Origin of the sequence: Rhizobium ruizarguesonis (assembly GCF_017357285.1) — a bacterium.
In the GTDB taxonomy this organism is placed as follows: Bacteria; Pseudomonadota; Alphaproteobacteria; order Rhizobiales; family Rhizobiaceae; genus Rhizobium; species Rhizobium ruizarguesonis.
In genome coordinates this window covers 2,208,352-2,261,951 of record NZ_CP071678.1, presented here as the reverse complement: position 1 = coordinate 2,261,951, position 53,600 = coordinate 2,208,352, and the positions used below count along the sequence as shown (strand labels likewise).

Sequence of the window (53,600 nt, the reverse complement as noted above, 5' to 3'; positions counted from 1 at the left end):
CATTGCCTCGAATTGCTGCCCAATCGGACAAGGGGCAAGGCCCTGAGCATTTTATCAATCCAGATAATCTGATCGAAAGCTGCGCCTGACAAAACAACAGCTTAAGATTTCAGCGGAGAAACGAGATGTCACGGTTTTTGATAGGATCGATGGTATTGGCCTTCATTGCGGATATGGTGCTGAACATCGTGTTGTGGCTCGGAGGATTGGACACAGTGGTTTCGGTGTCCTCCGGAGCAATGGAGGTATTCGCGAGGATAATGGGCGAAGTCCTGGTCTTTTGGTTCTTTGCGTTCGCGGCTGGCTTTGTCTTCTTCTGGGCGGGTCGAAAGTCTCCGGTTCCCGTGTTGAGCATCGTCGCATCATTCCTTTCGGTGTCGATCATGGTAACGGCAGCCCTCATTGGAGCCTATCATCCATCCGACAAGCATCCGAAGACCAATTCGGACCTGCTCGGCCGCGCTTTGACGTAGATCGGCTTGACCGCTCTGCGACTGCATCGATCTCCCCGTTCAGTTGCCGACTGTTTTTGCGGAACCATCCGCGGATGATCATGCAGCAGTTCCGGTTGGAACGCTTCTTGCAAGGTTACTAATATGTTGATGATGCAAGGACCAAATGTCATGAATCGGTACACATCGCATCAGTTTCCCGCACTGAGGATGCTCATGAGCGGCCAAGATAAATACAGCGTCGTCAGGACCCTCGGCGACGCAGCCACCATGCTCATTTCCGAATGGCCTGGGGATGATGGCGAGGAGTATGTCGTGGCGGTGAGGACATGCCTCGACGCCATCCGCGGCACCACGCCCCCAAACGCCGCGCGGGAAGCGCTGATGAGAGCGGCTGATGAAGCCGGCATCCGCTACCTCTCGGTCGTTCACTGAGATCACCGCTGTTTCCGACGAGAAGCAATAAGCGCGTTGGATCGCTTGTCGGCCGCGATTTCCTGCTTCTCAAAAAAAGCGCTGAGCGGGGACGAGATGAGGGCTGACCTCTTCGGCATTCCAGCTCTCGTCGAAGGTTTTCCCGAAGTACGCAGGCGTGGATATTCAGAGCCGCGGCTCTTCTCACCGGAGGCCAAGGAAGACGGGTATGGACGCTTGGCAGGACGAAGATCCTATCCTCGTCGACAGTCGGGACTGCACGTATTTTGAGTCGCGCTTTGCTCCCTTTACCATCTCGATCAGTACCAATCGGTAAGTCGACGCTGCCCAAAATCGCTAAATTCAGAAAAAATGTCGATTCCGCCCTTGGCGGGAGGAATCCCGTCACGCCCAACAGGTTTTTCTAATGTTTTCAAGGGACGCATATCGCTGTAGTTGTAGAAAGAATAATTCACGGCATGCGAGACCTTTATACTGCCTCAATTCGGGCGAATCGAAATTCACTAAATATTTCAAAACGTAACTTCAGACCGATTTGGATAATGTGGCAGCAATATGGCTATGTTTCTCAAGCACTTACTGTCGCTCTACTGTTGCACCCTCCAGGATCGCGTCCTATAACCCCTCGCCGTAACGCCTGATTAACTAAAAATAGTAACCGACAAAGACAACGCTAAGGTTGAGGAACAGATCATGACGACATACTACGTAGCGACGACCAGCAGCGGCGGCGGTAACGGCAGTGCCTCGTCTCCTTTTCACACGATCAGCGAGGCAATGGCGGCAAACCTTAAGCCCGGCGACGAGGTCGTGGTGAAGCCAGGGACGTACAACGAGAGCATCAACTTCGACAAGGACGGCTCGGCGGCAGGCGACATCACGCTGCGCTCGGAAGTGCCTGGCGCAGCACTGATCCGGCCGCCCGCAGGCTCGTATACCGGGATCAGTGTCAACGCCAACTACGTGACAATCGACGGCTTCGACATCAAGGGCGGCAACGGTGACGGCATCGAAGCGAACAACGTCCATCACGTCTCAATTCTCAACAACAAGGTCCACGACAGCGGGGAGTCGGGCATTCAGTTCAACTATTCTGACTTCGTCAAGATCGTAGGGAACGAGACCTACAATAACGCGTCGTCAGGCTGGTTCTCGGGCATCTCGATCTACGAGAACCGGAACATCACCGGCGATACCTCGACGACCGGCTACCGGAATATCGTACAAAACAACATCTCGCACGACAACGTCACGAAGACGGGTGCGCACACCGATGGCAACGGCATCATCATTGACGATTTTCAGAGCACACAGACGGATGGTCATCCGAACTATACGTTTAAGACCCTTGTCGACAACAACCTGGTCTACGAGAACGGCGGCAAAGGCATCCAGGTTGCCTGGAGCGACTCCATCACGGTGCAGAACAACACAGCATACCACAACAATCAGGACCCGCTGAACGACGGCACCTGGCGCGGCGAACTCAGCAACGCGCAGTCGAGCAACAACACCTGGGTCAACAACGTCGCCGTCGCCGACCCATCGGTGAACAAGAACAACACCGCGGTCGATAACACGTCGTACGGCGGCTATACCAACGCCAACGTCGTCTGGGCCAACAACAACACCTACAACGGCACGGCCGGCCAGGCCTCGGTCAGGACCGACGGCGGCAACGCTATGCCGAGCACGGCGAACGGCAACAAGCTCGGCATCGACCCGCATTTCGTGGGGGCAGCGAGCGACAACTTCCACCTCGCCTCGGGCTCGGCAGCGATCGACGGTGGAACCACCAAGTACGGCGTCGGCTCGACCGATCTGGACGGCCACGCTCGCGTCGTTGGAACTGTCGATATGGGTGCCTACGAATCGGGCTCCAGCGCGGCACCGGGAACGCCGACGACGCCAACCACGCCAACCACGCCGACGCAACCGACAACGCCAACGGCGCCGACAAAGGAATTCATCGGCACCAACGGTAACGACATCCTACCGCACACCGGCCAGTCCAACGGCGGCAACGAAACCTTCAAGGGTCTCGGCGGTAGTGACGTGTTGAAGGGCGGGGCCGGCGCGGACGTGCTCGACGGCGGTACTGGCAATGACACGGCCAGCTATGCGGGCTCCGACGCGGTCAACGTCAACTTGGCGACTAAGGCCGCATCGGGCGACCAGGCGACCGGTGACAAGATCGCCGGCATCGAAAACTTGACCGGCTCAAGCTACAACGACGTACTGACCGGCGGCAACGGCGGCGGCAACGTTCTCACTGGCGGGGCTGGCGCGGACAAGCTGGACGGCGGCGCCGGCAATGATGTCCTCATTGGTGGTGTCGGAAAGGACATTATGACCGGTGGCATCGGTGAGGATACGTTTATCTTGAAGGCACCGACGGAAACCGGGTCCGGCTTGAACCGCGACGTCATCACCGACTTCCAGCACGGCGTCGATAAGATCGACATCTCGGCGATCGATGCGAATGGCTCTGCGGCGGGCAATGGTACCTTCCATTTCCAGGCACAGGAGAATGCCTTGTTCGATCACAAGGCTGGCGCGCTCGCTTGGCACTATGACGACCACGCCGGATCCGCGAGCGATGTTACCGTTATCCAGGCCGACATGAACGGCGACGGCATTCATGACTTCGAGGTTCAGCTGAAGGGCCTCGTCCACCTGGGGGCAGGCGATTTTCTCCTGTAACGATAGCGTTGTGGCGGTCGTCCGATCGCCACAACACGCTGGCCGCAAAAGTCGGCTACTTCGGCGCGCGGATGAGGGAGCCCCATCCGCGCGCTGCGATTTTTCGACAGGCGTCAGCCGGCCTTTCGGGCCGGCTTTGCGTAAACCGATAGCTCGTCAGAACGCCTCACCTCCCGCCATCAGGCGTATCGACGATCGTAGCGCGAATAGAATCAACTCCGACGAATTTCAGGCTGACAGGTCGCCAAGGACCTTTAGAATATGCTCTCGGATTGCGATGGCCGTTTTTCCCGGTGATGCGGAAGTGACGTCGAGCACCAATGTGTTTGGGTGGAGTGGATCGAAAACCCCCGCCCTCCGACTGCGATCCCTCGAGGCTGCCACATCCGTGGATTTCAACCTTTGGCGTCGCTCGGGGTTCGAAACCCGGCGAGCCAGATCCTCTTCATCACACAGCAAACGCACCGGCACCAAAACGGCGTCGCAGGCTTCGGCAGCCCTCCAAGCCGGCAGGGTGAAAATGAAATTGGCGGACGGCGCGTAAGCGGTGATTGCATCAAGGACGGTTTGTCGAAATCGACCTGTAAACTCCCATATTCCCTTTGGAAGCGGGGCCGTTCCATCCTCATCCAGCAGACGCAGAATCGGATTGTTGACCCAGTGGTTGTCGACAATTTTTGCCGAAACCATGGCGCTCAACTCTTTCGCGATGGTCAACTTACCAACGCCCGGGAAGCCTATGAGCACGGTGCGGACACCCATCTTTCGCGACACCTACATAGTTTTCGTTGATAATCATGTCGCCCGAAGACATGGCCGTAAATGCGTGTTCCAATCGGATAGACGGTCCACGGCCCAGCAACTTCGTTTTACGGAAGCCGCTCTACCTGTTCGGCGAACGGCATGCTGCATGGATGGACACTTGAAAAATGGCGACCCCTGCAGGATTGCCAAGAATCACAATTTATGCAGTGATTTCAGTGAATATGCTCGGATTTGAGGGGTAGTTTGACGCCATTGGTTCCGCTGCGGAAATTTATCGACTGCCCCTCAGTTTCCTCACGTCCGGCGTATCGGTTAGACTGCGATTGCGGGCGGTTACCATCAAGGTAACCGCCGCGGATTGTCGCCGGCACGAGACATATGCGTGGAGCATTGAGGAGCCGATGACAACGCCCGATACCGCCACCCTCCTCGAGGACGCCGCCGACCGGATCGCAGATTTCTCGCGATCGGATCTTCAGATCATGCTCCGCCGCGCGGCGCTGCTGTTGCGCAGCTCTGGATCGATCGCGATCGGGCAATATCGAGAGCCGCTAATCAAACACTTTAGAAGGGGGCTGTTTTTTGATGCCGGCCGCGGCGATTAGCCAGAACAGTCCACCGGCGGCAATTCCGAATACAGCTATTTCTGTGAGCAATTCGGTAGTTTCCAGCAACCCCCACCACGTCATCATTCCGTTTTGATAGGTGATGTGATCATTCGTGTAGGCCTTATCCGGGCCGAAAAATACAGTTAGGCATAACCACGGGAAGGTAGCAACGGAGGCCCCGGCCATCGCACAATTTGCAAGGGACGCCCTTACTCGTCCCCTGAAATAGAGTATCAATGGAATTCCCAAGGCAACAGTTGGCGGATAAGCACCGAAGAATGCGACGACTTCAGTTGTTTGGACAACGCGCTCCATCATATCCGGCAAGCCCTGATAGGCTGGGCTGTAAACCGCATATGCGAAGGATGCCGCCAAAGGCACTACAATTACTGCAACGGCAATTCTCCACCAGGGTGGAGATGCGAATGTTGTTACCGCCATGTGCACCTTGCTTAAACAGCCTACGCGGCAGAATTGCACGCGAAGGTGCGTATGACAACCGTCCGGCTCCCGCCTCTTCCTCGGAATAATGACGCGTACGCTTTTGACGACGGGGCAGAAGGTTAGCATCGTCTGTGGGTGCCTTCGCCACTCCGATATGCTAATCGGCTCAGAAGGACCTCAGGCGCCGGAGAAACCCTGACCATGCCCGATATGCCCACCCTCCTTGAAGACGCCGCCGATCGCATCGCCGACATTTCCCGGGCAGATCTGCAGATCATGCTGCGTCGCGCCGCCTTGCTCGTGCGCAACTCCGGTTCCATCGCTCTCGACGACGATACTGAAGAGGCCCTACGGAACGTCTCGAGCGAGCTGATGCTGACGCGAGAAGACGCCATCAGATATATCGTGCGGGAGTGAATGGAGAAGAAACACCTATCTGCCGGTGCACGAGCTCGACGAAGATGGAGAGGTCGACGGGAATGGTAGACGGGCGTTATGCTTGACAGACTCCGCCCACTCCCACTAAGACGCGCCCCGCCCCTTCGATTGGGTTTTTCAGGCATAGTTCGGGGCAAAGGCTGGACGTAAATGATTTTTAAAAGTTTAGCCGGGGTTGATCTTTTCTTTCGCCTTCAAAATCAGAACTTTATCAAACGATATGAGAGCCATATTAGCGGTCCGCCCCTCGATATGGCTGTTTTGTCTATGTCGATCTTGTTTCTTTGGCTGACCAGAGGAGGCGTACTGGATTACATCGCCCCGCACCTAAGATACTTGTTGGTTATTCTACCGAAATACCACTATGAACTGCCATGGCTGGCGGAGAACCATCCAGAACAGGTCGCCCTTTATACATGCCTTTCGTTTTCTCTGATCACATTTACGGTCGTGAAGACACTATTGTTTTCGATTTATATCATTTCCTCCCGTTTGAGCCGAGAAATTATAGTTGCCGATCTAAAAAGAGTTGTGAAAGCGGACTTGGCATCCGTGCTCACCTTCGTTTCTTTAATTTTTCTCACTCCTTTGCCGATCTACGGTGCAGGCGCTTCGACAACAGTTGTCGGAAATGCGTATTCCCTCACCTTTTTCAATATACTTTTTCTAAAGATGCTGAGCGGTGGGATCTCGTCGACGGTTTTGCTGGCCAAGAGAATCAAAAGGCCGAACAGAAGGGATCAAGTGGAAGTTACTAGCAAAGACTGAGGGTGGCTGTTTGACGATCGACGAGGCTGGCCGGTGTTGAACCTTAGCGTATGTCGTCCAACTCATAAACCGGCAGTTGATCAGCGGCTTCGCGCAGCCCCTTACAAGAAGCATGCCGCAGCTTGCCGTCGTCCGTCCCCCGCCGGCAGGCACAAGATCCTCGATCAGAGGCCGGCGCACCCTCTTGCCGTCGACGTGAAACAAACGACAAAATCCTCGCCGTTGTTCACCAACCTGAGGAGTTGTGTCGTGAAGAAAATAGCGACTATCGGACTGGATATAGCGAAGAACGTTTTCCAAGTGCATGCTGCCGACGCTGATGGCTCAACGGTTTTCAATCGGAAAATAAAACGGGCAGACCTTCTCGAATTCTTCGCGAAATTGCCACCGTGCCTGGTCGGCCTCGAGGCCTGCAGTACCGCTCATCATTGGGCTCGCCGCATTGCCGAGTTCGGCCATGAGGTCCGTTGGTCCATCCAGCCTATGTGAAGCCCTTTGTGAAGCGGGGAAAGAGCGATTTCAATGACGCGGAAGCGATCAACGAAGCTTTGACGCGAAAGACGATGCGATTTGTCCCCGTCAAATCTGCTGAACAACAGGCATCGGGCATGATCTTCCGGGCGCGCACCCTGGCCATACGCCAGAGGACGCAAGCGATTAATGCACTTCGGTCCCATTTGGCTGAACTGGGGGTCGCGACCGCCCAAGGTACAACTGGTTTGAAGGCACTTATCGCCATCGCAAACGATGAGCACGACGGTCGCATTCCGGCTTCCGCTCGCTTCGCCTTGCAGCAAATTCCTAAACAGATTGAGTTTCTGGGCGAATACATCGCACGACTTGATCGCGAAATCCTAGCTCGAACGAAGAACGACGCCGATATCAAGAGACTCATGACCATCCCTGGCGTCGGGCCTATAATTGCAGTCGCCATCACAGCGCTTGCTCCTGACCTTAGTGGATTTAAATCGGCCCGCCATTTTGCGGCATGGATTGGCCTAACTCCGAAAAGTCATTCGAGCGGAGAGAGCCAGGCGCTGGGCAATATTTCCAGGATGGGAAATAGCCACCTCCGAACTCTGCTTGTAACCGGAGCAATGTCGGTTATTCGGAGCGCCAAAACAGCTGAACGAGTCTCTCCGTGGCTAGCAAAGCTTCGGAAGCGGCGCCCTTTTAAAGTGGCGGCAGTAGCATTGGCCAACAAGACCGCGCGAATAGTTTGGGCTCTGCTGATAAGGGGCGGCAATTACATCAAGCCTGGAGGCACCGTCGACGTTGGGACGATGGCGTGAGTTAATGCATCAATCGTCCTCAGATTACAGGTTGGTGAAACGCTAAGATGAAGACCTGTTGGAAACGACAAGAGCGAGCACGGAATACCGGAAGGGCGCAGGTGTTAAGCACAGGCATAATTGTAGGGCCGTTGCTCCGCGAAACGCACCATGGGCATGGTGGTTTGCTGACCACCGACAATGCCGCCGCAATGATGGCAGCGTTTCAATATGACAGGTCGGCACTTGTGTTTCATCGGCGGGTCGGTTCGCGAATGGATCGGCCCGCTTCGATCAAGTCTGCGCGGTCTTATCGGCCGAGCATGGGAGAAGGTTCATGATTGCCGGACTGGTTATTTGCGCATCGCTGAGCGGGCAGAACATGCGACTGCTGGGGGAAGGTATTCCGTTCGTCACGGGCATCGAGACGCCGGAGATTGGATCGCACGCGAAGTGCATCAAGGAACGGAAGCTGGCGCTGATCGCCAAGGGAAGGTTGGAAGAGCTTTTGGCTGAAAAGGGATTGCGGATCGTATTGAGCGGCGCAGTCGACAAAACCCTGTCTCACCGTCCGCTCGTCAACATCTATCGGACGAACGGGGAAAAGATCGGGAAGAAACTGCTCACGGAAGGCTTCGCGCGCACCTGGAGCCCGAAGAGGCCGAACTAATGGTGCGACTGATTAAAGAAAATCTGTCGGCACGGGAACAATATGCTCTGTTGATCGTAAAACCTTCGGGCCGTGCGGAGATTCGTTACACTTCGCTATGCGACCCACCTCAACCTTAGCCCCGCTCCGTAGTGGGGCTTTTTTTGTGTCTGCGGTTTCGCCAGACTTGCAGCGCACCTTCGTGCGGCAGCGGTTTTGGAGGCATGCGAGGTGGATTGGTCATGCCGCCACTTTGATTTCGGGCGCTGCGAAACTTAACGAGAACAGCCTAACCCCTCAAACCAAATCCGATGAGGGGTTCAAGACTGAAAATAAAGCAAAAACATATACTTGAAAAATGGATGGCGACCCCTGCAGGAATCGAACCTGCGACAACCTGCTTAGAAGGCAGGTGCTCTATCCAGCTGAGCTAAGGGGCCGTCTGTTGGCCGCGCCTGGGAGCGCGACCGGGATGCGGCATATCTGGACCAGAAATCTCAATGCGTCCAGGGCTGCGTGCGGGTATAACGGAAATTGTCGGGATAGGCGACAACCTGACGGATAGGGTCCTTCGGCGCGATGACGCGGTATTCGATGCCGCTGCGCTGGGCATAGGCTTCGGCGAGTTCCTGCGTTTCGAAGGTGAGCTTCACCTGCTGGCGCATATCACCCGAAGAGGTGTAGCCCATGATCGGATCGATCTTGCGCGGCGACTCCTGATCGAACTCAAGCACCCAGAGATGGGTCTTGGCCTTGCCGGACTGCATGGCGGTCTTGGCTGGACGATAGATCTTGGCAGACATGACTGCAGCGTCTCCGACTATGCGGGACAATGCCCGCCTTTCATGGTCTCAATCCCGTTGCCGGCCCGTTGCCGGCCCGCGCCGGGCCTTTTGCATCATCGCTGAGGATAACGCAAAGAGATGAATTTTGCTTAGCTGCGAATCCCCGCCTTTTCAAGGAAAAAGGCGGTGCACGACGACGCCGCCGGCTCCATCCCATGACAAGCCGATGCGTTGGGGAACAAAGAATATCCGCGGACAAGCGCCTCTGGGCATTCTTCCCCTCGTGTCGCGCCAGCCATCTCTTGAAGGCCAAGCGACTCCGGCCGGATTGCGCAATGTTACCGATCGTCGCATGTTGTGATTGCATCCTGATTGCCGCAGCCAGCCCTCGGCACTATTTCTACGGCTCAGTTGGTTTCAGTGGATTTGCACTCATGATGAGACGTTCGGCGGAGTTCAATGCCATTGTGATAGGGGCTGGTATCACGGCGTTCTTCTACCTTGCCATCAGCTACGCTCAATATATCGGCCTGATCGCTCACGGCTAAGGTAGCCTTGCCCTGACGCCAATTGCGCCAGGCAGACGGACTCGCGCGATCAAGCACACTGGCGACCTATCAAGATTTTTCTGTATTGCATCCACAGGTCCGGCGAGGAATCTTCGGCCAGAGCTGGATTTATGGGTTGCGACGGCGAAGTGAACCGTGTATCTCCCCTGCCATTCACGGCACGGAGTGTAGCGCAGCCTGGTAGCGCATCTGGTTTGGGACCAGAGGGTCGGGAGTTCGAATCTCTCCACTCCGACCATTCAAATATCCCGATATTGTTGAATTCCTTGACAGGTGCAGCGCCGCTCGCGGTCGCGCGCGCCGTTACTTCGCCTTCTTGGTCGTCGTGGCGCTGACGATCCTGTCGCCAGGCTTGATTCCGAGTTTGGCAACGATGCCGGCATTGAGTTCGACGACGTATTTCACCGCGCTCATCGAATCGATGATGTCGCGCGAATAGGGCACTGCCTTTTCCTTGATGTGGCGAATCGTGCCGGTGTCGTCGGCAAAAAGCATGTCGAGCGGCAGGATGGTGTTTTCCATCCACATGGTGACGCGCCGCGGCTCGTCGAAATCGAAGATCATACCGGCATTGTCGGCCATCACCTTGCGAAACATCAGTCCGCGGGCGCGCTGATCCGGGGTCGAGGCAATCTCGACGGTGAAATGCAGCACCTTGCCCGCCGCGGTCTGGATGAGCAGCGGCTCCTTGTCGAACCGCATCTGCTCCTCGGCCAAAGCCGGCAGCGCGACCATGAAAAAAAGCGCCAATATGGCGCTTTTGATGGCATCAAATAGGATTAGGCCGCGCATGTTCAGTGCGACCGGCTTGCCGGGCTCGGAACGTCAGGATGGATCTCTGCGGCCATCAGGCCCTTTTCGCCGGGGCCGAAGCGCACGAGGACCACCTGGCCGGGGCGCAGTTCCGTCAGGCCGAAGCGGCGGAGCGTTTCCATGTGCACGAAGATGTCTTCGGTGCCCTCGCCGCGCGTCAGGAAGCCGAAGCCCTTGGTGCGGTTGAACCACTTGACGAGCGCACGCTCGAGGCCGCTCGTCGCGGTGACCTGCACATGGGTGCGCACCGGCGGCAACTGCGAGGGATGAACCGCGGTCGACTGGTCCATCGAGAGGATCTTGAAAGCCTGATAGCCACGCTCGCGGCGCTGGATGAGGGCGACGATGCGCGTTCCCTCGAGGATCGTCTGGTAACCGTCGCGTCGCAGGCAGGTCACGTGCAGGAGAACATCCTGCAAGCCGTTGTCGGGCACGATGAAGCCGAAACCCTTGGCGACGTCGAACCACTTGACGACCCCGGTGATTTCAACAAGATCGACCGCTTCTCCCGATAGCTCGTCGAGGTCGGAGTATTCGTTCGATGAAATCCTGTCAGCCATTGTCGCCAGCCCCTCGAATACGCGTCACACTGTTACGGTTAACTGATTCTTGAAATCAAGATTAACATCTTGGTAACGGATAAGCGCAAGTCCTAGTTTTCGGTTATTCCCAGCTGCACATTTTATAAAGATGACTTGCCCGAAGCTGACCTCGGCTCGCTGAAAAAAGCCAGCCCCAATAAAGGAGTAGATAGAATGCGTTATCTCCACACAATGGTACGCGTCAAAGACCTGGACGCCTCGCTCGCTTTTTACACCACGCTGTTCGGGCTGGAGGAGATTCGCCGCCACGAAAACGAGAAAGGCCGCTTCACCCTGGTTTTTCTGGCCGCTCGCGACGATCTCGACCGTGCGCGCAGCGAAAAAGCTCCCTGCCTCGAACTGACCTACAACTGGGATACGGAAGATTATAGCGGAGGACGCAATTTCGGCCACCTCGCTTATGAGGTCGACGATATTTACGCGACCTGCCAGAATCTGATGGACAACGGCGTCACCATCAACCGGCCGCCGCGCGACGGGAACATGGCCTTCGTGCGCTCGCCCGACGGCATCTCGATCGAAATCCTGCAAAAGGGCAGCCCCCTTCCGGCCGCCGAACCCTGGGCCTCGATGGGCAATACCGGCGCCTGGTAAGGCTTTTCGCCGCAAGGCTTTTGCGAGGCTTGCGGCTTTTTCGATTTCGGGTCCGGCCGGCGCCTTGACGCTTGCCGCGATCCGGCCCCGCAGGCAATCTCCTGGCGACTCGAAGCGGAAGAAAAGCGTTTTTCGCCGATTTTCTGCATCAACTGGAGACTGTCACTTGCGTAACATGCAGATGATGCCCGTGACGGGCGCTTTGCTGATCGCCACCTCGGTGCTGGCGCTGACCGGCTGCGCGTCGGACAAGAAGGCACTCGATTCCGCCGCAGCGGTTCCAGCACAAGCCGCAGCACCGCAGCTTGCCACGGCAGCGCCCGCAAGCCCTGCCCCACGTTCGGTCTATACGGATCCCCGGCTCGTCAACGTCTCCGGCGCTCAAGCCGCGCCTCAGGTCGTGGCACAAAATCCGAATGCCGCCGCTCCGCCCGCCGATCCGGCGACAGCGGCGCCTGCCAATATCGGCGGGCTCGTCCTGCAGTCGACCCGGATCAACGCGCAGGCGATGAGCATCTTTTCCGATCACCAGCCGGCGCCGCAGAACAACAGCACGTCCACCGTCATTCAGCCGCAAGCCTATGTGCCGGTGGAAGGTGCAGCACCGGCGCGAAGCAGCGTCTACAGCCAGCCGCCCGTGCCCACACAGCCGGCAGAGCCGGTGCTGCCGCAGCAATCCTCACAGAATAACAGCACGCAGCTTGCGCCTGTGCAGACAGCGTCGTTGGCGACGGGCAGCATTCCGACCTCGACGATGAATGCGCTCTACAGCGCGCCGAAGCAGAACCTGCTCGGCAGCCTCTCCGGCCTGCTGCACAAGGCCGCCCTGCCCGGCATGACGCGCATCGCGCCGAACGGGTTGCATCTCCAGAACGACAAGGTCGAGGTCGGTTGCTTCAAGCCCGCTCTGCTGAAGGTGATCAAGACGGTCGAAAACCATTTCGGCCGACCGGTCATCGTCACCTCCGGCTATCGAGACGAAGAGCATAACCGCCTGGTCGGCGGCGCAGACGAATCGATGCACAAGAGCTGCGAGGCCGCCGACATCCAGATCGACGGCGTCGCGAAATGGGATATCGCCGCCTATATCCGGTCGTTGCCGGACCGCGGCGGCGTCGGCACCTATTGCCATACGGATTCGGTCCACCTCGATACCGGCAAAACGCGTGACTGGAACTGGGGCTGCGGCGGCAAACGCGCGCCGATGACGACCGCAAGGGCGATCTGACGGCCGCGCGATTTTCGCATAACGCTGCGGCAGCACCACCTCGTCTCATTAAAGAAACCATCGGCAGCCTATTGATTCGGCTTCAATAATCGACTTCGCGAACCCACTCGGATTTCCTGTCATTTTTTTGAAAGAAACCGCAATTGCCGCTTGCGGGATTCAAAACGCCTGACTATAAGGGCGCCACCACGAAGGAAGCGCCCTTCGTCTATCGGTTAGGACACCAGATTTTCATTCTGGGAAGAGGGGTTCGACTCCCCTAGGGCGTACCACTTTCTCTCCATAAAGAAGCCATCACTTCCGCTTGCAGAAGCCAGCGCGCGCTCCTATTTTAACGAGGCTGCCTGCGCCCTTCGTCTATCGGTTAGGACGACAGATTCTCATTCTGTAAAGAGGGGTTCGACTCCCCTAGGGCGTACCACTCCTGATGATAGGCCATCGTCATCCGTTTCGATCGACATTGGCAGGGCCTATGAGTCTTTTCGAGGAGAACCCTTCGGGTTCGCGCGACGCTGCTCATCCTAACCCGCCGGCTTGACCTCCGCTCCGCCGTAGCTTGAGCCTCGATTTGCCACAGCCGAAATAAATCGGCGAAAACGATGATTTTTTCGCGCCTTGGCGCTTGCGGCCTTCGAAGGCGCTGACTATAAGGGCGCCACCACGAAGGAAGCGCCCTTCGTCTATCGGTTAGGACACCAGATTTTCATTCTGGGAAGAGGGGTTCGACTCCCCTAGGGCGTACCACTTTCTCTCCCTTGGCACTTCCCATCGTCAGCGCTCTTGCGCGACCACTCTATTTCGCCGGCGCTGCATCGCAGACGCGGAGCTGGATGCGGCGTGCGCCCTGGTAGTGGTCGGCACCGAGCGAACCGGCGACATGAAGGCTGGCACCGCGTGAATTGATGAGAAGATTGCCAAGCGGCGTATCGGCGGCGCGAAAGGCGATGCCGCCGAGTCGCGATCCGTCCATGGCCTCCAGCGTCACCTTCACATGTTTCTCGCCGACCAGGCGGGCGTCACGCAAACGATGGGCCGGCACGGCAAAGAGCGGCTGCGCGTGGCCCGAACCATAGGGGCCGGCGGCCTCCAGGCGGTCGATGAGTTCGAGCGTGGCGCCGCTTGCGCCGATCGCACCGTCGATCTTCAGCGTCTCGTTGGCCACGAGGCCGGCCACCGTTTTTGCCGCCTTCTCCGTGAAGAAGGTTCTCAGCCTGCCGAGATTGGCGCGCTCAACCGTCAGCCCCGCGGCCATCGCGTGGCCGCCGCCCTTGACGAGTATCCCTTCGTCGACCGCAGACCGCACCATTCTGCCCATATCGAAGCCGTTGATGGAGCGGCCCGAGCCGGTGCCGCGGCCGGATGGATCGAAGGCGATCGCGAAGGCCGGGCGCTTGAATTTCTCTTTCAGCCGCGCCGCGATCAGCCCGACGATGCCGGGATGCCATTTCTCATGGGCGGTGACGATGACGGAGGCGCCCTCGCCGTCACCATATTCGGCGAGCGCCTCGGCTTCCGCCTCCTGCAGCATGATCGCCTCCATCGCCTGACGTTCGCGGTTGAGTTCGTCGAGACGCTGCGCGATCACCTCCGCCTCGCCGGCATCGTCGAGCGTCAGCAGCCGGCTTCCGAGTGCCGCGTCGCCGATCCGCCCGCCGGCATTGATGCGCGGGCCGATCAGGAAGCCGAAATGATAGGGGGTCACGGGACCCGCGAGCCCCGCCATGCGGAAGAGTGCGGCAAGCCCGGCATTGCTCTGGTGCCGGGCAGCGACAAGCCCCTTTACCACATAGGCACGGTTGAGCCCCTTCAGCGGCACGACATCGCAGACCGTCGCCAGTGCCACGATATCCAGCCACTGCAGCAGGTCGATCGCCAGGATGCGCTTATTGCCGGCTGCGCGCAGCAGCCTGAGCGTCGCGACCAGCACCATGAAGACGACGCCGGCCGCGCAAAGATGCCCCTGCCCCGAGAGATCGTCCTCGCGGTTCGGGTTGACCAGCGCATGGCAGGGCGGCAGCTCATGTGTCACCTGGTGGTGATCGATGACGACGACATCGATATTGCGCGCGGCAGCGGCGGCCAGAGCCTCATGACTGGTGGAGCCGCAATCGACGGTGATGATCAACTGGGCGCCGTTGTCGATCAACTGGTTGATCGCCGCCGGATTGGGGCCGTAACCTTCGAAGACACGATCGGGGATATAGATGGTCGCCCTGACGCCGAAATGGCTGAGAAAGCGGAACATCAGCGCCGAGGAGGCCGCGCCGTCGACATCGTAATCGCCGAAGATCGCAACGCTTTCGCCGCGCTCGATTGCGCTCACCAGCCGGGTTGCAGCCTTTTCGCAATCGGTCAGTGTATGGGGATCGGGCATCAGGCTGCGGATCGTCGGATCGAGGAATGCGATCGCCTCGTCCACCGTCACGCCGCGCCCGGCGAGCACCCGGGCGATCAGATCCGGCAGTCCGTGAATCTGCGACATGGCCAGCGCACGGTTCTGCCCGGCCTGGTCGAGCCGCGCCACCCAACGATTGTCGAGCGCGGATTTCTCCACGCCGAGAAACGCGCGCTGTACCGGATCGACGAGATCTGCCATGCCATACTCCGCTGACTTCATCTGCTCTTTCTACAGGAGCAGCGGAGATAACATAGCGGTGGATTTGCAGACACGCATTTTTACCAAAACACCGCCCAGATGATCATGGCGATGCCGGCGAACTGCACCAGCAGGAACGAAAACAGCGTCAGCAGAATGGCCCAGTTGCGGCCTTCCGTGTTTTCCTCGTCATCAGCCTCATCAGAGACCTCTTGACGAATTTCACGGTAGGCCGGCTTGAGGATTTCCCCAAGCATATCAGGATGGTCCGGCGGCACCTCGCTCGGGCAGCCATACCCCTTCCCGGCGTGGCTGTCCTTGCTCATGAAATTCTCCACGCAGGCGACTCACCATCTATGGTTTAATTATATCAATATTTCGGTATCTGTTAATATAGACTTCTGTAACGGAGGGTTGAACAAAAAACAGAAAAACCGCCCTGCAGAGACAGGGCGGCTCAACGTCCTCCGGCAATGGAAAGGGGTTCAGCCTTCTTCTTTGGGCCGCTCGATGCGAATGACCTGCGGCTCGCCGAAGAGATAACCTTCCGACTTGATCGAGGCGACCGCCTTGCGCACCGATTCTTCCGTCGTCGCGTGGGTGACGAGGATGATCGTCTGGTGGTGCGATGGCGCCAGATGCTGTTTGGAGCGCTGGACGATCGATTCCAGCGAGATGTTGTTTTCCGCCATGCGGGTTGCGACGCTGGCAAAGACGCCGGTGCGGTCGAGCACGGTCAGGCGGATGAAATAACCACCCTCGTGGCTCTGCATCTGCGCCTTGCGGTAGGGCTCCAGCGTCGCTGCGGGATGGCCGAGCACCGGCACGCGCTGGGCGCCCGGCTGGCTCTTGGCGATATCGGCGATATCGCCAAGCACCGACGAGGCCGTGGCGTTGCCGCCGGCACCAGGGCCGACCATCAGCAGTTCGCCGAGCACGTCGGATTCGATCGCCACCGCATTGGTGACGCCGTCGACCTGGGCAATGACCGAATCGACCGGCACCATTGTGGGATGAACGCGCTGCTCGATGCCGGTATCGGTGCGCTGGGCAACGCCTAAGAGCTTGATGCGATAACCGAGCTCGGCGGCAGCGTGGATATCCTCGATCGAGATGTTGGTGATGCCTTCGAGATAAATGTCATCGGCGGCGATCTGATTGCCGAAGGCGAGCGTCGTCAGGATGGAAAGCTTGTGGGCCGTGTCGTTGCCCTCGATATCGAAGGCTGGATCAGCCTCGGCATAACCCAGCCGCTGCGCTTCCTTGAGGCATTCGGCGAAGGAAAGCCCCTCCTTCTCCATCTTGGTCAGGATGTAATTGCAGGTGCCGTTCATGATGCCATAGATGCGCGAGACGGAATTGCCCGTCAGCGATTCGCGTAGCGCCTTGATGACCGGGATGCCGCCGGCGACCGCTGCCTCGAAGTTCAGCAGCGAACCCTTCTCCTCGGCGATCGTCGCAAGCTCGACGCCGTGATAGGCAAGCAGCGCCTTGTTGGCTGTAACCACATGGAGACCACGTTGGAGCGCCGTGCGCACGGAGACGTTGGCCGCCCCTTCGGCGCCGCCTATCAGCTCGACGAAGACGTCGATATCGCCTTTTTCGGCAAGCTCTTCCGGCCGGTCGAACCAGGTAACGGCAGAAAGATCGATGCCGCGGTCCCTCGCCCTGTCACGCGCGGAGACCGCCGTGATGGTGATCGGACGCCCGCAGGTGACGGCAAGCTCGTTGCTCTTCTGCTGAATGATACGGACAAGCGAGGCGCCAACGGTGCCCAAGCCCGCAATGCCGATTTTGAGGGCATCTGCCATGGATCGATCCTGAAATGTCTGTGTGGCGGCAGCCGCCGAACGCGGCTGCCCGAGAGTTGGATTAGCGGTGGGCGTTCAGCGAGATGACGTTGTGCATCGTCTCGTCTGCCGTCGACATAAACTTCTTGATGTTGCGCGCAGCTTGGCGGATGCGGTGTTCATTCTCGACAAGTGCCAGACGGACGTAGTCGTCGCCCATTTCGCCGAAGCCGATGCCCGGGGCAACGGCGACGTCGGCCTTCTCGACCAGCAGCTTGGAGAATTCCAGCGAACCGAGATGACGAAACTTTTCCGGGATCTTCGCCCAGGCGAACATCGTCGCAGCCGGCGGCGGCACCTCGAACCCGGCCTTGCCGAAGCTTTCGACCATGACGTCGCGGCGACGTTTATAGACGTTGCGGACTTCCGCAATGTCGGAACCATCGCCGTTCAGCGCATGCGTCGCCGCCACCTGGATTGGCGTGAAGGCGCCGTAGTCGAGATAGGACTTGACGCGGGTCAAGGCGGCGATCAGCCGCTCGTTGCCGACGGCAAAGCCCATGCGCCAGCCGGGCATGGAGAAGGTCTTCGACATTGAGGTGAACTCGACCGTCACGTCCATCGCACCCGGCACTTCGAGAACCGACGGCGGCGGGGCGCCGTCGAAATAGATTTCCGAATAGGCAAGGTCGGAAAGCACGATGATGTCATGCTTTTTCGCAAAGGCGATGACGTCCTTGTAGAAATCGAGCGTCGCGACAAAAGCCGTCGGATTCGAGGGGTAGTTGAGGATCAGCGCCAAGGGCTTCGGGATCGAATGCCGGACGGCACGTTCGAGCGGTTCGAAGAAGCTCGCATCCGGCTCCACCGACATGGAGCGGATCACGCCACCTGCCATCAGGAAGCCGAAGGCGTGGATCGGATAGGTGGGGTTCGGGCAGAGGATCACATCGCCGGGCGCGGTGATTGCCTGCGCCATGTTGGCGAAGCCTTCCTTGGAGCCCAAGGTGGCGACGACCTGCGTATCCGGGTTGAGCTTGACGCCGAAACGGCGGGCATAATAGGCGGCCTGGGCACGGCGCAGCCCCGGAATGCCCTTGGAGGACGAGTAACGGTGCGTGCGCGGATCCTGCACGACCTCGCACAGCTTGTCGACGATCGACTGGGGAGTGGGAAGGTCTGGGTTTCCCATGCCGAGATCGATGATATCGGCGCCGCCCGCTCGCGCGCTTGCTTTCAAACGGTTGACCTGTTCGAAAACGTAAGGCGGCAAACGCCGGACTTTGTGAAACTCTTCCATCTCATTCCCCATGGAAAGGCGGCATTTCGGGCCGCAGTCGAAGTTCGTTCCGTCTTCCGGCGGCTGCGACACGAACTTCAGAATCGCAACGCCGTATTCATCAGACCCAAGCCACGCGGCAAATCTTTGACGGAAAGGCCGCATAATGCGCATTATCAGGAAAATTGCATCTTCCGATCCATTCGGAATGGCTTTGCGTCCAAATTGCCTGAAAGGCAAGGTCTATTTGGAGATTTCAGACAGCGTATCAGTGCCGTGCTCGGCGGCGAGACGCCGCATTTCGGCGACCTTGGCCTGATATTCAGCGTCCGAGATCGTGCCGGCCTTGCGCCGGGCGCCAAGTGCCGTCAGCTGATGCTGCAGTTCGGCTGCCTGCTCGTCGCTCATCTGGACATTGGCAGCCGTCAGCGGCGCGCCGAAATTCGGATAGCCGTCCGGGTATTTTGCAAGGCCGCCCTCGGCCGCCTCGCCCTTGGTGGCCGGCATGACGACGGCAGTGGGTGCTGCTCGCTTGGCGGCGGCTGCGGCCTTTTGTTCCGCCGTCAGATTGCATCCGGCAAGCGCCATCGCCGCCGCGGCGCAGATCAGTGCGGTGCGGTTGAGGATTGCGATGCGCCGAATGCCGTTCTTTGTCATGCCTCAAAAATCCAGTTCTGATTGCGTCGACTGTTAAATTTGTCGCAGCCACAAAGCAATAGCATGAGCCGATGCGGGTGGAACTTGTTTTCTCGTTCGATCACGATGTACAACGAATGGATAAAAAGAGTGGTGCTGCCGCCGGAGGAAATGGTGACCGACAGCAAGCAGGGGAATGGCGGCAAGGCCGGCTTCGACGCGACCGATCTCGATCCCTATCTATTGAAGGATCCCGAGGCCATGGCGATGAATTTTGCCCGGGCGCTCGAAAATCTCGGGCAAGCAGCGTCTGCCTGGCTTGCGCCGCGCGAACGCGGCGAGATCACCAATAGTGCCGTCGACCCAATGACCGATATGGTCAAGACGCTTTCCAAGGTCACCGAATATTGGATCTCCGATCCGCGCCGCACCTTCGAGGCGCAGACGCAGCTGATGTCCTCGTTCTTCGGCATCTGGATGCGCTCAATGCAGCGCATGCAGGGCGATCTCACGCCACCCGAGCCGGACACCCGCAAGGACAAGCGTTTCTCGGACGAGGACTGGCAGAAGAATCCGTTCTTCGATTTTCTCCGCCAGGTCTATTTCGTCACCACCGACTGGGTGGAAAAGCTGGTGTTGGAGACCGACGGCCTCGACGAGCATACCAAGCATAAGGCCGGCTTCTACGTGAAGCAGATCACGGCAGCGCTTTCGCCGAGCAACTTCATCGCCACCAATCCGCAGCTCTACCGCGAGACGATCGCGACCAGCGGCGCCAATCTGGTGCGCGGAATGAAGATGCTGGCCGAGGATATCGCTGCCGGAAATGGTGATCTTCGCCTTCGCCAGACCGATATGACGAAATTTGCCGTTGGCCGGGACATGGCGCTGACGCCAGGCAAGGTGATCGCCCAGAACGACATCTGCCAGATCATCCAGTACGACGCTTCGACCGAAACGGTGTTGAAGCGGCCGCTGATGATCTGCCCGCCCTGGATCAACAAGTTCTATATTCTCGACCTCAACCCGCAGAAATCCTTCATCAAATGGTGCGTCGACCAGGGTCAGACCGTCTTCGTCATTTCCTGGGTCAACCCGGATGCACGCCACGCCGATAAGGATTGGGCGGCCTATGCCCGTGAGGGCATCGATTTCGCGCTTGATACAATCGAGAAGGCGACTGGAGAAAAGGAAGTCAACGCCGTCGGCTACTGCGTCGGCGGCACGCTGCTGGCGGCGACGCTTGCACTGCATGCCAAGGAGAAGAACAAGCGCATCAAGACTGCGACACTCTTCACCACCCAGGTCGACTTCACTCATGCCGGCGACCTCAAGGTCTTCGTCGACGAAGAGCAACTTACGACGCTCGAGGAGCATATGCAGGAGGCCGGCTATCTCGACGGCACGAAGATGTCGATGGCCTTCAATATGCTGCGCGCTTCCGAGCTGATCTGGCCTTATTTCGTCAACAACTACCTCAAGGGCCAGGATCCCCTGCCCTTCGACCTCTTGTTCTGGAATGCCGATTCGACCCGCATGGCGGCGGCAAACCATGCCTTCTACCTGCGCAATTGCTATCTCAAGAACGCGCTGACGCGGAACGAGATGATCCTCGACGGCAAGTCCTTGTCGCTGAAGGATGTGAAGATCCCGATCTATAATCTCGCCACCCGCGAGGATCACATTGCGCCTGCCAAGTCCGTCTTCCTCGGCAGCCATTTCTTCGGCGGCAAGGTGGAATTCGTCGTGACCGGCTCGGGACATATCGCCGGCGTCGTCAACCCGCCCGACAAGAAGAAATATCAATTCTGGACCGGCGGCCCGGCCAAGGGAGACTACGAGAGCTGGCTCGAGCAGGCGACGGAGACCCCGGGATCGTGGTGGCCGCATTGGCAGGCCTGGATCGAGACGCATGACGGCAGACGCGTGCCAGCCCGCAAACCCGGCGGCGATGCGTTGAACGCGATCGAGGAAGCGCCGGGAAGTTATGTGATGGAGCGCGCCTGAGAAGCCCCAACACATCTCTTTTTGAGACGTCGTGAAAAACTGCAACGCCCCGTAAACAAATTAGAAACCATAATTCGTCATCCTTGCGAAACAGTCGGAAGTCGCGGTTGGTCTAAATTCGGCCCATTTGCGCCTTTACCGGCCCCCGGCGAAGTTTAGTCAGTCAGTGCCGCCGGCCTGCGTAGCGAGTTTGAAAGACGAGTGTAGTATGGCGTGTGCGGTCGGGACGTTCGATGACGTCACCCCTCTTGGCAGATCTGCTTTCCGTTGGCGCAGATCTCGCGGTTTCATTTGCGGTGTTGTTGGCGCCGGATTTCTGACCTCGACATGGCTGATCGCGACCTTCGCGACGATGCACTCGATCGCCACTCCCTATTCTCCGTCGGATCGCCTGGCAGAGGTCGGCACTGTGCCGAAGGTGGCGCCGTCACCGCGCCATGAGAGGCTGATCCATGTCGGCAAGGCCGACCGGCTTGCCGCCTTCGATGCGAAGCCGGCGATACCGCTGACGGCGAGCCTCATTCAATCCCATGCCGAAAAGACCGCCGCCGCAGCAACGGCGCTAGCGGCTCTTACAAAAAACAGTCGGCTCACCATGGCCGCCGAGCAACCGGTCGTGGCCGCGATTTCCGACAGCGTCAAATTCCGCAAGGACGATGTCATCGCGCCGCCGGTCGAACTCGCCTCGGCAGAGACGGATGAAGACGACGGCGACCGGATCATCGTTCCCTCAAAGGAGGCCGTCGCCGCAGCCGAACTCCCGGCCCTGCTTGCGCTTGCCGATGCCGGATCCCGGCAAATCGCGCCGGCTCCGGTCGAGCCGACCGCATCTCCTGTCAAAACGGCCTCAATTCCCGCATCGGAACCCGCACCGGTGGTCGTTGCCGCCGCGGACGACGCGCCGCCCTTCGATCTCGTGCTGGCGCCGGACGAAGGTTCCGTGCCGCTGCCGATGGCACGTCCTGATGGCCTCATCGGCAAACCGGCACTGGCCTCCAAGGGTTCGCAGCGCGCTGGCGAGCCTGCACTTGCCTATGCCCAGCCGAACTCGCCGATCGAGGATGACGAGGACGACGCAGTGCCGCGCTACGACAAGCCGGTCTTCTCGCCGAAGCTGCGCGCAGGCGTGGCGATCTACGATATCGAAAACAGCACCGTCTATCTGCCGAACGGCGAACGGCTCGAGGCCCATTCCGGGCTCGGCAAGATGCGCGACAACCCGCGTTACGTGAACAAGAAGATGCGCGGACCAACGCCGCCGCACACCTATGTCCTCACCATACGCGAGAGCCTTTTCCATGGGGTCGAGGCGCTGCGGCTGACGCCGGTCCAGGGTTCGGACGCCATCTATGACCGTGTCGGCCTTCTCGCCCATACCTATATGCTCGGCAAGAACGGCGATTCCAACGGCTGCGTCTCCTTCAAGGACTACCGCCGTTTCCTCGCTGCCTACAAGCGCGGCGACATCAAGCAGCTCGTGGTGGTGCCGCGGCTGAATAACAAACCGTCCTCGACGTTCGCTTCGCTGTTTTCGTCGCGCAGCTGACGATAGGAGAGTGCACTGCCGCTTGCCCGGTCGTGAGCGCTACTTCAACCAGGCTGCGATTCGCTCCACCGCCTCGGCGATCTCCGCTTGCGAGCCCGCATAGGACAGACGCAGCGTTCGATTTCCCTCCAGCGGATCAAAATCCAGACCGGGTGTTGCGGCGACGTCGATTTCCGCGAGCATGCGTTTGGCAAAGCCCATGCTGTCATTGGTGAAGCGGGTGACGTCGAGATAGGCATAGAAGGCGCCGTCCATTGGCGAGGCGATAGAAAGGCCGATCTGCGGCAGTCGCCGCATCAGCAAATCACGATTGGCGGCATAGCTTGCCTTATAACGATCGAGTTCGGCGCCAGCGCCAAGAGCGGCCGTGGCGGCAATCTGGGAGAGCTCGGGCGGGGAGATATAGAGGCTCTGCGCCACCCGCTCGATCGGCCGCACCAAGCGCTCGGGAAGCACCATCCAGCCGATTCGCCAGCCGGTCATGCAATAATATTTGGAGAAGGAGTTGATGACGATCGCCTCGTCGGTCAGTTCGAGCGCGCTTGCCTCCTCGCCGGCGAAGGTCAGCCCGTGGTAGATTTCATCGGAGATGAAGGCGATGGAATGGGCTGCGCAATAATCCGCAAGCGCCTTCAGCCCATCGCGGCCAGTCACCGTGCCGGTCGGGTTGGCCGGGCTTGCGAGCAGCACGCCTTTCAACGTGATGCCGCTTTCCTTCTGCGCCGCTTCGAGGCTTTGCGGCGTCAGGGTGAAGTGGGTCTCGGCCGTTACGCGCACTTCGAGAACCTTCAGGCCGAGTGCGCCGAGGATATTGCGGTAGGCGGGATAACCGGGTCTTGCGATCGCCACCGCGTCACCTGCATCGAAGAGCGACAGGAAGGCGAGATTGAAGCCCGCCGAGGAACCAGTGGTGATGGCGATACGCGTGGGATCAATCTCCAGGCCGTGGCGATCCTTGTAGTGCCAGGCGAGCGCCGATTTAAGCCGTGCCGTCCCCAGCGCATCGGTATAGCCGATCCGGCCTTCGACAAGGGCTGTGCGCGCCGCTTCGAGTGCCGCTTGGGGTGCCGGATGCGAGGGCTGACCGACCGCCATCGAGATCACGGGATGACCGGCCGCACGCCGCTTCGTCGCCTCCGCCAAGACGTCCATGGCGTGAAAAGGCTCGACTTCGCTGCGTTTCGATATGGAAAACAAGATCGTTTCTCGCTCAGCTTCTTCAATGGTGGCCCGACAATTGCCGCATTAATCGGCTCATCACAATCCCGCGAGGGCCGCGCGGGGATGAAAAATTCCTGTTTGAGCAGAACCGAACGCACCGTACCTTGACGCGACGCATTCAAGTCCATTAACCCGGCGACCGTCTTCTCGACAAAGAGACGACCACACCGCCGATGACGAGGATATCATGGCATTCTTCCCGAAGACCTTCACCGCTCTGGCGCTTGCCGCATCGATCGCCCTTCCGCTTCCGGCGGCAGCGCTCGACGACCAGCAGAAGAAGGAGTTCGGCGAATTCATCAAGCAATACCTGATCGAAAATCCTGAGATCATGCTCGAAGTCCAGGATGCGCTGCAGAAGAAGCAGGAAGCCCAGCGGTTGGTGAAAGCCAATATGGCGATCGAAGAGAACACTACCGACATCTTCGAATCGAAGAACGACGTTACGCTCGGCAATCCCAAGGGCGATGTGACGGTCGTCGAGTTCTTCGATTATAATTGCAGCTACTGCCGGCATGCGCTTCCCGACATGCAGGCGATGCTGAAGAAGGACAAGAACGTCCGTTTCGTCCTCAAGGAGTTTCCAATCCTCGGGCCGGATTCAGTTGCCGCCCACAAGGTGGCCGACGCTTTCCGCAAGCTGGCACCTGAGAAATATGCCGATTTCCACGTCGCCCTTCTCGGCACCGAAGGCCGCGCCTCTGACGAAACAGCGATCGCGGTCGCCGCTTCGCTCGGCGTCAGCGAGGACAAGATCCGCGCCGAGATGGCAAAGAGCCCGAATGACGGTATCGTCCAGGCGACCTACCAGCTCGCCTCCAGTCTCGGCATCAGCGGCACGCCATCTTATGTGATCGGCAACGAACTGGTGCCGGGCGCCGTCGGGCTCGACGATCTCGAAGCCAAGGTCAAGAACATGCGCAGCTGCGGCAAGACCGCCTGCTGAGCAAACCAAAGCGCGTCGCAATCTTTCAGATTGCACTCCTCGCGCTTTAGATATTTATCTTTGCGCATGTCGTTATCGCAAAACCGCTGCGCACTTTTGCGCGACATGCTTGAGCGACCGGCCGCCCATCAAATCGCCAAAATCGAAGTGTTTCAACCATGTGGACAAATGTGGCGCGATTGCCGCTGGCCAATCTGTAAGGGCTTTCATTCAGCCTTCGCGGAGTCTATAGGTTGCCGTCGTACATTTTACGGAACATTCGATGACGCAAACGATTTTCGTCCTGAACGGCCCCAACCTGAACATGCTGGGCAAACGAGAGCCCGGCATTTATGGCGGCAAGACACTCAAGGACATCGAGGCAGACTGTAAGGCCGCCGGCCGTGAACTCGGCCTCGATATCGATTTCCGTCAGAGCAACCACGAAGGCGCGCTTGTGGACTGGTTCCATGAGGCAGACGAAAAGGCCGCCGGCGTTGCCATCAATGCAGGCGCCTATACGCATACATCGGTCGCGCTGCATGATGCGATCCGCGCTATTTCCATTCCCGTCATCGAGCTCCACATATCCAACGTGCATGCACGGGAAGAATTCCGCCACAAGTCGATGATCGCGCCGGCATGCAAGGGCGTGATCTGCGGCTTCGGGCCTCACAGCTACATCCTGGCGCTCCACGCGCTGAAGAACATCACGGCATAAGAAGAAGACAGGGCAACACCATGGCTGAAAAGAAATCGGGTATCGACCAGGCACTGATCCGCGATCTCGCCAATATTCTGAACGAAACGGATCTGACGGAGATCGAGGTCGAGCAGGATGACCTGCGCATCCGCGTTTCGCGCGCTGGCACGCCGCAATATGTCCAGGCGCCGATCGCAGCACCGGCCTTTGCCGCAGCCGCGGCTCCGGCAGCTGCTGCCGCGCCGGCCGCAGCTCCCAGCCGCAACCCGGCCAATGTCGTCAATGCACCGATGGTGGGCACCGTCTACATGGCGCCGGCTCCGGGCGCGCGTCCGTTCATCGAAGTCGGCGCAACCGTCAAGGAAGGCCAGACGCTCATCATCATCGAAGCGATGAAGACGATGAACCAGATCCCTTCGCCGAAGTCAGGCAAGGTGACCGAGATCCTCGTCGATGACGGACATCCCGTCGAATACGGCCAAGCCCTCGTCGTCATCGAATAGGCCGATGCCCATGATTTCGAAAATCCTCATCGCCAATCGCGGGGAAATCGCCCTTCGCGTGCTCCGGGCCTGCAAGGAGCTCGGCATCGCCTGCGTCGCGGTTCATTCCACTGCCGACGCTGATGCCATGCATGTGCGCCTTGCCGACGAAAGTGTGTGCATCGGTCCGCCCTCCTCGCGCGAGAGCTATCTCAACATCCACCAGATCGTCGCCGCCTGCGAGATCACCGGCGCTGATGCCGTGCATCCAGGCTACGGCTTTCTGTCGGAAAATGCCAAGTTCGCCGATATCCTCGAAGCCCACGGCATCACCTTCATCGGGCCGACGGCGGACCACATCCGCATCATGGGCGACAAGATCACCGCCAAGACGACGGCGCTGGAACTCGGCATTCCCGTCGTTCCGGGTTCGGACGGCGAAGTGAAGAGCGAAGAGGATGCGCTGAAGACGGCCGCCGAAATCGGTTATCCCGTGCTGATCAAGGCAACGGCCGGCGGCGGCGGACGCGGCATGAAGGTCGCCAAGAGCGAGGCCGACCTGATCGAGGCCTGGTCGACGGCGCGCACCGAAGCGGCAGCCGCCTTCGGCAACGATGCCGTCTACATGGAAAAATATCTCGGCAAGCCGCGCCACATCGAAATCCAGGTGTTCGGCGACGGCGAAGGCAATGCCATCCATCTCGGCGAGCGCGACTGCTCGCTGCAGCGGCGCCATCAGAAGGTCTGGGAAGAGGCGAATTCGCCGGCACTCAACGTCGAGCAGCGCATGAAGATCGGCCAGGTCTGCGCCGACGCCATGAAGAAGCTGAAATATCGCGGCGCCGGGACGATCGAATTCCTCTACGAAAACGGCGAGTTCTATTTCATCGAAATGAACACCCGCCTGCAGGTGGAGCATCCGATCACCGAAGCAATCACCGGCATCGACCTCGTGCACGAGCAAATCCGCGTCGCTTCCGGCGGCGGTCTCTCGGTGACGCAGGATGAAGTGCATTTTTCCGGTCACGCCATCGAATGCCGTATCAATGCCGAGCACCCGCGCACCTTCGTGCCTTCGCCCGGCACGATCACGCATTTCCACGCGCCGGGCGGCCTCGGCGTGCGCATAGATTCCGGTGCCTATCAGGGCTACAAGATCCCGCCCTATTACGACAGCCTCATCGGCAAGCTGATCGTGCACGGCCGTACCCGCGTCGAATGCATGATGCGCCTGCGCCGGGCGCTCGACGAATTTGTCGTCGACGGCATCAATACGACGCTGCCGCTGTTTCAGGATCTCGTCTCCAACCAGGATATCGCCAACGGCGACTACGACATCCACTGGCTGGAAGACTACCTCGCCAACACACCGGCGGCATAGGACAGGAATGGCAGGATCGCGCAGGAAGTCACCAGGCATAACCCCTGACATTCTCCTGCGCGCCTATTCCATCGGCCTCTTCCCGATGGCCGAATCCGCCGACGACCCAGAGATCTTCTGGGTCGAACCGGAACTGCGCGGCGTGCTGCCGTTCGACCATTTCCATGTGTCGAAAAGCCTTGCCAAGACGGTGCGCAAGAAACCCTTCGAGATACGTTTCGATCACGCTTTCGATCAGGTCATTGCTGCCTGTGCGGAAGAGACATCCGGGCGCCCGAGCACCTGGATCAACAGGACGATCAGATCACTTTATTCGACGCTCTTCGACATGGGCCATGCCCATACCGTCGAAGCCTGGGAGGGCGATGAGCTGGTCGGCGGCCTCTACGGCGTCTCGCTCGGCTCGGCCTTCTTCGGCGAAAGCATGTTCTCGCGCCGAACGGATGCCTCGAAGATCTGCCTCGTTCATCTGGTCGACCGGCTGCGGGAAAGGGGCTTCACCCTGCTCGACACCCAGTTCACCACCGAGCACCTGAAGACGTTAGGAGCGATCGACGTTCCGAAGGCCGATTATGCTGCGATGCTTACCTCGGCGATGGAGTCGCCGCACCTTAAGTTTTGAGCCAAACGCTGCCTGCTTCGGGCGGCACGCGCTAAAGCGTGTCGCGCGAAAGTGCGCAGCGGTTTTTCGATGACGGCATGCGGAAAACAAAGACAAGCGCGAGGAGCGAATGTGAAAGATTGCGATGCGCTTTAGCGCGCTGTCGCCTTGGCGCCGTCAGGAGCCGGGACGTCCGAACTCGTCTTGCAGTCCTTCAGCCAGACGTCGTAGATCGGGTGCTCGACGGCGTTGAGGCCGGGGCTGGCGGCGAACATCCAGCCGGTGAAGATGCGGCGGATCTTGCGGTCGAGGGTGATCTCATCGACCTCGACGAAACCGTCGATCTTCTGCGCTTCCGACTGATCGCGCGAATAACAGGCCTTCGGTGTCACCTGCAGCGCGCCGAACTGTACCGTCTCATTGACATAGACGTCGAACGTCGTGATGCGGCCGGTGATCTTGTCGAGACCGGAGAAGACGGCAACCGGATTTTCGATGCGTGCGGCATTTGCCGCAACTGGCGGAAGCAGGACCGAGAGCGCCAGCAGCGATCCGGCGGCACGCAGGACCTTGTTCCGCGTGAAGAGCGTCATGTGTACCCGTCTCCAGACATTTTCAGTTCACGGCCGCGGTCAAGCGCGGCCAACCTGCGGGTAAAGGTCAATTGTGGCCAAAAGCCGGGTCTTGGGATCGCCCGGTCGGGCCGTCTCAGTTGCCCGGCGTCCAGGCGTCATAATCGCCGGTGACGCGCGGACGCTCGCCCGGAACGGCGATGGAGCCCGGCGGACGATAGGCCTGCGGCGAACCGGTATGGTTGGGCCGGTGCGCCTTCTGCCAATCCTTGGCGACGTAATTTTCCTTGGACGGGGGAACATCGGTGCGATGATGCATCCAGCCATGCCAGCCCGGCGGAATGGCGGAGGCTTCGGCATAACCCTTGTAGATCACCCAACGCTTCGGCAGGCCGTAGGAGGACATGCCGCCTTCGTAGTAGACGTTGCCGAATTCATCCTCGCCGACGCGCTTGCCAAAACGCCAGGTCGCAAAACGCGTGCCCATCGTCTGACCGTTCCACCAGGTAAAGGTCTGAACCAGAAGATTCCACATGTCTTTTCCTTGTGCCCGCCAGATGCGAGCCAAACCAGAATTCGTTTCCTCGCTTATGCCGTCGCCAAGCCGAATTGTCCAGCGATTCCGCGACAGTCGCGGGTCATTTCAAAGCCATCTTGAAGCCGAGATGCGAGGGCTTGAAGCCTAGCCTTTCATAGAAACGATGGGCATCCTTGCGTACTGCATTCGAGGTCAACGCTACCCGCCCGATACCGCGGCCTTTTGCCTCGGCAATAGCGAATTCGATCATCAGTCCGCCGACACCCTGCCCGCGCATATCGGCGCGCGTCTGCACCGCCTCGATAATCATCGCCGAGGACCCGCGGCCGGTGAGCGAAGTCGTCACCATCGTCTGGAACGTGCCGACGACCTCGCCGCCACACTCTGCGACGTAAAGCGTCTGGTCGGGCGAAGCCTCGATGACGGCGAAGGCCCTGAGATAGTCCGGGAAAGCTTCAGCTTCCGTGGTATCGCCGTGACCGCCGAGTGCATCGGCGGCAAACATAGCCACGACTGCCGGCAGATCTTCCCGGCGGGCCGGACGAATGAGAATGTCGGGCAACTCGGCCGCCATAGTCTCTCAATGCCCTTCGAGTGGTTTTTCGAAGATCAGCGCCGGAATGCCGGATTGTCCAGCTCCGCTATTCTCGTTGCGGCCGATCTCGGTGAAGCCGTGCGTGAGATAGAAGGCGATCGCGGCAGCGTTTTGCGGTTCGACTTCGAGGCGCATGATCTCGGCATCGGGAAAGCAGGTTTCGAGCTCGGCGAAGATATCGCGGCCGATACCATGGCGCTGCAGCGCCGGCCTGACATAGAGGAGATGCAGCATGACAGTCTTCGTCAATTGCTGCGACATTGCCGCATAACCCATGCCGCCGATATTGCGGCCTTCATCGGCAACGAGGAATTCGGCATCTTTTCGCACCAGGCGCGCCTTCAGCGCTGCCGGCGAAAAGAGATGGGCGATCAGATCCTCCACCCTGGCTCTGCCATGCAGGCTGTCATAGCTGGCATGAAAGCTCTCCACTAGCAGCGCGCGGACCTTCTCCAGGTCGCGCTCGCCGGCAGTGCGGACGAAATACACCGCTTATTCCTCGATGCCGAGCTTCGCCTTGACGAGGGCCTGGACAGCCTGCGGATTGGCCTTGCCGCCGGTCGCCTTCATCACCTGTCCGACGAACCATGCCGCCATGGTCGGCTTCGCCTTGACCTTGGCGACCTGGTCAGGATTGGCGGCGATGATCTCGTCCACGGCCTTTTCGATTGCGCCGGTATCCGTCACCTGCTTCATGCCACGCGCTTCGACGATCTCGGCGGGATCGCCGCCCTCATTGAGCACGATCTCGAAGAGATCCTTGGCGATCTTGCCGGAGATGGTTTCGGCCTTGATGAGATCGATGATAGCGCCGAGCTGGGCCGGCGAAACCGGGGTCTGCTCGATGTCCTTGCCGGTGCGGTTCAGTGCGCCGAGCAGATCGTTGATCACCCAGTTGGCGGCCATCTTGCCGTCACGGCCTGCGGCGACGGCTTCGTAATAATCGGCGATCGCCTTTTCGGAAACGAGCACCGAGGCGTCGTAGATCGACAGGCCGAGCTCGCGCACGAAGCGCTCTTTCTTGTCGTCGGGCAGCTCCGGCAGATGCACTTCGAGCGCCTTGATGAAGGCATCGTCGAATTCGAGCGGCAGCAGATCCGGATCGGGGAAATAACGATAGTCGTGCGCATCCTCCTTGGAGCGCATCGAACGCGTCTCGCCCTTGCCCGGATCGAACAGGCGGGTCTCCTGATCGATCTTGCCGCCCTCCTCCAGAATGCCGATCTGGCGGCGGGCTTCATATTCGATCGCCTGACCGATGAAGCGGATGGAATTGACGTTCTTGATCTCGCAGCGCGTGCCGAAATCTTCGCCCGGCCGGCGGACGGAGACGTTGACGTCGGCGCGCATCGAACCTTCGTCCATGTTGCCGTCGCAGGTGCCGAGATAGCGCACGATCGAACGCAGCTTGGTCATATAGGCCTTGGCCTCGTCGGACGAGCGCATGTCGGGTTTGGAGACGATCTCCATCAGCGCGACACCGGAACGGTTGAGGTCGACGTAGGACATGGTGGCGTGCTGATCGTGCATCGACTTGCCGGCATCCTGTTCCAGGTGCAGGCGCTCGATGCCGATCTCGATATCTTCGAACTGGCCCTGGCGGTCCGGCCCGAGCGAAATGACGATCTTGCCCTCGCCGACGATCGGATCCTTGAACTGCGAGATCTGATAGCCCTGCGGCAGGTCGGGATAGAAATAGTTCTTGCGATCAAAGAGAGAGCGCTTGTTGATCTGGGCTTTCAGGCCGAGGCCGGTGCGAACCGCCTGCTTGACGCATTCCTCGTTGATCACGGGCAGCATGCCGGGCATGGCGGCGTCGACCAGCGAGACGTTCGAATTCTGCGGCTTGCCGAATTCCGTCGAGGCGCCGGAGAAGAGCTTCGAATTGGACAGCACCTGGGCATGGACTTCCATGCCGACGATGACTTCCCAGTCGCCGGTGGCGCCGGGGATGAAGCGTTTCGGATCAGGCGTGCGGACGTCGACAAGGGTCATCTGATGCTCTTTGCAGGCTGTTCTTTTCCAATGGTGAGGTAAAGGAAATGGCGTGCCGGTGCAAGGCTTTCGCCGTGGCGCGCTTCGTGGTTTTGCCGTCCATTAACGGAGCCACGGTAGGGTTCTCCGATGACGATGATCGATATTATCAAATGGGCCTTGCTGTTTCTGGCGCTGAATCTCTCGGTATTCTCGATCTATTTCATGGACAAGCAGGCGGCGCGGCGCGGCAGGCGGCGCATCAGCGAGCGCACGCTTCTCATCCTTGCGCTGATCGGCGGCAGCCTTGGCGCGCTGGCTGCACAGCAGCTGCTGCGGCACAAGACGAGAAAGGAGCCGTTCCGGTCAATCCTGGCGGCGATCCTGATCCTGCACGGCGCACTGATTGCTGTGCTCGCCTTCTTGCCGCAATGGAGCCCTCTCCTTCTTCAGGATTTTTGAAGCATCAGAATTCCAGCCCATACGCGCCTTGGCTATCCGAAACGAGCTGTTTCGTCAGTCCAACAGAAGGCACGTCGCGATCGAGCTTCGGATTGTAGGCGACCGAGAGCCAATGGATGCTGTAGCCGTGCTTCCGGAAGAAGCCGATCGCCTCGCTATTGCCGGAATGGGTCTGCATCGCCGCCTTCTCGAGGCCCTGATCGGCGATCTCCTTTTCGATGCGGACGAGAAGGGCCGAACCGAGACCCTGGCGGGTGAAGACGGGATCGATCCAGAAATCCGAGATGGTTTCGTCCAATCCCTCGCGCGCCGCCCAGCCTGCGACCTGGCCGTTCTGCTCGACGACGGTGATGGTCAGCCAGTCGTTTTCCACGAAGTTCCGAAAGGCGTTGCGCGCTGCATCGATCATCGCGTCCGATTCGCCGATCGACGCCATCGCATTTTGCCAGGCCCTCAGCCCGATCTCGCTCAATAGCTCCGCTTCACCGTCGCGGGCATTGCGAATGTGGATCAACGACACCTCCGCGTTACACCTCAACTAGACCATTGAGTCGCGGAATTTACCAGTACCTCCAAAGGGATGATCGGGCAAAAGTGAGGTTTTCGACTGGTTTTGAGCTGAGAACACGCTCTTGACCGAATTTTCCGGGCTGAATAATAAACCCTATCGAGGTGTTTTATGTTGAGCCTGCCTGAGACCCGGTAAAGGCCCTGCCCGCAAGTTCGCTTGCGCGCATGGGCCCGAAAAACGAAGCCCTGACGTTCGAATGAGCGCCAGATCGTTTTTGTGCGCCCTGCCGGGCGCGACACCGGATCTCAACATATGGATATTTCTCGCACGGAGCAGCGCATCCTGCATCTCATGGCCCAAGGCGGCCGCATTGAAATTACCCGCGACGACGACAGGAAGATCGAGGCGGTCAGTTGCTTCACCCGCGACGGCTGGCTCTATCCCGGCGTCGATCTTGATCTCTTCCGCAGGCTGAAGCGCCTGAGGGCAATCAAGTCCTCAGGCGGCCAGCCCTACCGGATCACAGAAAGAGGGCTGAGGTTGGTCAGGTCGCAGCTGAACAACAGGTAATCGTAGCACTCCTGATCGTGTCTCGAAGGGGCGCGGTCAGGGGACCTCAAGCTTTTGCAGAAAGTTCCGTCCGCATGGCCGACCACTCGTCGGCCATCGTGCCCGTGCCGCGCCTCTTGCCGGCGCGGCGATACCAGTAATCGGCATTCCAGTCGTCGCCCTCGATGCGATGGCAAAGCGCGTGGCCCCAGTCGAACGGCTGTTCGCCTTCCTGGCGCTGGCAGATGTCGTGGACCGCCTGCCACTCCACGCCCATGGTGAAACCGCCGGCAGAGAGGCGATCAAATGCCTCGATCAATTGCGCAAGATCATTGCTGGCCATAAAACCTTCTCCTGGTTCCTGCTATCCGTCAGCCAACCGTTTCTCCAGATGCACCTTTTCAAGTTCGACACCCATGCTCTTTGAAAATTCGCGGCCGCGCCAGACGATGGTGAAGCCGCAGCGTTCGTAGAGCCGGATTGCGCCCTGGTTCCTGGCGTGCGTGTCGAGCCTGGCAGTCGCCAGCCCCTCTGCCGCCATCAACTCGCACAAATGAAGCAGGAGAGCCCGGCCGGCGCCCCGGCCGTGTTGCTCGGGATGCACCCAGAGGTCGGACACATAGTTCGGTTGGTTTTCACGCGCGCCCCAGCCGACGATCGTCCCGTCCCGTTCGGCAACGAAGATCTCACCTTTCGTTTCCTCGGGAAATATGGCGAACTCGTGCCGCACCCTGGTGATCACATCGGGATCGAGATAGCTGTCCTCGAAGGCATCGCTTGCGGCCCATGCTGCAAAGCCGACGGCGCCGACCGTTTTGTGGTCGGCAGCCGCTATTCTTCGGATCTTTAGATCCGTTACCACCACTTGGCCGGCGTAAACCGGCCGGCTGCCTGCTCGATGACGTGGGCAGTCTTGAAGAGGGTTTCCTCATCAAAGGGCTTGCCGATCAGCTGCAGGCCGAGCGGCAGGCCCTTGTGGTCAAGGCCAGCAGGCACGGCAATACCGGGCAGGCCCGCCATGTTGACCGTCACCGTGAAGATGTCGTTCAGGTACATCTTCACCGGATCGGCGGCGAGGTTCTCATCGGCAACGCCGAAAGCCGACGACGGCGTTGCCGGCGTCAGGATGGCGTCGACGTCGGCGTCAAAGGCGAGTTCGAAATCGCGCTTGATCAATGTACGCACCTTTTGGGCGCGGATGTAATAGGCATCGTAATAGCCGGCCGACAGCACATAGGTGCCGATCATGATGCGGCGCTTGACTTCCTTGCCGAAGCCCGCGGCGCGCGTCTTCTCATACATGTCGACGATATCCTTGCCGTCGACGCGCAGGCCGTAGCGCACGCCATCGTAACGTGCGAGGTTCGAGGATGCTTCGGCCGGAGCGACGATGTAATAGGCCGGAAGGGCGTATTTGGTGTGCGGCAGCGAGATGTCGACGATCTCGGCGCCGGCATCCTTCAGCCAGGCGATGCCCTGGCGCCAGAGGGTTTCGATCTCGTCGGGCATGCCATCAACACGGTATTCGTTCGGAATACCGATCTTCATGCCCTTCAGCGACTGGCCGAGGGCTGCTTCGTAATCCGGCACCGGCAGATCGACAGATGTCGTGTCCTTGGCGTCGACGCTTGCCATCGACTTCAAGAGGATGGCGGCATCGCGGACGTCACGGGCGATCGGGCCTGCCTGGTCGAGCGAGGAGGCAAAGGCGACGGTGCCCCAGCGCGAGCAGCGGCCATAGGTCGGCTTGATGCCGACGGTGCCGGTGAAAGCGGCCGGCTGGCGGATCGAGCCGCCGGTGTCGGTGGCGGTGGCGCCGGCGCAAAGATGCGCGGCGACGGCGGCGGCCGAACCGCCGGAGGAGCCGCCGGGCACGAGCTGCTGGTTGGAGCCTGCGGCGCGCCAGGGATTGATCACTGGGCCGTAATAGGATGTTTCATTCGACGAGCCCATGGCGAATTCGTCCATGTTGAGCTTGCCGAGCATGACGGCGCCGTCATCCCAGAGGTTCTGCGTGACGGTCGATTCATAACGCGGCTCGAAACCGTCGAGAATATGGCTGCAGGCCTGGGTGTGGACACCGACGGTGGCAAAGAGATCCTTGATGCCGAGCGGAATGCCTTCGAGGTCACCGGCCTTGCCGGCGGCGATGCGCTCATCGGAGTTCTTCGCCATGACGCGGGCGAGATCCGGCGTGACCTTTATATAGGCATTCAGCCGGTCATTGGCCGCATCGATCACCGAGATATAGGCTTCGGTCAGTTCGATCGCGGTGATTTCCTTGCCGCGCAGTTTCTGGCGGGCTTCGGCAATGGTCAGGCTGGTGAGTTCGCTCATCGTGTTTTCGCTTCAGATCTGGAAATGGCAACAGGGTCGGAACGAGGCTTCGAAGCCTTATTCGACGACTTTCGGCACCAGGAAAAAATTGTGGTCGGTGACGGGCGCATTGGCGACGATATCGGCTGCCTTGCTGCCGTCGGTCACCGCGTCAGTCCGCTTCTTCATCGCCATCGGGGTCACCGAGGTCATCGCCTCGACGCCGTCGACATTCACTTCGGAGAGTTGCTCGACGAAGCCAAGGATGCCGTTCAGCTCGCCGACCATGCGATTTGCCTCGTCCTCGGAGACGGCAATACGGGCAAGGCGGGCGACGCGCTTTACGGTGGCAAGATCGACGGACATGGCATTCTCCGGATAGGATTTTTCCTACCCGCTATAAAGGCCATGTCCGCCGTGTGCAACGGGGTTTCGTCAGATCGACAGGCTCTCGGAAGGCTTGATCGCCTTCACTTCCGTCTCCGATCCCTCCATGCCGGCAACGAATTTTCCCGCCGTCTGATCGATGATCGGGAAGGTGCCGTAATGGCAGGGGATCGCGGTCTTGAAGTTGAAATAGCGCCGGCAGGCAAGCGCGGCCACCGCGCCGCCCATGGTGAAACGGTCGCCGACCGGCACGAAACCGATATCAGGCTGGTGCAATTCGTTGATCAGCGCCATGTCGGAGAAGATGTCGGTATCGCCCATGGCAAGGATCGAGGCTTCGTCGTCGAAATGCAGCATCAGGCCGTTGGCGTTGCCGAGCGCGTGCGAGACGCCGTCCTCGGTGATCTGGGCGGAGGAGTGCAGCGCATTGGTGAAGGTCGCCGAGAAGCTGCCGAGCGCGATCGTGCCGCCGGTATTGCCCATCTCGATCTTGTCGACGCCCTTGGAGCCGAGCCAAGCGGCGAGATCGGCATTGGCGAGAACGACGGCGCCGGTTTCCTTGGCGAGCGCCACGGTATCGCCGACATGGTCGCCATGGCCATGCGTCAGCAGGATGTGAGTGATGCCTGTAGAAACATCCTTGATATCCTGGCCGGAAAAGGAGGCGTTATAGCTGAGGAATGGATCGAGCAGGATCTTCGCCTTTGATGTCTCGATGCGGAAGGCGGAATGGCCGAGCCAGGTGATCTTCATGAAATGTCTCCTTTATTACGTGATGCAAAGCCGGTTTCGATGCCACATCAAAGCATGAGAGCGTGATGTCGTCCGAAAACCGCTCACACTTTTCGGCGTCATGCCCTAAGGACATATCTTATGCGGCCGCAAAGAAAAGCGGCGGCGACTTCAATTTGTTTTGACGGGATGAAACGGCGATGACGGTGCTGACGATCGAGGAAATGGCCGAGACGCTTGCCCCGCGACAGGCAATTGCCGGCCTCGATCTCGGCACCAAGACGATCGGGCTGTCGATGTCCGATCTCGGACGGCGCTTCGCCACGCCGCGCACGGTGATCCGCCGCGTCAAGTTCACTATCGATGCGCAGGCGCTGCTCGACTTCGCACAATCGGAAAAGGTCGCAGGCTTTGTCATCGGCCTACCCATGAACATGGATGGATCAGCAGGTCCGCGCGTGCAGGCGACTCGCGCCTTCGTGCGTAATATGGAGCAGAAGACGGCGCTGCCCTTCGTCTATTGGGATGAGCGGCTTTCGACGGTTGCGGCCGAACGGACGCTGCTCGAAATGGACGTCTCGCGCGCCAAGCGGGCCGAACGGATCGATTCGGCCGCGGCAAGCTTCATCCTTCAGGGCGCGCTCGACAGGCTTTCCTTGCTGGCAAGGTCTGATGGAGATGAATTCAACGCCTGACGCGCCTTCCACCAGGCAATGATCGACTTGCGCTTCCGCAAGCCAAGGATGGCGAAGACGACGAGGCTGTCGACCGCGATCGCGCGGGCAACGAGCGGCGGGATAGACTCCGGCGGAATGCCGAGCGCCTTGCCGTAAAGCTGGAACGTCAGGTCATGGACCTGCCGCGTGAACATGAAGATGCCGAAACTCATGTCGTAATAGGAGAGCCAGTACCATCCGCCCAGAAAGACGATGGGGCCGGCCCAGAAGATCAGAAACCACTTCATGCGGCCTCTCCTCCATGCTTGCGCGCCACGGGCAGATCGAGGGAGACCAACCAGGTCGACAATGCCATGATGCAAAGCACCAGCGTCGGAATTGCGATATCCAGCGCCAGGACTGCGAAAAACATCATCGCGGTCACCAGAAACGCGGCTTTAGCGATCTTGGTTCCCATGGGCGTCAACTCGGGCTCTACTCATACATCTCTGCTCACCGCCACACTGTCGGGTTAACCAGCCCCACGCAATGTAAACCATTTGTTAAGGTTAACGCGGCGCCCGCCCCCTGTGGATAGTGCAGGTATCAGCCGTAAACGCCACGCACGATGCGCTTCAGCGCCGTTGCCGCCTTCTCCCAGTCCTTTGATGTCTTCAGCGACAGGCCGGCGCATTGTCCGCCGGCTGCGGCGGCAAGCACGAGGTGCTGAATCGCGGCGATGACGACGGCGTTGACGGCTGCGGCATCGACGCCCTTCGGCGGCGCCAGCGAGCCGCGCATGCGCTCCAGCCACAGGGCGAGCGCCTTCGAACGCGCATCGGACAACCGCCTCACCTGTTCGGTGTTTTCAGAAATCTCCCAGGCGAGGATGCGACGCATCAGCGGATCGGTTCTCAAGGCGTCGAGGAGGAGAAGCGACAGCCGCTCCATCAGGTCGCCATAGGTGAGCAGGAACATGCCGCCGGCGTCTTCCGGGATGCGATCCTTCACCCATGTGCCGAGATCGGTGCCGATCGCCTCGACCAACCCGTCGAGGCCGCCATAGTAGCGATAGATCAGCTGCTTGTCGCAACCGGCGCGGCGGGCAACCGCATTGATGCCGAAATTCTGGAAGCCTTCCTCGGCGAGCAGCCCCTTGGCGGCGGCAAGGATTGCGCGCTCGGTGGCGCCGCGATCACGCACGCGCCGTTCCGGCTCGCCACCGGCCCCAGGTGAATTTTCAAGATTTACGGCTTCATTCAGCATGATCGACCCTTCCCCACTGTCACCAATCGGTGAGTAGCGAGGAGACTTCACGCAATCAATCCTATCCCCTTGGGAAGATTGTGGATATTCCAGCCGGACCGTTGATTGTCCGTCGAATGGATGTGGAAAGCTGCACGTTGGACTGATCGGATCCGTCCAGAAATCTCGTCCTGGCAGTTGATCGTGATGGACGAACCCGGCATAGCTGCATTATGAACAAATCTAACAATCTCCGCTAAGGCCCTGCAATGGTGAACTATATCGAAGCCTCTACCGCGCCCCCGAAGAATACGGGCGCCATCCGGCTTTATGATGCTGAAGCATTCGAGGGTATGCGCAGGGCATGTCAGCTGACCGCGCGCTGCCTCGATGCGCTTGCCGACATCGTCAAGCCCGGCCTGCTGACCGATGAGATCGATCGGTTCGTCTTCGATTTCGGCATGGATCACGGCGCCTATCCAGCGACGCTGAACTATCGCGGCTACACCAAATCGACCTGCACCTCGATCAACCACGTCGTCTGCCACGGCATTCCGAACGACAAACCGCTGCGTGACGGCGATATCGTCAATATCGACGTCACCTTCGTGCTCGACGGCTGGCACGGCGATTCCAGCCGGATGTATCCCGTCGGCGTCGTCAAGCGTGCTGCCGAACGACTGCTCGAGGTCACCTATGAATCGCTGATGCGCGGCATTGCCGCCGTCAGACCCGGCGCCCGCACCGGCGCGATCGGCGAGGCGATCCAGACCTATGCGGAGGCCGAACGCTGTTCGGTGGTGCGCGATTTCTGCGGCCATGGCGTTGGCCGGCTGTTCCACGATTCGCCAAATATCCTGCATTACGGCCGCGCGAACGAGGGGCCGGAGCTGCGCGAAGGCATGATCTTCACCATCGAGCCGATGATTAACCTCGGCCGGCCGCATGTGAAGGTGCTGGCCGACGGCTGGACGGCGGTCACCCGCGACCGCTCGCTGTCGGCGCAATACGAACATACGGTCGGCGTCACCTCCGACGGCTGCGAGATCTTCACGCTGTCGCCTGGCGGGCTCGACCGCCCCGGCCTGCCGTCACACAACGGGTGACGGTTCGATGGCGAAGGGCCCCGTTTCGACATCTTCCGACGACGAGCTGCCTTTCCCAACGCAAGAGTCCCTTGCCGCCGACGAACGCTCGTTCTTTGGCGGACGGCCGCAAAAATCGTCCGCGCCGAATGCCAGGACCGCCCTGCCCGCCTCGCTCGCCGGCCAAGAGCATTATCACGGCCATCGCGAGCGATTGCGTGACCGCTTCCGCGAGCTCGGCGACACCGCGCTTGCCGACTACGAAATCCTTGAGCTGCTGCTTTTCCGGCTGATCCCGCGGCGTGACACCAAGCCGATCGCCAAGGCGCTGATCGAACGGTTCGGCTCGCTTTCCGGCGTCTTTGGGGCGCCTCAGGCGCTGCTGATGGAAGTCAAGGGCGTCGGCGAGGCCGTGGCGCTCGACCTGAAGCTGATCTCGACTGTCGCCCACCGGACGCTGAAGAGCGAGCTCAGGAGCAAACAGGTCCTGTCTTCGTGGTCTTCGGTCATCCAGTATTGCCATGCCGCCATGGCGCACGAGACACGCGAACAGTTCCGCATCCTCTTCCTCGACAAACGCAATGTGCTGATCGCCGATGAGGTACAGGGCCGCGGCACGGTCGACCATACGCCGGTCTATCCGCGCGAGGTGGTCAAACGCGCACTCGAGCTTTCGGCAACGGCGATGATCCTCGTGCACAACCATCCCTCCGGCGATCCCACACCATCGCGCGCCGACATCGACATGACGAAGGTGATCATCGATGCCGCCAAGGCGCTCGATATCACCGTCCACGACCACGTCATCATCGGCAGGGATGGTCATGTCAGCCTGAAGGGGCTGAAGTTGATCTGAAAGGCACAGGTCCGGCGGAATCGGCGGTCGTAAAACAATCTGTAACATTGACCGGCTAACGATGGACGGGCGACATTTTGCGTCGCAATATGATTCCTTTCCAATCCGGGGCTTGATGATGCTTCAGTACGATCTCGTTGTGGTGGGCAGCGGTCCCGCAGGGCGCCGCGGCGCGATCCAGGCGGCAAAACTCGGCAAGAAAGTGCTTGTCATCGAGCAGGGCAAACGCGTCGGCGGCGTGTCCGTGCATACCGGCACCATCCCTTCCAAAACGCTGCGCGAGACCGCGCTTAATCTTTCCGGCTGGCGCGAACGCGGCTTCTACGGCCGGTCTTACCGCGTCAAGGAAGAGATCAGTGCAGATGACCTGCGCCGCCGCCTGCTGATTACGCTCAACCACGAGGTCGAGGTGCTGGAACACCAGTTCGCCCGCAACCGCGTGCAGCATATTCGCGGCAAGGCGAGCTTCATCGATGCGTCGACGCTGCAGGTGATCAAGGATGACGGCGAGACCACCCAGGTCACCGCCGCCAGCGTGCTGCTTGCCGTCGGCACAAAGCCTTTCCGCCCCGATTACATCCCCTTCGACGGCAAGACCGTTCTCGACAGCGACGAACTGCTCGACATCCAGGACCTGCCGCGATCAATGGTCGTCATCGGCGCCGGGGTCATCGGAATCGAATATGCGACGATCTTCAGCGCGCTCGACACCGCCGTCACCGTCATCGATCCGAAGGCGACGATGCTCGACTTCATCGACAAGGAAATCATCGAGGATTTTACCTATCAGCTGCGCGACCGCAACATGAAGCTGCTGCTCGGCCAGAAGGCCGATAAGGTGGAGAGGCTCGAAAACGGCAAGGTCGAACTGACGCTCGACAGCGGCCGACGCCTGACGACCGACATGGTGCTTTTCGCCGCCGGCCGCATGGGGGCAACCGATGCGCTGAACCTTCAGGCCATCGGCCTCGACGCCGACAGCCGCGGCCGTCTCAAGGTCAATCCGGAAACCTTCCAGACATCGGTTGCCAACATCTATGCCGCCGGCGACGTCGTCGGCTTTCCGAGCCTTGCCTCGACCTCGATGGAACAGGGCCGCATCGCTGCCCGCGTCGCGGTCGGCGCGGTCGCCAAGGAGCCGCCGAAATATTTCCCCTATGGCATCTATGCCGTGCCGGAGATTTCGACCTGCGGCCTGACCGAAGAAGAGATGAAGGAGCGCGGTATTCCCTATGAATGCGGCATTGCCCGCTTCCGCGAGACGTCGCGCGGTCACATCATGGGCCTCGACACCGGGCTTTTGAAGCTGATCTTCTCGCTGAAGACCCGCCGCCTGCTCGGCGTGCATATCGTCGGCGAAGGTGCCACCGAGCTGGTCCATATCGGTCAAGCGGTGCTGAACCTCAAAGGCACGGTCGAATATTTCGTCGAGAACACTTTCAACTACCCGACGCTCGCCGAAGCCTACAAGATCGCTGGGCTCGATGCCTGGAACCGGATGGGCGACATCAAGTCAGAACTTTAAAACGCATCATGTAGACGGCGGAGCTGTCGTCTAAATCCGGCCGCCAAACGGAGCCCAATGACATTGCGCATCATTTCGCTGAACGCATGGGGCGGCAGGCTGCATGAGACCTTGATCGGCTATATCAGGCAAGCCGATCCGGATGTCCTGTGCCTGCAGGAAGTGCTGCGGGCGCCAGGTACGGGCGGCGGATGGTCGATCTATCGGGACGCGGGGCTGGAGCTGCCGCAGCGCGCCAATCTGTTTACTGAGATCGGCACCGCCCTGCCCGGCCACGACGGCTTCTTCTGCCCGACCTCGAGAGGCGAGCTTTTCGATGGCGATACCGCGATTGCCGCCGAATTCGGGCTGGCGACCTTCGTGCGCAAAACGCATTCCCTCATCGCAGAGGGGCTGGACTTCGTGCACGGCCGTTTTTCCGCCGATGGCTGGGGCGAACATCCGCGGCCGCGAAACGCCCATTGCATCCGCCTCTTCAGCCATGAGCACGCTTCTACCGTGACCATCGCCCACATGCATGGCCTGCGCGATCCCGCAGGCAAGGGCGATACCGCAGCGCGCAAAGAGCAGGCCGAGGCGCTGGTCAGGCTCATCGAGCGCGTCTGGCCCGGCGGCGAAAATCTCGTCGTCTGCGGCGATTTCAACGTGTTGCCTGACAGCGCGACCTTCACGATTCTCGCCAGACTCGGGCTTTCCGATCTGGTCACCGGAAACGGTCTTGTAGACACGCGAACCTCCTACTATCTGAAGCAAGGCCGCTTTGCCGACTACATGCTGGTGACGCCGGGGGTGAAGGTTGCCAAATTCGAGGTGGTCGAGGCGCCCGAAGTCTCCGACCATCGCGCATTGCTGCTCGATATCGGGTAGTATATTGAGGAGTGATACACTTCGCGAAGCGTTTGCGGGCCGTGCCGTTTTTTTACGCCTTAGTTTGACCTCCTAAATCGCATTGGTATGTCGTGCCTGTATATGCCTTCAACGCCATTTGCCTTCGGGCAAAAGCTTCTAGAGAAAGATAGATACTCTTGTCCCATGTCTTGGAAGCTGCGCGCAGACGTTTTCAGCTGATCTTGATCAAGCCGTCGCATTATGACGACGACGGCTACGTCATCCGCTGGTGGCGGGCGATGATCCCCTCCAATTCGCTGGCGGCGCTCTACGGCATTGCCGCCGAATGTGCCGAGCGCAAGGTGCTCGGAGACGATACGGCGATTGACATCACCGTGATCGACGAGACCAATACGCGGATCGATATCGCCGGACTGCTGGCGCAGTTCAAGCGTCACGACAATTTCGGGATGATCGCGCTCGTCGGCGTCCAGACCAACCAGTATCCGCGCGCCCTCGATATCGCCCGTCCCTTCCGCGATGCCGGCCTGCCGGTTTCGATCGGCGGCTTCCATGTTTCCGGCTGCCTGTCGATGCTGGATGGCAAGGCCGTCGGGCTCGACGCCTGCCGCGACATGGGCATCTCGATGTTTGCCGGCGAAGCCGAGGGCCGGCTCGACATGGTGCTGCGCGATGCCGCCGCCGGCGAGCTGAAGCCGCTCTACAATTTCATGAACGACCTTCCCGGCATCGGCGGCACGCCGGTTCCCTTCCTGCCGAAGGACAATATCCAGCGCACGCTCGGGCTCAGCACCAGCTTCGATGCCGGACGTGGCTGTCCCTATCAGTGCTCGTTCTGCACCATCATCAACGTGCAGGGACGCAAATCACGCTTCCGTTCGGCCGACGACGTCGAAAAGCTGGTGCGGATGAACTGGGCGCAGGGCATCCACAAATTCTTCATCACCGACGACAATTTCGCCCGTAACAAGGATTGGGAAGCGATCTTCGACCGGTTGATCGAACTCAAGGAGCGGGACGGTATCCCACTCGGCCTGATGATCCAGGTCGACACGCTCTGCCACAAGATCCCGAATTTCATCGAGAAATCCAGGCGCGCCGGCGTCACGCGCGTTTTCATCGGCCTTGAGAACGTCAATCCGGACAATCTGACCGCTGCCAAGAAGAACCAGAACAAGATCACCGAATACCGCAAGATGCTGCTCGCCTGGAAGGCCCAGGGCATCATGACGCTCGCCGGTTATATCTTGGGCTTCCCCGCCGACACGCCGGAGTCGATCCGCCGCGACATCACGATCATCCAGGAAGAGCTGCCGCTCGACGTCATCGAATTCTTCATCCTGACGCCGCTGCCTGGCTCCGAGGACCATCAGGTCCTGTGGAAGAAGGGCATCGAGATGGATGCCGATCTCAACATCTACGATGTCGAGCACGTCTGCACCGCGCATCCCAAAATGAGCAAACAGGAATGGGAAGACATCTACCACGAGGCGTGGTCGCTCTACTATTCGCCTGATCATATGAAGACGCTGCTGCGCCGCGCTGTGGCGACCGGGGTACCGCTGGCGAGGCTCGTCAAGGTTCTGGTCTCCTTCGCCACCACCGTGCCGCTGGAAAACGTGCATCCGCTGCAAAGCGGTCTGCTGCGCCTGAAGACCCCATCGGAGCGGCGCCCTGACCTGCCGCGCGAGAATCCGCTGGTCTTCTGGCCGCGCTTTGCCTGGGAAACCTTCCGCAAACATGCTTCGCTCGCCGGCACGATCATTGGCCTGACGATTTCGGCGTTCCTGATTTCAAGGGATGCAAAGTCGAAGACCTACATGGATCAGGCGCTGACGCCTGTCGCCGACGACGAAGAGGAAACGCTCCACCTCTTCACACAGACCGCAGGCGGCGCCGCAGCCGTGAGCCATGTCAGGAAAGTCGCGCAACTGACAGCGCATTGAGCGGTAATTCTTGAACGGCGGCTGACGCCCGAAAACGTGGGCGGCATCAAACTCTAAAGCGCGTCGCATGAATCAACTTTGACAACGCTTCGAAGGCTCCGACCTTGGTGGCCGTTTAAGCGACTTGGATCATCTTGGCCGTCTCGGCCACTTGCAGCGTGTCGACAAATTCGACGATCTTGACCAGTTTCCCATCCCGGATATGGATCTTGTCGATGAATTCCGTATGGAAGCTCACGCCCGATGGGATGTGCCTGACCTCGCCTTCACGGTGTGCAAAGACCATATGCTCATCCTCGTCCACATAGATAGCTGTCCTGATATTCGATAGATCCCATACTGTGATAAGCTGCGTTATCGCTTGGCGAAAAGCATGCCCGCTTGATTCAGTCGAAAAAGGCGCCAGCCGTGTATTGCCGACCATGCGAAAGGTGCAACCCTCGCCGATCAGCGCCAGGGTAGCTTCGACATCGCCGCGGTCACGCACGGCATACATTTCTTCCACCAGCTTCTTCATGTCATGCTTTGCAGTCATTTTCAGGTCCTCCCCATCAGTAGAATCTGCATCGAATTATACTTTATTGCAACTCTTTGTTGTTCCTGGTGAATAAACACAAAGGAGTAGGCGGCGAGAATGAACTGCCCTGGATAATAGAAAAAGGCCCCGCACGATGGCGAGGCCTTCCAAACTTCTGAACTGAAAAGCGATTATTCGGCGCTTTCGTCAGCCGCCTTCTTCTTCGGAGCAGCCTTCTTCTTCGGTGCGGCTTCTTCGCCTTCACCAGCGTCAGCTGCTTCGGCCTTGGCGGCAGCCTTCTTCTTCGGCGCGGCCTTCTTGGTCTCGGCCTTGGCTTCGCCTTCTTCCTCGGCGAGCAGTTCTTCCTTGGTCACCTTCTTGTCGGTGACGTCGATTTCGGTCAGCAGGTGATCGATGACCTTCTCTTCGAAGATCGGCGCGCGGATCGAAGCGGCGGCACCCGGCTGGCTGCGGAAGAATTCGAGGATCTGCTTTTCCTGGCCCGGATACTGGCGCAGCTGATCGTAGATGGCGCGCTGCATCTCGTCTTCGCTGACTTCGACGCCGGCCTTTTCGCCGATTTCGGAGAGAACGAGGCCGAGGCGGACGCGGCGCTCGGCGAGCGTCTTGTATTCCTCGCGAGCCTTCTCCTCGGTCGTGTCTTCGTCCTCGAAGGTCTTGCCGGATTGGGCGAGATCGTTGTTCACCTGGCTCCAGATGCCGTTATATTCGGCGTCAACCAGCGAGTTCGGGGTCTCGAACTTGTACATCTCGTCCAGCTGGTCGAGGATCTGACGCTTCAGCTTCTGGCGGGTCAGCGAACCGTACTGCGATTCGATCTGGCCACGGACGATCTCCTTCAGGCGGTCAGCCGATTCGATGCCGAGCTTGGAAGCGAGTTCATCGTTGATCTCGACAGCGGCAGGTGCCGCGACATCCTTGACAGTGACGTCGAAGGTCGCTTCCTTGCCGGCGAGGTTCTTGGCCGGATAGTCGGCCGGGAAGGTCACGGTGATGGTCTTCTCGGCGCCGGCCTTGACGCCGACGAGCTGATCTTCGAAGCCCGGGATGAAGCGGCCGGAGCCGAGCACGAGTTCGGCGCCCTGGTCGGTGCCGCCTTCGAAGGCTTCGCCGTCGACCTTGCCGACGTAATCCATGGTGATGCGGTCGCCGTCTGCGGCCTTGCCGGTCTTGGTCTCGTAAGCGCGGGCGCTTTCGGCGACCTTCAGGACCTGCTCGTTGACTTCGTCGTCCGAGATGTCGATGACTTCGCGCGTGACCTTGATGCCCTTAACCGACTTCAGTTCGATCGGCGGCAGCACTTCATAGGAGAGCGTGAATTCGAAATCCTGCTCGGCAGCGAGGATCTTGTCGGCTTCGTCCTTGTCTTCCGTCATGGCGATTTCCGGCTGCGTGGCCGATTTCTCGCCGCGGCTGGACAGGATGGCGGCCGGCTGCTCGCGGACGATCTCGTTGACGAGGTCGGCCATGATCGACTTGCCGTAGACCTTCTTGAGGTGCGCAGCGGGGACCTTGCCCGGACGGAAGCCGTTGATGCGAACCTTGTCCTTCACATCGGCAAGACGCTCATTCATCTTGTCTTGCATGTCCTTGGCCGGGATAACGACCTTGATTTCGCGCTTCAGCCCTTCAGCGAGCGTTTCGATAACCTGCATGTCTTCCTACCTTCATTTCGTGGCGGCCGTGCCCAGACGCCGTTCGTTTCGATGAGCACGACGCCGGCGATCCTGCCGCGCGTGGCTTTTCCCAATTCCTGTATCATTCCGCCCAAAGGGGAACGGCACTCGCGGGCTATTCGGGACAACTCTCGGCTGCCCTAAGCCAACCGATTTCAGTCTCCCGCCTGCAAACAGCTTGGTGCGGGTAGAGAGACTTGAACTCCCACGCCTTGCGGCACCAGAACCTAAATCTGGCGTGTCTACCAATTTCACCATACCCGCGTTCACAAAACCGCATGCCTATGCCTGCGCATGAGGCCTTCCGGAGCGCGGCGTCTCTATATCACCCGATTTGGTCGAGGCAAAGGAAAAATGAACGGCAAATGACAGCGGACTTGCGGCCCTGGAGCCGCCTTCCTCCGAAGTGCCGCCGGATCAGTAAAGCGGCTCGTCGTAAACCGGCTTGCCGTCAACGAGAAGGCTGCGAATCTGTGCGCTTCCATCAGGCGAGACACGCACTGCGATGGCGACGTCGCCGTCATTGCGGGCCTCCTCGATCGGCTTGCCCTCACCTTCAGGAACGTAGTAGCGCTCGATGCCGTATTCGACACGCATGCTGTCGCCGGCGGCAAGTCCGCCACTATAAAATGGCTGGCTGCGCAGGATCACGGTCTCCGGCTGCGGAGGCAGTTCGTGAAAGGACGATTCGATCACCGTCCAGAAACCGTCCTCCTGCTTCTTCAACCGGACCCATAGCACGCGTTCGCCTGGCTCGGCCGGAATGCCGCCGGAAACCGTCTGCACCGGCACAGAGGAAATGTCGTAGTTCAAGACGACATAATCGCCGCGCAGGAAATCACGCGGATCGACGGGCGCCGTCTTCAGCAGCACTTCAGCGCCATCACTGAGGATCGACGCCCGGCTCTGGATGATTGTGCCGAGGATCAAGGTCTGCAGACCGGCGACGATGATCGCCGAAAGCAGATAGCCCTTGCCGGATTGCAGCTTTGCCAGGAACGAGGTCATGCGCCCTCCCCCTGTGCATTCGCCGAAAAACGCTGCTCGAGGCGGATGACGATCCAGGCGACTAGTGCCACCACGAGACCGGAGAAGAGGAAGAGGCTCGACGTGCCGAGGATCGAGCCGACGGTAACGGAGGCGAGATAGAGCATCTCCGCGGCAAAGGTCGTATAGGCGAGATAACGCACCGCGCCGTTATCCCTGCCATACAGGGCGATCGCCAGCACAGAAGCGGCAAGTGTCGCCACTCCGAGCACCACCAGCCGCCAGCCGTCCTCGATCTCGATATGCAACAGAAGCAAGCCGATCCCGGCGACAAGGAAGCTGTAGAAGGCCGGGGCCGCACCGGCGCTCCTGACCAAGGAGGCAATAGGCCGAAGCGGCAACGCCGTCAGCACGAAGGCCGCCATGCCACCGATCGCGAAGGCAAGCGCCACGGCGATCTCCTCATAAAGAGTATAGAGCCAGGCGAGCCAGCCGATCAGCAGCAGATAGGCGAGATGGCGGGCCCGCTCGGCGCCGGTATAACGCACCAACGCGATGACGATTACCGCCATGAGAGGCGCCATCCAGGGATCGAACCCTATCCAATGCGTGTCGTGGTTCTCAAGATAGACGGCAAACGACGCCCAGGAGAGGAAGCCCGCGACGACGGCCACTGCGCCCGAACGGAACAGGATCGCCGAGATCGTCGCGATGGCGAACCAGAGATACATCACCGTCTGTTCGTCGCCGGAGAGATGATACATCTGCCCGACCAGCGAGATGGCGCCGCCGAAGCTCATCGCGCCGATGACCAGCAACCCGCCTGCCGCCGCCGTCGCACCGCGGGCGAGCAGCCGGGCAGCGGCGATGTGCACCACCCAGATCAGGGCAAGGATGACGCCGACGCGCACGAGGCGCGGGATGGCCTCCCAATTGGAGGCGACGACCAGCAGAATGGCAGCGGCAAGCAGCACCGCCGCCAGCGCCATCAACACCCTGCCGAGGCTGAAACTTGCCGGGCGGCTGTCATATTCGGCGAGAAGCGCACCTGCCGTTTCCTGCCCGAGCAGGCCCTTGCCCACCCAGAGCGAAAGATCCCGCTCCAACCTGCCGCGATACATGCTCTACCTCTTATTTCCGAAACGCCGACTGCGGCCTGCGGCCCACGCCGTTATAGACGCAGGACCGGTGTTCGCAAACGCTCTGCAACAAATATACAAGTTCCTCACTGGTCTAAATAGTACCGAGTGTTAACCAGCCGCTAACGCCAGAAGCGCTAATATAAGTCTATGGACGGAGAGATATGCGTATTTCGCATATCCGGCATGAATTTATTGCACTGCACAATATTGATTAGTCATACTATTGATCAACGCATCGAAGCACGGGGATGGCACCCCGGCCCGGCTTGGCCGGAGGCCCGCGGATGCTTTGTCCGTGACGAGATTCGCAGCCGCGCACTCCTCCTCCCAGCGCGCTGCGATAGACTGGCAACACTCCTCCTCCCAGTTGTCAGTCACCATAACGCGCCCGCCGGATCCTCCCCCGGCGGGCGTCTTTGTTTAGCCAAAGCTTCATTAAAGCCTTGGCGGTGAGAGGATTTTCGTCGGATGGCGCCGCCATGCCACATTGCCGTCACGCCGCCCCACCAACCCCGCGACGGGATGGGCGGCTTCTGATCCGAAGCGGAACGCCTCGTTGTAGCAGAAGGACGGGCGGAACTGGCGGAGGGAGCAGCGTTTTTCCGCAGTGATCCCCCATTCGCCTCTCCAAATCGAATTGCTTTCTCAAAAGTCATTCTGCCTATTCATTGACCAAAAAACGGTAAGTCTGCGTCAAATACCCTTTGAGCATTGCAAGCTTCGCATAGGTGATCTGAAAACTTGTCTGTTTTAGTCTTTCGCGTCGCAACATATATTCCAGTCATCAAATAGAGGTCAGCGCCGATCGGTGGCTGCTGGCAGATCAAACCCTCGGAAAGGGGCTTAACATGAACTTCTCTCGCTCTTTCAATAACTGGCGCAAGTATCGTCAGACCGTCACGGAACTCGGCCGCATGACCAACCGCGAATTGCACGATCTCGGCATCGACCGTTCGGACATCCATCGCGTTGCCCGCGAGGCTTCTTCCCGCTAATTCAAGGCGATCGCTGCTCCTCCCAAGCGCGATTGTTCTCGATCGAAACGCCCGCTGTACCCACAGCGGGCGTTTTCTTTTGTCTGCGCGTGGTGGCCGCGGAGGTTGCATGTTTTCCCGCTTGTTTAGCCCGCTCAAAAAATATTCACCGCCTAATTGTCGAGCATCATAGTGCACAATTGCATGGCAGACGCCTTTTATTTGCACTGCACAATCGGACGGTTCTCGCCTATATAAACGTCAACCGCAGAGAGACAGGCGATCCCGCCGTCCCGCGGGCATAGGAAGAAGAAAATGAACCCGATCCGCATTGCAAGAAGCTGGCTCAGCTACCGTCGTACGCTCAATGAACTCGGCGGCCTTTCGAACCAGACCCTGTCCGATATCGGCGTTAGCCGCTACGACATCCGGAATATCGCATCCCGCTCGTTCCGCTAATAGCGAGTACGATGCTTCCAAGACGGCGCCCCAGGGCGCCGTTTTTGATTCCGGGGTGTTGGATCGCACCTGCCGACATGATATCAGCCCGGAATGAACACGATCTCCTCCTATTCCCCTATCCACGTCGTCGGCGGCGGGCTTGCCGGTTCGGAAGCCGCCTGGCAGATCGCCAGTTCCGGCGTTCCGGTCATTCTGCATGAAATGCGCGGGGTGCGCGGCACTGATGCGCACAAGACCGACGGTCTTGCCGAACTCGTCTGCTCCAATTCCTTCCGGTCCGACGATGCGACCAGCAATGCCGTCGGCGTCATCCATGCCGAGATGCGCATGGCGGGTTCGCTGATCATGGCCGCTGCCGATCGGTGCCAGGTACCGGCCGGCGGTGCGCTCGCCGTCGATCGCGATGGCTTCTCCGAGGCGGTGACCAAAGCGGTCCATGACCACCCGCTCATCACCGTCGTGCGTGAAGAGGTCACCGGCCTGCCGCCGAAGGACTGGGATCTTGCCATAGTCGCCACCGGACCGCTGACGGCGCCGACGCTCGCGAGCGCCATCCAGGCGGAAACCGGCGAGGATTCGCTTGCCTTCTTCGACGCCATCGCGCCGATCGTCTACCGCGAGAGCATCGACATGGATATCTGCTGGTATCAGTCGCGCTACGACAAGGTCGGGCCTGGCGGCACCGGCAAGGATTACATCAACTGCCCGATGGACGAGGCACAGTACAATGCCTTCGTCGACGCGCTGATATCAGGCGACACGGTCGGTTTCAAGGAATGGGAGGGCACGCCTTATTTCGACGGCTGCCTGCCAATCGAGGTGATGGCCGAACGCGGCCGCGAGACACTGCGCCACGGACCGATGAAGCCGATGGGGCTAACGAACGCGCATAACCCGACAGTCAAGGCCTATGCGGTCGTGCAACTGCGGCAGGACAATGCACTCGGCACGCTCTACAACATGGTCGGCTTCCAGACGAAGCTGAAATATGGCACGCAGGCAGAAATCTTCCGGATGATCCCTGGTCTGGAAAATGCGGAATTTGCCCGTCTCGGCGGCCTGCACCGCAATACCTATATCAACTCCCCCACCCTGCTCGACCGGTCACTGACGCTGAAATCGCGGCCCGGCCTGCGTTTTGCCGGCCAGATCACCGGCTGTGAGGGTTATGTGGAGAGTGCCAGCGTCGGGCTGATGGCCGGGCGTTTCGCCGCCGCCGAACGCAAGGGCGAGGCGATCTCGCTACCGCCGCCGACGACCGCGCTCGGCTCGCTGCTCGGTCATATCACTGGCGGGCACCTCGTCACCGACGAGGAGCCGGGCAAACGATCGTTCCAGCCGATGAACATCAATTTCGGGCTGTTTCCGGAGCTCCAGCCGGGCTCGATCGTCAAGCCCGAAGGCGTCAAGCGCTTCCGCGGCAAGGACAAGACGATTATGAAGCGGCAGCTGATCGCACGCCGCGCGCTTGCCGACTGCGCCGCCTGGCTCGGTCAAGAATCGACGCTTGCCGAAAGCGCCTGACCGGCGTTTTCAAGCACGTCGTATCGAACCGGCTCATGCGACCCGCTTGAAGTCTTTGCCTTTATGCATGTCGCCCAAACCGCTGCACAGTATTGGGCGACATGCATTACTGCTTATTCGCCGCCGAAATATTGCCGGTCGGCAGGTCCTTATCCGGCTCGGCGATATAATTGCCGAGCAGCCAGAGCGAAACCTCCGAGGCTTCCTTGGCGGAAGCGAATTCGAAATCAGCGTTGTGATAGGGTGCATCGAGGAAGTCGACCACCAGTCCCCGGCCCGTTTCCGAGCCGACGACGCGCACCCGACCCGGCTCGATCAGATGGCAGGCGAAATGGCGCGACATGTTGCGCATGAAGCCCGCCTTGTTGTCATGCAGGCGCACGAAGACGGCCTGACCGTTTTCCGTCGCCTGCAATTGACGGATCGCCTCGTTCGGAAAGGCGCGACCGAATTCGATGATGGCGAGGCCCGTGTCATGCAGGCCGTCTTCCTTGTTCTGCGCGGCCATGCGCGTTGCCACAAAAGCAATGAAAATGACGATGGCGAAAAGAACGCACCAGACGATAATGCCCACGCCGAGTCTCCGTTCAAAGGGTAGCGGTGGAAGCCTTGTAACGCGCGAGACTTGCGCGAATTTGACCGATATCAGATTTTCCGGCGGGTTGCTGCCAGTCCCATTCGCAGCTGGCGGCGCCATTGCGGCGGCTGCAGTGGTCGGTCGAACAGCAAGGCGCCTCGCTTCTGTGCCTTGACGAGCACCGGTTCGGCAAGCGTCGCCGGCAGAAAGGCTGGAAAGACGGCCGGCGCAATCGGCCCCGCCGCTCTCGCCTTCACCAGATGTTCGCGACCAAGACCGGCGAAGGCCTCGATGGCAGCAGAGATGCGCGGCCTGTCTTCGCCGGCAAGGAAGGCATCGCGGTCGAGACCGGTGGCGGAAAGGATCTGCAGCGGAATATAGACCTGGCCGCGGCGGCGATGCAGCGACATCAGCAGCAGCAATCCGGCGACCGCCTGGGCGACGCCGGCATGGCCGGCGGCGTCGGCCGATCGTGCGGCTTCCTCCGGCGAAAGCACCAGGCTTGCGAGCTGGATCAGGGCCGATGCCGTTTCACCGGCATAGCCTTCAAGCGAAAGACGTGTCTCCATCGGATCGTCATAGAGATCGAAGGTGCGGGCCTCGATCATGTCGATCAGCGTCTTACGCGGCA

At 59.7% G+C, this 53,600-nt stretch carries 57 protein-coding genes, 6 tRNA genes and 3 pseudogenes (1 of these 66 running past the window's edge); 32 read left to right on the top strand and 34 right to left on the bottom strand.

All coding sequences use genetic code 11. The features are described from left to right. Positions 1–109: 109 nt before the first annotated feature. Positions 110–385 (bottom strand): hypothetical protein, encoded by a 276-nt coding sequence (locus tag J3P73_RS11270; protein ID WP_207579973.1) that lies wholly within the window; start codon positions 383–385, stop codon positions 110–112. A gap of 211 nt (positions 386–596) precedes the next feature. Here J3P73_RS11270 and J3P73_RS11265 point away from each other — a divergent pair, with 211 nt between their 5' ends. Beyond that, on the top strand, positions 597–887 hold the full coding sequence (locus J3P73_RS11265; protein WP_018073436.1) for a DUF982 domain-containing protein: 291 nt from the start codon (positions 597–599) through the stop codon (positions 885–887). Between the two features lie 693 nt (positions 888–1,580). Beyond that, positions 1,581–3,590, top strand: a complete 2,010-nt coding sequence (locus tag J3P73_RS11260) for a choice-of-anchor Q domain-containing protein (protein WP_207579972.1) — start codon at positions 1,581–1,583, stop codon at positions 3,588–3,590. Between the two features lie 228 nt (positions 3,591–3,818). On the opposite strand, the gene J3P73_RS11255 is transcribed toward J3P73_RS11260, so the two are convergent. Next, entirely contained in the window at positions 3,819–4,352 is a 534-nt protein-coding gene (locus J3P73_RS11255) for a DEAD/DEAH box helicase family protein (protein ID WP_207579971.1), read from the bottom strand. Between the two features lie 404 nt (positions 4,353–4,756). Here J3P73_RS11255 and J3P73_RS37520 point away from each other — a divergent pair. Beyond that, positions 4,757–4,888: pseudogene (locus J3P73_RS37520) on the top strand (CopG family transcriptional regulator); the annotation flags it as partial. A gap of 18 nt (positions 4,889–4,906) precedes the next feature. Here the strand turns inward: J3P73_RS37520 and J3P73_RS11250 are convergent. Next, complete coding sequence (locus J3P73_RS11250; protein ID WP_075223906.1) at positions 4,907–5,404, bottom strand: hypothetical protein; 498 nt, start codon at positions 5,402–5,404, stop codon at positions 4,907–4,909. Between the two features lie 198 nt (positions 5,405–5,602). Here J3P73_RS11250 and J3P73_RS11245 point away from each other — a divergent pair. The 4 genes and pseudogenes from J3P73_RS11245 (at position 5,603) to J3P73_RS11230 (ending at position 8,554) form a co-directional block, all read left to right on the top strand. Beyond that, positions 5,603–5,933, top strand: a pseudogene (locus J3P73_RS11245) (CopG family transcriptional regulator). Positions 5,934–5,995: 62 nt separating this feature from the next. Then, positions 5,996–6,613: a hypothetical protein gene (locus J3P73_RS11240; RefSeq protein ID WP_018073431.1), complete on the top strand. Its 618-nt coding sequence runs from the start codon at positions 5,996–5,998 to the stop codon at positions 6,611–6,613. Between the two features lie 249 nt (positions 6,614–6,862). Beyond that, positions 6,863–7,905: pseudogene (locus J3P73_RS11235) on the top strand (IS110 family RNA-guided transposase). A 316-nt stretch (positions 7,906–8,221) separates the two neighbouring features. Continuing rightward, positions 8,222–8,554, top strand: coding sequence for a thermonuclease family protein (locus tag J3P73_RS11230; protein WP_207579970.1), 333 nt, complete (start codon positions 8,222–8,224; stop codon positions 8,552–8,554). A 342-nt stretch (positions 8,555–8,896) separates the two neighbouring features. Here J3P73_RS11230 and J3P73_RS11225 read toward each other — a convergent pair. Both J3P73_RS11225 and J3P73_RS11220 read right to left on the bottom strand, forming a co-directional pair. Continuing rightward, a tRNA-Arg gene (locus tag J3P73_RS11225) sits at positions 8,897–8,973 on the bottom strand. 57 nt (positions 8,974–9,030) lie between these two features. Beyond that, positions 9,031–9,336, bottom strand: a complete 306-nt coding sequence (locus J3P73_RS11220; protein ID WP_018073429.1) for an ETC complex I subunit — start codon at positions 9,334–9,336, stop codon at positions 9,031–9,033. A gap of 317 nt (positions 9,337–9,653) precedes the next feature. On the opposite strand from J3P73_RS11220, the gene J3P73_RS11215 reads away from it, so the two are divergent. Further along, on the top strand, positions 9,654–9,866 hold the full coding sequence (locus J3P73_RS11215; protein WP_020397615.1) for a hypothetical protein: 213 nt from the start codon (positions 9,654–9,656) through the stop codon (positions 9,864–9,866). A gap of 182 nt (positions 9,867–10,048) precedes the next feature. Next, positions 10,049–10,125: transfer RNA gene (locus J3P73_RS11210), tRNA-Pro, on the top strand. A gap of 65 nt (positions 10,126–10,190) precedes the next feature. On the opposite strand, the gene J3P73_RS11205 is transcribed toward J3P73_RS11210, so the two are convergent. Both J3P73_RS11205 and J3P73_RS11200 read right to left on the bottom strand, forming a co-directional pair. After that, the gene (locus J3P73_RS11205; protein ID WP_018073427.1) at positions 10,191–10,679 is read right to left on the bottom strand and encodes a DUF192 domain-containing protein; all 489 of its coding nucleotides are present in this window, start codon (positions 10,677–10,679) and stop codon (positions 10,191–10,193) included. Between the two features lie 2 nt (positions 10,680–10,681). Next, on the bottom strand, positions 10,682–11,260 hold the full coding sequence (locus J3P73_RS11200; protein WP_018073426.1) for a cold-shock protein: 579 nt from the start codon (positions 11,258–11,260) through the stop codon (positions 10,682–10,684). Between the two features lie 195 nt (positions 11,261–11,455). Between J3P73_RS11200 and gloA the strand changes: the two genes are divergently transcribed. The 5 genes from gloA to J3P73_RS11175 all read left to right on the top strand — a co-directional run bounded on the left by gloA (position 11,456) and on the right by J3P73_RS11175 (position 13,868). Next, complete coding sequence (gloA, locus tag J3P73_RS11195; RefSeq protein WP_018073425.1) at positions 11,456–11,896, top strand: lactoylglutathione lyase; 441 nt, start codon at positions 11,456–11,458, stop codon at positions 11,894–11,896. Between the two features lie 175 nt (positions 11,897–12,071). Beyond that, on the top strand, positions 12,072–13,124 hold the full coding sequence (locus J3P73_RS11190) for a YcbK family protein (RefSeq protein WP_425328905.1): 1,053 nt from the start codon (positions 12,072–12,074) through the stop codon (positions 13,122–13,124). Positions 13,125–13,321: 197 nt separating this feature from the next. Beyond that, positions 13,322–13,396, top strand: a tRNA-Glu gene (locus tag J3P73_RS11185). A 74-nt stretch (positions 13,397–13,470) separates the two neighbouring features. Beyond that, positions 13,471–13,545: transfer RNA gene (locus J3P73_RS11180), tRNA-Glu, on the top strand. A gap of 248 nt (positions 13,546–13,793) precedes the next feature. Next, a tRNA-Glu gene (locus J3P73_RS11175) sits at positions 13,794–13,868 on the top strand. 49 nt (positions 13,869–13,917) lie between these two features. Here the strand turns inward: J3P73_RS11175 and recJ are convergent. From recJ to J3P73_RS11150, 5 genes are all read right to left on the bottom strand, one after another. After that, on the bottom strand, positions 13,918–15,720 hold the full coding sequence (gene recJ / locus J3P73_RS11170; RefSeq protein WP_207579968.1) for a single-stranded-DNA-specific exonuclease RecJ: 1,803 nt from the start codon (positions 15,718–15,720) through the stop codon (positions 13,918–13,920). An 80-nt stretch (positions 15,721–15,800) separates the two neighbouring features. Further along, the gene (locus J3P73_RS11165; RefSeq protein WP_018073422.1) at positions 15,801–16,046 is read right to left on the bottom strand and encodes a hypothetical protein; all 246 of its coding nucleotides are present in this window, start codon (positions 16,044–16,046) and stop codon (positions 15,801–15,803) included. A 159-nt stretch (positions 16,047–16,205) separates the two neighbouring features. Next, complete coding sequence (locus J3P73_RS11160) at positions 16,206–17,531, bottom strand: homoserine dehydrogenase (protein WP_018073421.1); 1,326 nt, start codon at positions 17,529–17,531, stop codon at positions 16,206–16,208. A gap of 61 nt (positions 17,532–17,592) precedes the next feature. Then, positions 17,593–18,810, bottom strand: coding sequence for an LL-diaminopimelate aminotransferase (locus tag J3P73_RS11155; RefSeq protein WP_024320683.1), 1,218 nt, complete (start codon positions 18,808–18,810; stop codon positions 17,593–17,595). A gap of 222 nt (positions 18,811–19,032) precedes the next feature. Beyond that, positions 19,033–19,446, bottom strand: a complete 414-nt coding sequence (locus J3P73_RS11150; protein ID WP_018073419.1) for a hypothetical protein — start codon at positions 19,444–19,446, stop codon at positions 19,033–19,035. Positions 19,447–19,596: 150 nt separating this feature from the next. Between J3P73_RS11150 and phaC the strand changes: the two genes are divergently transcribed. Together phaC and J3P73_RS11140 are read left to right on the top strand one after the other, a co-directional pair. Beyond that, positions 19,597–21,432, top strand: coding sequence for a class I poly(R)-hydroxyalkanoic acid synthase (gene phaC, locus J3P73_RS11145; RefSeq protein WP_226306679.1), 1,836 nt, complete (start codon positions 19,597–19,599; stop codon positions 21,430–21,432). Between the two features lie 208 nt (positions 21,433–21,640). Continuing rightward, positions 21,641–22,978: a DUF2778 domain-containing protein gene (locus J3P73_RS11140; RefSeq protein WP_130655295.1), complete on the top strand. Its 1,338-nt coding sequence runs from the start codon at positions 21,641–21,643 to the stop codon at positions 22,976–22,978. 39 nt (positions 22,979–23,017) lie between these two features. On the opposite strand, the gene J3P73_RS11135 is transcribed toward J3P73_RS11140, so the two are convergent. Further along, positions 23,018–24,175, bottom strand: a complete 1,158-nt coding sequence (locus J3P73_RS11135) for a pyridoxal phosphate-dependent aminotransferase (RefSeq protein WP_130661498.1) — start codon at positions 24,173–24,175, stop codon at positions 23,018–23,020. 211 nt (positions 24,176–24,386) lie between these two features. On the opposite strand from J3P73_RS11135, the gene J3P73_RS11130 reads away from it, so the two are divergent. The 5 genes from J3P73_RS11130 (at position 24,387) to aat (ending at position 28,312) form a co-directional block, all read left to right on the top strand. After that, positions 24,387–25,145, top strand: a complete 759-nt coding sequence (locus tag J3P73_RS11130) for a DsbA family protein (RefSeq protein ID WP_018484901.1) — start codon at positions 24,387–24,389, stop codon at positions 25,143–25,145. Positions 25,146–25,407: 262 nt separating this feature from the next. Then, positions 25,408–25,845 carry a type II 3-dehydroquinate dehydratase gene (gene aroQ / locus J3P73_RS11125; RefSeq protein ID WP_018073414.1) on the top strand — a complete coding sequence of 146 codons (438 nt, stop codon included), beginning with the start codon at positions 25,408–25,410 and terminating at the stop codon, positions 25,843–25,845. A gap of 20 nt (positions 25,846–25,865) precedes the next feature. Next, on the top strand, positions 25,866–26,330 hold the full coding sequence (gene accB / locus J3P73_RS11120; RefSeq protein ID WP_018073413.1) for an acetyl-CoA carboxylase biotin carboxyl carrier protein: 465 nt from the start codon (positions 25,866–25,868) through the stop codon (positions 26,328–26,330). A 4-nt stretch (positions 26,331–26,334) separates the two neighbouring features. Further along, positions 26,335–27,690: an acetyl-CoA carboxylase biotin carboxylase subunit gene (accC, locus tag J3P73_RS11115; protein WP_018073412.1), complete on the top strand. Its 1,356-nt coding sequence runs from the start codon at positions 26,335–26,337 to the stop codon at positions 27,688–27,690. A gap of 7 nt (positions 27,691–27,697) precedes the next feature. Further along, a complete protein-coding gene (aat, locus tag J3P73_RS11110; RefSeq protein ID WP_207579967.1) occupies positions 27,698–28,312 on the top strand; it encodes a leucyl/phenylalanyl-tRNA--protein transferase in 615 nt (204 codons plus the stop codon). Positions 28,313–28,443: 131 nt separating this feature from the next. Here aat and J3P73_RS11105 read toward each other — a convergent pair whose 3' ends face one another. From J3P73_RS11105 to gatB, 5 genes are all read right to left on the bottom strand, one after another. Then, positions 28,444–28,884, bottom strand: coding sequence for a DUF2155 domain-containing protein (locus tag J3P73_RS11105; RefSeq protein ID WP_130713418.1), 441 nt, complete (start codon positions 28,882–28,884; stop codon positions 28,444–28,446). 115 nt (positions 28,885–28,999) lie between these two features. Continuing rightward, positions 29,000–29,398 carry an NADH:ubiquinone oxidoreductase subunit NDUFA12 gene (locus J3P73_RS11100; RefSeq protein WP_130713417.1) on the bottom strand — a complete coding sequence of 133 codons (399 nt, stop codon included), beginning with the start codon at positions 29,396–29,398 and terminating at the stop codon, positions 29,000–29,002. Positions 29,399–29,501: 103 nt separating this feature from the next. Then, positions 29,502–29,975, bottom strand: a complete 474-nt coding sequence (locus J3P73_RS11095; protein ID WP_207579966.1) for a GNAT family N-acetyltransferase — start codon at positions 29,973–29,975, stop codon at positions 29,502–29,504. A 6-nt stretch (positions 29,976–29,981) separates the two neighbouring features. Beyond that, entirely contained in the window at positions 29,982–30,485 is a 504-nt protein-coding gene (locus J3P73_RS11090; RefSeq protein ID WP_207579965.1) for a GNAT family N-acetyltransferase, read from the bottom strand. 3 nt (positions 30,486–30,488) lie between these two features. Continuing rightward, the gene (gene gatB, locus J3P73_RS11085; protein WP_024320676.1) at positions 30,489–31,991 is read right to left on the bottom strand and encodes an Asp-tRNA(Asn)/Glu-tRNA(Gln) amidotransferase subunit GatB; all 1,503 of its coding nucleotides are present in this window, start codon (positions 31,989–31,991) and stop codon (positions 30,489–30,491) included. Positions 31,992–32,120: 129 nt separating this feature from the next. Here gatB and J3P73_RS11080 point away from each other — a divergent pair, with 129 nt between their 5' ends. Continuing rightward, the gene (locus J3P73_RS11080) at positions 32,121–32,432 is read left to right on the top strand and encodes a DUF1294 domain-containing protein (protein WP_130655290.1); all 312 of its coding nucleotides are present in this window, start codon (positions 32,121–32,123) and stop codon (positions 32,430–32,432) included. 4 nt (positions 32,433–32,436) lie between these two features. Here the strand turns inward: J3P73_RS11080 and J3P73_RS11075 are convergent, their stop codons facing one another. Next, the gene (locus J3P73_RS11075; protein WP_026237065.1) at positions 32,437–32,946 is read right to left on the bottom strand and encodes a GNAT family N-acetyltransferase; all 510 of its coding nucleotides are present in this window, start codon (positions 32,944–32,946) and stop codon (positions 32,437–32,439) included. Between the two features lie 309 nt (positions 32,947–33,255). Here J3P73_RS11075 and J3P73_RS11070 point away from each other — a divergent pair, with 309 nt between their 5' ends. Then, positions 33,256–33,513 carry a YjhX family toxin gene (locus tag J3P73_RS11070; protein ID WP_011651684.1) on the top strand — a complete coding sequence of 86 codons (258 nt, stop codon included), beginning with the start codon at positions 33,256–33,258 and terminating at the stop codon, positions 33,511–33,513. Between the two features lie 46 nt (positions 33,514–33,559). Here the strand turns inward: J3P73_RS11070 and J3P73_RS11065 are convergent, their stop codons facing one another. From J3P73_RS11065 to J3P73_RS11045, 5 genes are all read right to left on the bottom strand, one after another. Further along, positions 33,560–33,835, bottom strand: a complete 276-nt coding sequence (locus J3P73_RS11065; protein WP_130672481.1) for a hypothetical protein — start codon at positions 33,833–33,835, stop codon at positions 33,560–33,562. Positions 33,836–33,856: 21 nt separating this feature from the next. Then, on the bottom strand, positions 33,857–34,357 hold the full coding sequence (locus tag J3P73_RS11060; protein ID WP_207579964.1) for a GNAT family N-acetyltransferase: 501 nt from the start codon (positions 34,355–34,357) through the stop codon (positions 33,857–33,859). Continuing rightward, positions 34,348–35,829, bottom strand: a complete 1,482-nt coding sequence (gene gatA / locus J3P73_RS11055) for an Asp-tRNA(Asn)/Glu-tRNA(Gln) amidotransferase subunit GatA (RefSeq protein WP_207579963.1) — start codon at positions 35,827–35,829, stop codon at positions 34,348–34,350. The genes J3P73_RS11060 and gatA overlap by 10 nt, the downstream gene beginning before the upstream one ends. A 57-nt stretch (positions 35,830–35,886) precedes the next feature. After that, a complete protein-coding gene (gatC, locus tag J3P73_RS11050) occupies positions 35,887–36,174 on the bottom strand; it encodes an Asp-tRNA(Asn)/Glu-tRNA(Gln) amidotransferase subunit GatC (protein WP_017964081.1) in 288 nt (95 codons plus the stop codon). A gap of 69 nt (positions 36,175–36,243) precedes the next feature. Beyond that, a complete protein-coding gene (locus J3P73_RS11045; protein ID WP_207579962.1) occupies positions 36,244–36,948 on the bottom strand; it encodes a metal-dependent hydrolase in 705 nt (234 codons plus the stop codon). Positions 36,949–37,127: 179 nt separating this feature from the next. On the opposite strand from J3P73_RS11045, the gene ruvX reads away from it, so the two are divergent. Continuing rightward, positions 37,128–37,622: a Holliday junction resolvase RuvX gene (gene ruvX, locus J3P73_RS11040; RefSeq protein WP_018073400.1), complete on the top strand. Its 495-nt coding sequence runs from the start codon at positions 37,128–37,130 to the stop codon at positions 37,620–37,622. Here the strand turns inward: ruvX and J3P73_RS11035 are convergent. The 3 genes from J3P73_RS11035 to J3P73_RS11025 form a co-directional block, all read right to left on the bottom strand. After that, positions 37,559–37,891 (bottom strand): DUF6105 family protein, encoded by a 333-nt coding sequence (locus tag J3P73_RS11035; protein WP_018073399.1) that lies wholly within the window; start codon positions 37,889–37,891, stop codon positions 37,559–37,561. The genes ruvX and J3P73_RS11035 overlap by 64 nt on opposite strands. Beyond that, positions 37,888–38,061, bottom strand: coding sequence for a hypothetical protein (locus J3P73_RS11030; RefSeq protein ID WP_003539039.1), 174 nt, complete (start codon positions 38,059–38,061; stop codon positions 37,888–37,890). Before J3P73_RS11030 ends, J3P73_RS11035 begins: the two co-directional genes overlap by 4 nt. A 128-nt stretch (positions 38,062–38,189) precedes the next feature. Next, the gene (locus J3P73_RS11025) at positions 38,190–38,849 is read right to left on the bottom strand and encodes a TetR/AcrR family transcriptional regulator (RefSeq protein ID WP_018073397.1); all 660 of its coding nucleotides are present in this window, start codon (positions 38,847–38,849) and stop codon (positions 38,190–38,192) included. Between the two features lie 248 nt (positions 38,850–39,097). On the opposite strand from J3P73_RS11025, the gene map reads away from it, so the two are divergent. The 5 genes from map (at position 39,098) to J3P73_RS11000 (ending at position 45,089) form a co-directional block, all read left to right on the top strand. Further along, complete coding sequence (gene map, locus J3P73_RS11020) at positions 39,098–39,934, top strand: type I methionyl aminopeptidase (RefSeq protein WP_012757260.1); 837 nt, start codon at positions 39,098–39,100, stop codon at positions 39,932–39,934. 7 nt (positions 39,935–39,941) lie between these two features. Next, on the top strand, positions 39,942–40,769 hold the full coding sequence (gene radC, locus J3P73_RS11015; RefSeq protein ID WP_018073396.1) for a RadC family protein: 828 nt from the start codon (positions 39,942–39,944) through the stop codon (positions 40,767–40,769). Positions 40,770–40,887: 118 nt separating this feature from the next. Further along, positions 40,888–42,294 (top strand): Si-specific NAD(P)(+) transhydrogenase, encoded by a 1,407-nt coding sequence (sthA, locus tag J3P73_RS11010; protein WP_207580006.1) that lies wholly within the window; start codon positions 40,888–40,890, stop codon positions 42,292–42,294. Positions 42,295–42,351: 57 nt separating this feature from the next. Beyond that, complete coding sequence (locus J3P73_RS11005) at positions 42,352–43,161, top strand: endonuclease/exonuclease/phosphatase family protein (protein WP_174827014.1); 810 nt, start codon at positions 42,352–42,354, stop codon at positions 43,159–43,161. 158 nt (positions 43,162–43,319) lie between these two features. After that, positions 43,320–45,089, top strand: a complete 1,770-nt coding sequence (locus tag J3P73_RS11000) for a B12-binding domain-containing radical SAM protein (RefSeq protein WP_018073393.1) — start codon at positions 43,320–43,322, stop codon at positions 45,087–45,089. 115 nt (positions 45,090–45,204) lie between these two features. Here the strand turns inward: J3P73_RS11000 and J3P73_RS10995 are convergent, their stop codons facing one another. The 5 genes from J3P73_RS10995 to J3P73_RS10975 all read right to left on the bottom strand — a co-directional run bounded on the left by J3P73_RS10995 (position 45,205) and on the right by J3P73_RS10975 (position 49,411). After that, on the bottom strand, positions 45,205–45,624 hold the full coding sequence (locus J3P73_RS10995) for a nuclear transport factor 2 family protein (protein WP_018073392.1): 420 nt from the start codon (positions 45,622–45,624) through the stop codon (positions 45,205–45,207). Positions 45,625–45,797: 173 nt separating this feature from the next. Next, complete coding sequence (gene tig / locus J3P73_RS10990; RefSeq protein ID WP_018073391.1) at positions 45,798–47,282, bottom strand: trigger factor; 1,485 nt, start codon at positions 47,280–47,282, stop codon at positions 45,798–45,800. Between the two features lie 200 nt (positions 47,283–47,482). Beyond that, positions 47,483–47,567: transfer RNA gene (locus J3P73_RS10985), tRNA-Leu, on the bottom strand. Between the two features lie 153 nt (positions 47,568–47,720). After that, entirely contained in the window at positions 47,721–48,311 is a 591-nt protein-coding gene (locus tag J3P73_RS10980; RefSeq protein WP_207579961.1) for a GDYXXLXY domain-containing protein, read from the bottom strand. Then, the gene (locus tag J3P73_RS10975) at positions 48,308–49,411 is read right to left on the bottom strand and encodes a DUF2157 domain-containing protein (protein ID WP_207579960.1); all 1,104 of its coding nucleotides are present in this window, start codon (positions 49,409–49,411) and stop codon (positions 48,308–48,310) included. Before J3P73_RS10975 ends, J3P73_RS10980 begins: the two co-directional genes overlap by 4 nt. An 869-nt stretch (positions 49,412–50,280) precedes the next feature. Here J3P73_RS10975 and J3P73_RS10970 point away from each other — a divergent pair. The 3 genes from J3P73_RS10970 to trmFO all read left to right on the top strand — a co-directional run bounded on the left by J3P73_RS10970 (position 50,281) and on the right by trmFO (position 52,392). Further along, positions 50,281–50,427: a DUF1127 domain-containing protein gene (locus J3P73_RS10970; protein ID WP_010067591.1), complete on the top strand. Its 147-nt coding sequence runs from the start codon at positions 50,281–50,283 to the stop codon at positions 50,425–50,427. 294 nt (positions 50,428–50,721) lie between these two features. After that, positions 50,722–50,865, top strand: a complete 144-nt coding sequence (locus J3P73_RS10965) for a DUF1127 domain-containing protein (RefSeq protein ID WP_003539017.1) — start codon at positions 50,722–50,724, stop codon at positions 50,863–50,865. Positions 50,866–50,958: 93 nt separating this feature from the next. Further along, positions 50,959–52,392, top strand: a complete 1,434-nt coding sequence (gene trmFO, locus J3P73_RS10960) for a methylenetetrahydrofolate--tRNA-(uracil(54)-C(5))-methyltransferase (FADH(2)-oxidizing) TrmFO (protein WP_130688170.1) — start codon at positions 50,959–50,961, stop codon at positions 52,390–52,392. 106 nt (positions 52,393–52,498) lie between these two features. Here the strand turns inward: trmFO and J3P73_RS10955 are convergent, their stop codons facing one another. Beyond that, positions 52,499–52,966 carry a hypothetical protein gene (locus tag J3P73_RS10955; RefSeq protein ID WP_024320662.1) on the bottom strand — a complete coding sequence of 156 codons (468 nt, stop codon included), beginning with the start codon at positions 52,964–52,966 and terminating at the stop codon, positions 52,499–52,501. Between the two features lie 71 nt (positions 52,967–53,037). Further along, positions 53,038–53,600, bottom strand: partial view of a phytoene/squalene synthase family protein gene (locus tag J3P73_RS10950; protein ID WP_130664475.1) — the 3' portion only. Its footprint extends 295 nt past the window's final position; only the last 563 of its 858 coding nucleotides appear in the window; the start codon falls outside the window, past its right edge; its stop codon occupies positions 53,038–53,040.

What these genes read in the sequence shown, in the direction of transcription:
- tig (WP_018073391.1), bottom strand. Translation starts at nt 47,282, where the DNA reads ATGCAGGTTATCGAAACGCTCGCTGAAGGGCTGAAGCGCGAAATCAAG.
- J3P73_RS11205 (WP_018073427.1), bottom strand. Translation starts at nt 10,679, where the DNA reads ATGCGCGGCCTAATCCTATTTGATGCCATCAAAAGCGCCATATTGGCG.
- J3P73_RS11265 (WP_018073436.1), top strand. Translation starts at nt 597, where the DNA reads ATGTTGATGATGCAAGGACCAAATGTCATGAATCGGTACACATCGCAT.
- gloA (WP_018073425.1), top strand. Translation starts at nt 11,456, where the DNA reads ATGCGTTATCTCCACACAATGGTACGCGTCAAAGACCTGGACGCCTCG.
- J3P73_RS11270 (WP_207579973.1), bottom strand. Translation starts at nt 385, where the DNA reads ATGATCGACACCGAAAGGAATGATGCGACGATGCTCAACACGGGAACC.
- J3P73_RS11140 (WP_130655295.1), top strand. Translation starts at nt 21,641, where the DNA reads ATGGCGTGTGCGGTCGGGACGTTCGATGACGTCACCCCTCTTGGCAGA.
- gatC (WP_017964081.1), bottom strand. Translation starts at nt 36,174, where the DNA reads ATGTCCGTCGATCTTGCCACCGTAAAGCGCGTCGCCCGCCTTGCCCGT.
- trmFO (WP_130688170.1), top strand. Translation starts at nt 50,959, where the DNA reads ATGAACACGATCTCCTCCTATTCCCCTATCCACGTCGTCGGCGGCGGG.
- J3P73_RS10970 (WP_010067591.1), top strand. Translation starts at nt 50,281, where the DNA reads ATGAACTTCTCTCGCTCTTTCAATAACTGGCGCAAGTATCGTCAGACC.
- map (WP_012757260.1), top strand. Translation starts at nt 39,098, where the DNA reads ATGGTGAACTATATCGAAGCCTCTACCGCGCCCCCGAAGAATACGGGC.
- J3P73_RS11200 (WP_018073426.1), bottom strand. Translation starts at nt 11,260, where the DNA reads ATGGCTGACAGGATTTCATCGAACGAATACTCCGACCTCGACGAGCTA.
- J3P73_RS11250 (WP_075223906.1), bottom strand. Translation starts at nt 5,404, where the DNA reads ATGGCGGTAACAACATTCGCATCTCCACCCTGGTGGAGAATTGCCGTT.
- radC (WP_018073396.1), top strand. Translation starts at nt 39,942, where the DNA reads ATGGCGAAGGGCCCCGTTTCGACATCTTCCGACGACGAGCTGCCTTTC.
- J3P73_RS11005 (WP_174827014.1), top strand. Translation starts at nt 42,352, where the DNA reads ATGACATTGCGCATCATTTCGCTGAACGCATGGGGCGGCAGGCTGCAT.
- J3P73_RS11080 (WP_130655290.1), top strand. Translation starts at nt 32,121, where the DNA reads ATGACGATGATCGATATTATCAAATGGGCCTTGCTGTTTCTGGCGCTG.
- aroQ (WP_018073414.1), top strand. Translation starts at nt 25,408, where the DNA reads ATGACGCAAACGATTTTCGTCCTGAACGGCCCCAACCTGAACATGCTG.
- J3P73_RS11150 (WP_018073419.1), bottom strand. Translation starts at nt 19,446, where the DNA reads ATGACAAAGAACGGCATTCGGCGCATCGCAATCCTCAACCGCACCGCA.
- J3P73_RS11105 (WP_130713418.1), bottom strand. Translation starts at nt 28,884, where the DNA reads ATGACGCTCTTCACGCGGAACAAGGTCCTGCGTGCCGCCGGATCGCTG.
- J3P73_RS11220 (WP_018073429.1), bottom strand. Translation starts at nt 9,336, where the DNA reads ATGTCTGCCAAGATCTATCGTCCAGCCAAGACCGCCATGCAGTCCGGC.
- J3P73_RS10995 (WP_018073392.1), bottom strand. Translation starts at nt 45,624, where the DNA reads ATGACTGCAAAGCATGACATGAAGAAGCTGGTGGAAGAAATGTATGCC.
- gatA (WP_207579963.1), bottom strand. Translation starts at nt 35,829, where the DNA reads ATGAGCGAACTCACCAGCCTGACCATTGCCGAAGCCCGCCAGAAACTG.
- J3P73_RS11260 (WP_207579972.1), top strand. Translation starts at nt 1,581, where the DNA reads ATGACGACATACTACGTAGCGACGACCAGCAGCGGCGGCGGTAACGGC.
- J3P73_RS11160 (WP_018073421.1), bottom strand. Translation starts at nt 17,531, where the DNA reads ATGGCAGATGCCCTCAAAATCGGCATTGCGGGCTTGGGCACCGTTGGC.
- J3P73_RS10965 (WP_003539017.1), top strand. Translation starts at nt 50,722, where the DNA reads ATGAACCCGATCCGCATTGCAAGAAGCTGGCTCAGCTACCGTCGTACG.
- J3P73_RS11190 (WP_425328905.1), top strand. Translation starts at nt 12,072, where the DNA reads ATGCAGATGATGCCCGTGACGGGCGCTTTGCTGATCGCCACCTCGGTG.
- J3P73_RS11045 (WP_207579962.1), bottom strand. Translation starts at nt 36,948, where the DNA reads ATGAAGATCACCTGGCTCGGCCATTCCGCCTTCCGCATCGAGACATCA.
- J3P73_RS11240 (WP_018073431.1), top strand. Translation starts at nt 5,996, where the DNA reads ATGATTTTTAAAAGTTTAGCCGGGGTTGATCTTTTCTTTCGCCTTCAA.
- recJ (WP_207579968.1), bottom strand. Translation starts at nt 15,720, where the DNA reads ATGGCAGATCTCGTCGATCCGGTACAGCGCGCGTTTCTCGGCGTGGAG.
- J3P73_RS11065 (WP_130672481.1), bottom strand. Translation starts at nt 33,835, where the DNA reads ATGGCCAGCAATGATCTTGCGCAATTGATCGAGGCATTTGATCGCCTC.
- J3P73_RS11100 (WP_130713417.1), bottom strand. Translation starts at nt 29,398, where the DNA reads ATGTGGAATCTTCTGGTTCAGACCTTTACCTGGTGGAACGGTCAGACG.
- aat (WP_207579967.1), top strand. Translation starts at nt 27,698, where the DNA reads ATGGCAGGATCGCGCAGGAAGTCACCAGGCATAACCCCTGACATTCTC.
- J3P73_RS10980 (WP_207579961.1), bottom strand. Translation starts at nt 48,311, where the DNA reads ATGACCTCGTTCCTGGCAAAGCTGCAATCCGGCAAGGGCTATCTGCTT.
- J3P73_RS11165 (WP_018073422.1), bottom strand. Translation starts at nt 16,046, where the DNA reads ATGAGCAAGGACAGCCACGCCGGGAAGGGGTATGGCTGCCCGAGCGAG.
- sthA (WP_207580006.1), top strand. Translation starts at nt 40,888, where the DNA reads ATGCTTCAGTACGATCTCGTTGTGGTGGGCAGCGGTCCCGCAGGGCGC.
- J3P73_RS11025 (WP_018073397.1), bottom strand. Translation starts at nt 38,849, where the DNA reads ATGCTGAATGAAGCCGTAAATCTTGAAAATTCACCTGGGGCCGGTGGC.
- J3P73_RS11095 (WP_207579966.1), bottom strand. Translation starts at nt 29,975, where the DNA reads ATGGCGGCCGAGTTGCCCGACATTCTCATTCGTCCGGCCCGCCGGGAA.
- J3P73_RS11035 (WP_018073399.1), bottom strand. Translation starts at nt 37,891, where the DNA reads ATGAAGTGGTTTCTGATCTTCTGGGCCGGCCCCATCGTCTTTCTGGGC.
- J3P73_RS10975 (WP_207579960.1), bottom strand. Translation starts at nt 49,411, where the DNA reads ATGTATCGCGGCAGGTTGGAGCGGGATCTTTCGCTCTGGGTGGGCAAG.
- ruvX (WP_018073400.1), top strand. Translation starts at nt 37,128, where the DNA reads ATGACGGTGCTGACGATCGAGGAAATGGCCGAGACGCTTGCCCCGCGA.
- accC (WP_018073412.1), top strand. Translation starts at nt 26,335, where the DNA reads ATGCCCATGATTTCGAAAATCCTCATCGCCAATCGCGGGGAAATCGCC.
- accB (WP_018073413.1), top strand. Translation starts at nt 25,866, where the DNA reads ATGGCTGAAAAGAAATCGGGTATCGACCAGGCACTGATCCGCGATCTC.
- J3P73_RS11255 (WP_207579971.1), bottom strand. Translation starts at nt 4,352, where the DNA reads ATGGGTGTCCGCACCGTGCTCATAGGCTTCCCGGGCGTTGGTAAGTTG.
- J3P73_RS11155 (WP_024320683.1), bottom strand. Translation starts at nt 18,810, where the DNA reads ATGGAAGAGTTTCACAAAGTCCGGCGTTTGCCGCCTTACGTTTTCGAA.
- J3P73_RS11130 (WP_018484901.1), top strand. Translation starts at nt 24,387, where the DNA reads ATGGCATTCTTCCCGAAGACCTTCACCGCTCTGGCGCTTGCCGCATCG.
- J3P73_RS11215 (WP_020397615.1), top strand. Translation starts at nt 9,654, where the DNA reads ATGTTACCGATCGTCGCATGTTGTGATTGCATCCTGATTGCCGCAGCC.
- J3P73_RS11070 (WP_011651684.1), top strand. Translation starts at nt 33,256, where the DNA reads ATGGATATTTCTCGCACGGAGCAGCGCATCCTGCATCTCATGGCCCAA.
- gatB (WP_024320676.1), bottom strand. Translation starts at nt 31,991, where the DNA reads ATGACCCTTGTCGACGTCCGCACGCCTGATCCGAAACGCTTCATCCCC.
- J3P73_RS11030 (WP_003539039.1), bottom strand. Translation starts at nt 38,061, where the DNA reads ATGGGAACCAAGATCGCTAAAGCCGCGTTTCTGGTGACCGCGATGATG.
- phaC (WP_226306679.1), top strand. Translation starts at nt 19,597, where the DNA reads ATGGTGACCGACAGCAAGCAGGGGAATGGCGGCAAGGCCGGCTTCGAC.
- J3P73_RS11230 (WP_207579970.1), top strand. Translation starts at nt 8,222, where the DNA reads ATGATTGCCGGACTGGTTATTTGCGCATCGCTGAGCGGGCAGAACATG.